Consider the following 54,647-nt stretch of genomic DNA (forward strand, 5'->3'; position numbering starts at 1 on the left):
GCGTGATGGCCGCCGTGCTGCACGCGATCAAGTTCGACATCGCGGCGCTGCAGAAGGCGTATGACGGAGTGCAATAGCAGGTCACCTCCTGGGACCGCCAGCATCCTACTGGCTGCTGGAGGCGGGGCGTGCCGCGGAAAAGGCCAGCAGGATGCTGGCGGTGCCAGGAGGCGAACTTCGATACGCCGCTAGCGGGCGCCGATCACGGTTCCCCGTAAGGCCTGGCGCGCCGGTATCCGGCCCGTGGCGGCCCTGCCTGGATTGCAGACGAGTGCGCCCCCATCGGGACCGGGGGCCTGTGGCGGCTCCAGCGGCAGGTCGGCCAGCGCCCGCAGGGACATGGCCTGCAGGCTGGGATGGTCGAGCGGCTCCACGCCGCGGGGAGGTGTGAGCTGCAGACTGGTCCAGCGCTCCTTAAGGGTCTTGAGTATCCTGGCGGTCAGCATGGCCGAAATATCCCTGAGTTCTGGCTATCGAATCTCCAATAAACAAGGCGCGAAAGAAATGGAGTTCTGCGCTGAGATCCTATAGAAAAACTATATGGATGGTCTGCTGCGATATCAGCTCGGCGCCTTGCGGGCGGTCGAAGCTGCCGGGCGTCTCGGCTCGATGGCGAAGGCCGCCGAGGAGCTCGGCGTCACCGTCGGCGCGGTCAGCCAGCAGGTGCTCAAGGCCGAGCAGCGCCTGGGGCGACCGATCTTCACGCGCGGCCCGAAGGGGCTGGTGCCGACACCGCTCGGCCAGTCCCTGCTCGCGGGCCTCACCCGGGGCTTCCGGGAGATCTCGCAGGCTCTGGCGACGGCGGAAGCCCGGTCCGAGCATGTGCTGACGGTGACGGTCGCGCCGGTTCTCGCCGCCAAATGGCTGGTGCCGCGCCTGCATCGCTTCCATGAGGCGCATCCGGGCCTGCAGCTGCGTATCGATGCCTCGGTCGAACGGGTGGATTTCGATACCTCGGACGTCGATGTCGGCGTGCGCGTGGGCGCGGGCCCCTGGCCGGGGGTGAGGGCGGATTACCTGATGGATCAGAGCCTGTTCCCGCTCTGCTCGCCCGCGCTGGCCGCCGGCATCCGGGAGATCGAGGATCTGGTCAGGCTGCCGGCCATCATCGACTATAATTCGCCGGAGAGCTGGCCGATCTGGCTGGCGGCCTATGGCAAGGCGGACCTGCCGCTCGCGCCGGGCCCGGCCTTTTCGGATGCGGCGCTGTGTCTCGATGCCGCGATCGCCGGCCAGGGCGTCTCGATCGGCTGGCAGACCCTGGCACAGGATGCACTGCGCGACGGGCGCCTGGTTTCGCCTTTCCCGCGCCCGGTTCAGACCGGCCTGGCCTATTGGCTGGTGAGCTCGGCGCGCCGCAAGCCTTCAGCCAAGGTAAAGGCTTTCGAGGCCTGGCTGCGGGCCGAGCTGGCCGATGCCGGGGCCGAGCCTCCTGGAGCAAAGCGCGTTCAGGACTGAACGCTTTTTTGCTCTTGCCGTTTGCTTCGACGCGTCTTTGCGATTCCGGACGATCCCGTCAAATCGCAAAATGTTGTAGCGAGGCGGCGAGATAGGCCAGCGTCGCCGCCGCGCCGAGGGCGGTGCGTACGGCGTGCAGCCGGCCCCAGTGCCCGATCAACCGGCGCGTCTGGGCCCCTGCCTCATCGTTCGGCGTTGCCTCCAGGCGCCGGTTGGTCGGCATGATGCCCAGCAGCGTATAGGGCCAGTTCGCCAGGATCAGCACGGCACCGGCCAGCCAGAGCCAACCGCCGGCCAGCCAGGCGGCGGCGATGCCGGCAAGACCGGAGACGACGGCCAAGCTGGCCTGCATGGCGAAGCCGCGCCCATAGCTGGGTTTCCATTGCGCCAGCAGGGAGGCGTCGTCGAGGCCGAGCCGCGCCGGCTGTTCGGCAATATTGATGTAGAAGGCCGCCCCGGTGAAGGCGGCTGCGAGAACGAGCGCGATCTGACCGATCAGCATGGGTCAACTCCAATTTGACAACATATTGTCAAATTGGGTATATATTGTCAATGAATGAATCGGATCCTGCCTTGGCCGGCGAGGGCGTCACGGCCCTCATCCTCGAAATCTTCCGCCTGAATGGCCGCCTGCTCGCGGCCGGCGACCGGCTGGTGGCCGGGCTGGGGCTAAGCAGCGCGCGCTGGCAGGTGCTGGGCGCCATCGCGCTGGCCGACACTCCGCAGCCCGTGGCCCATCTCGCCCGTTCCATGGGGCTCAACCGTCAGGGCGTACAGCGTATCGTCAACGAAATGGTGGACGAGGACATTCTCGCCTTCCGCGACAACCCCCATCATCGCCGGGCCAGGCTGGTGGTGATGACGTCAAGGGGGAAGACGGCCTACGAAGCCGCGGGCCGGCGGCAGAAACCGTGGGTCGACGCCCTTGCGCAGGGATTGGCGACGGAGGATGTGGCGGCCTGCCTGCGCCTGATAGGCACGCTGCGCCAGCGGTTGGAGGCGGATGCCGGTCCGGAGTAGCGGAGAGGCCGCCGCCGGAAAGAGAAGGGAACGTTGCGGCGACAAGAATGGCGAAACATATGCTCTACCATTGAGCTACGGGCCCATAGTGGTGGACCCGACGGGATTCGAACCCGCATCACGTGGGGAATAGCCATGTAGTTCCGCCGGCATTCGCCGCAACGTTCCAAACCGGGCCGGGCAGGCGCGGCGACGAGGGGGATGAAACTTCTACACCCGCGCGGGGCCCTTCGGCCTGGCGCAAGGCTCTGGGTTCGAACCAGCAGGACCATGTAGTTCCATCGGCATTCGCCGCTCTGCTCGGTATCGTCAAGGGGCCACGGCGACGAGGGTGATGAGAACGGGCTCCCGATAACGGTGAGTCGGGTGCAGTTCGCGGCTGCAGCGCCCTGAGGTGCTGTATTCCCATTGGCATACGCCGTGACGCGTTGAAATCCTTTCTGTCGTGCGGCGACAAGGTTCGAGGGGGACGATTGCTGAGCTACCGCTTGCGCGGGGCGCCATCGAAAACGCCGACCTCCCTTTCGGATGAAAGGGCGCTCTAACCTGTAGTCCCGCCGGCATTCGCCGCTGGTTGCAATGAGCCATGATCGAGCCACGGCGACGAGAGTGACGAAACATCCTGCTCTATCCACTGAGCTACAGGCCTTGCGGCCTGGCGGGACTCGAACCCGCGACCTGGAGCGTGAAGGCTGTAGTTCCGTCGGCATTCGCCGTGTCCGTACGCAGTCTCCCGATGATAAGTGCCACGGCAACAAGAATGACGAAACGTTACCGCCTTGCGGCGGTCCGTGCTCTATCCGATTGAGCTATGCAGCTTGCGCCGCAGCGGGATTTGAACCCGCAACCCCGGGATTCGCAGTCTGTAGTTCCGCCGGCATTTGCCGTGGCCATTACGTATGCCTTGGCTCCGGCCGGCAGCTTCAAGCCGCCGGCCGGAAATCGTGTCGTATTAGAGCTCGATCTTCTCGATCTCGCCGACCCAGTGCTCGGCGCCCATCTCGCCCTTCGTGAAGGCCGCGATGGTGTCGAACACCGCATCCGAGAAGCCGCCGATGTTGAGCACATCGGCGCGCTCCTGCGCCTGGGTGGTCGTGTAGGGCTGGATGTCCAGGCAGACGAGCTTGGCATCGGGATTGCTGGTCTTCACCCGCTCCCACTGCTTCATCATCTGCGTGGCCTCGCCGCCCCTGCGCGCATCGACCCAGGACTGGTTGTCCGAGACGAAGATCACGAGATCCACCTTGGCCCGCTCGTTCGCCAGCTTCTCCAGCGGCGCCGAGCAGTTGGTGCCGCCGCCGCCGATGGAGGCGAGCTTGCGGGCATTGGTCATCACCGTGTCGCGCGGCTCGAGGTCCACCCGGACCACGCTCTGCTCGAACGGGATCACCCGTGCCGAAGGATTGGCCCGGAGCACCGAAGCCGCCACCAGGCCGGCCACGTCGATGCAGCGCACCTGCGTGGTCGCGCCCGGACGATAGCCGGTGACCGGCGAGGACATCGAACCCGAAACGTCCGGGCAGACGACCACGCGGCCCTCGATCGTCGGCACGTTGGCGACCGCAATCTCCATCGCGTCATGCAGCGCCTCGCGCACCACGGGCGGGATGTCCTGCCCGGCCTGCGCATAGGCCATCAGCAGCTGGTACGGGAAAACCCGTGCCCGCTTGATGGCCTCGCGATCGGCAAGCCGCCCGGCGAGCTTTTCAGCGAAGCCCTCCACCTCGAACACGCCGTGGCGCGCGAAGGTGGCGAGATTCATCCGGAGCATCTGCCAGCCGGCCTTGTCGGCGATGGCGGCCCAGTGGTCCCGCGTGAGCGGCAGGGCCGTCAGCATCTGGAACGGCACGGCCGGCACCGGCAGCGACGGATCCTGCTTGAAGGCCTCGAATGCCCGGGCGATGGCGGGCAGAGCCGTCACCTCGTAGGGGCGCCCGATCAACCAGGCATAGAGCGCCTCGCGCGCCTTGTCGGCGGGCTTGGGGTGGACCATCTTGATCACATCGGCGAGCGAGGGCGCGTTGCCGACGCTGGCGCGCATGATCTCGATGTCTGAGGCGGTCTCGAGCCAGGCCTGGACAAGCTTCTTCGGCCGGGTTCCCAAGGACTTGCGGCCGACGGCGCCCGAACGCATCACCTGCACGAAGTTGCGCAGCATCTTGCCATTGTCGACCACGCGCGGGAAGGCCTTGGCGAAATCACCCGTCTGCAGCATGGAGAGATAGGCGAGCAGCAAGGCCGGCATATCCTTCATGTGGCCGCGCTGGCGGGCATAGATGGCCGCCTTGGCGATGAACGCGCTCTCCACCTCGCAGACCGCCTTGAGCGTCTCGTCGAGCTGCGCCGTGGCGCTGGCATAGAAGGTATGGTTCAGCGTGCCGGTGACGGCGAGCTGGGCCAGCGCGTGCCGCGGGGTGAACTCGTAGGAGGGGGCGCCGTGCTTGTTGGCGGCCTCGGCCTTCGGCAGCATCTTCCCCACCAGGGAGGCAAACAGCGACTTATTTGCCATGGCAATCATCCTCATTTTGTTACGAGGATCTGTTTGCAGAGAGCGTGCCAAGTGGAGGAGGGGTATGGAATTATTTTATAAAATATTGATTTCAAACAATAAAAAATTTCCACCCGACCATTTTCGGAAATTCCGGAGGAGGGAGTTGGGGTCATGATTTATATTTTCTGATAATAAAATATCCTGTGATATAGAGTGTTGAATGGCGAGCGTTTCTGGGATCCCGGGCTTCCAGCCTGCTCTTAGAAACGCATCGCTGGCAGGAAAGAGCAGGTATCGCGACATTGAGTCTGCCTCAACGTCGCTGAGAAGCCTGCGACCCAGGATGTGACCATGAAAAAGCGTGTCGCCATCGGCTTTCTCGGCGTCAGCCTCGACAGCGGCAAGCGCGACAAGCGCTGGGAGCGCTGGCGGCCGACCGTGGCGCTCTGCCAGCAGGCCGACCTACCCATCGACCGCCTCGACCTGATCCACGACATCCGGGCGACCTCGCTGGCCGAGCGGATCGCAGGCGACATCGCGGTGATCTCGCCGGACACGCAGGTTATTAGGCACATCATGAATCTCGCTGATGCCTGGGATTTCCAGGAGGTCTATGGCGCCCTCTATGATTTCGCCCGGGCCTACCCCTTCGATGCCGAGGAAGAGGAGTATCTCGTCAACATCACCACCGGCACCCACGTCGCCCAGATCTGCTGGTTCCTGCTGACCGAGGCCCATTATGTGCCCGGCAAGCTGATCCAGCTCTCGCCGCCCAAGTGCCAGGGCGAAGGCGTTGCCGGCTCCTATTCGATCGTGGATCTCGATCTCTCTCGCTACGACGCCATCGCCAGCCGCTTCCGGGCCGAGGCGCGGGAGGCGACCTCCTTCCTCAAATCCGGCATTCCGACCCGCAATGCCGCCTTCAACGCCATGATCGACCAGATCGAACGGGTGGCGATGCGCTCGCGCGCGCCGGTGCTGCTGACCGGGCCGACCGGAGCCGGCAAGTCGCTGCTGGCCCGCCGCATCTTCGAGCTCAAGCAGGCGCGGCGCCAGCTCACCGGCGATTTCGTCGAGGTCAACTGCGCCACCTTGCGCGGCGACCATACGATGTCGGCCTTGTTCGGCCATATCAGGGGGGCCTTCACCGGTGCCCAGACCGACAGGGCCGGGCTCCTGCGTGCGGCCGATGGCGGCTTGCTGTTCATGGACGAGATCGGCGAACTCGGCCTCGACGAGCAGGCCATGATCCTCAGGGCCATCGAGGAGAAGCGCTTCCTGCCGGTCGGCGCAGACAAGGAGGCGGTCAGCGATTTCCAGCTGATCGCCGGCACCAATCGCGACCTTTCGGTGGATGTGCGCTCGGGCAAGTTCCGCGAGGACCTGCTGGCGCGCCTCAATCTCTGGACCTTCGCATTGCCGGGCTTGGCCGCGCGCCGCGAGGACATCGAGCCCAATCTCGACTTCGAACTGAGCCGTTATGCCGAACGCGAGGGCGAGAACATCGCCTTCAACCGTGAGGCCCGCACCCGCTATCTCGCCTTCGCCACGGCGCCGGAAGCGCGCTGGACCGCCAATTTCCGCGACCTCTCCGCCTCAGTCACCCGCATGGCGACCCTGGCGCCGGGCGGGCGCATCACCGAGGAGGGCGTGGCCGAGGAGATCGAGCGCCTCGTCAGGCACTGGCGGGCGGGCGACGGCGAGGGCACTGACGGGCTGCTCGCCGATCTTCTCGGGGAAGAGCGCGTCGCCGGCATCGACCGTTTCGACCAGGTGCAATTGGCCGAAGTGGTCCGCGTCTGCCGCGCCAGTTCCTCCCTCAGCGCGGCCGGGCGCGTGCTGTTCGCGGCATCGCGCCGGGCCAAGGCGAGCTCGAACGATGCCGATCGCCTGCGCAAATATCTGGCGCGCTTCGAGCTGGATTGGGAAGGGGTAAAGCAGGGCTGAATGTCGATCTCAGGGCGGCGAAACACAAAGTCTGGCCACTTACAGGCGATGCCTGCGGCCGGGCGTGACGGGCTTCACCGATGCAGGTCGAAGTGAAAGACCTTCGAGATGATCTGCCAGCGTCCGTCGAGATGGACAAAGGTCAGCAGGTCGGTGAAATGCTTGGGACCAATGGCGCATTCAACCCGGGCAAAGGCCGTGACCGGGCCGGCAAATTCGATGGAGATGATTCTGTCGGCCCGTTCCTCGTTTCGGCTTGCGGGCGATGGCCTGTTGTCGACGATGGGGAAATATTCGGCCATGCCGAGATGCGTCAGGCTGCCCTCGCTGGCGCAGGCGTAGAGTGCCTGTGGGTGAAACACTTGCCGCAGCCTTTCGGTGTCGCTGTGATAGAGCCCGTCGAAATAGGTCTGAAGCGCCGCGACGAGCGCCTCGAAACCGGGATCCTTGGGGGCGTGGCTGGTCATGGCGCAGCGGTCCTTTCCTGGAAAAATCTCGATATGATGGGATATAAATGTTGCCGGCTATCGAACTCTAGGCCGCGGCGGGAGCGCGCGATGTCCTCCTGCCCAGGGCGGCGGTGATCAGCGTGGCGGCCGCCTTGCCGGCAGCTTCCATATAGTCGGGGTCGCGGTGCAGCAGGACGACGGCAAAACTGCCGTCGAGCAGGAGCACCACCTGCCGCGCGAGCAGGGCCGCGTCGTCCAGCCCCTCGTGTTCCAGCTCGAGCCGCAGCCAGGCTTCGAAGCTCTTCTTATGGGCGGCGCCGATCTTGATGGCCGGATGCCCGGGCAGATCGGCCAGTTCGGCGGCGGTGCGCAGAAAGCCGCATCCCTTCCAGCGCGGATGACGGGCCGCCGCGGCGAGATGGCGGAAGATCGCCTCGACCTTGGCAGCGACATCTCCCTGCGCCTCGCCGAACCAGCGTCGGAACAGAGCGAGATTGGGCTGGTCGCGGGCCGCCAGATAGGCGGCGATCAGATCGTCCTTGCTGGTGAAGTGATAATAGAGCGTGCGCTTGGTGACGCCGGCCTTGGCGGCGACGGCGTCGACGCCGACATTGCGGATGCCCTTGTCGTAGAACAGGCGCGCTGCCGCCGAAACGATGCGTTCTCGCGTGGTGGTGGCGGGCTCGGACATGGCTTGCCCTCATGTATACTGACAAGTGAGTATAACCGTTGCCGCTGGCCATGCTATCCCTTCATGCGAGTGAGGACTGTCGATGGCGATGGACATGACACCGGGCGCGCCGGTCGAGATCACCTGCGGGGACAGGATCGTTCTTGCCGGCCATCTCTGGCGGGCGGAGGGCGCAGGTGCAACCGGCACGGTCGTCATCAATGCCGCGACAGGCGTGCTCGCCCGCTATTACCACCGCTATGCCCGCTTCCTCGCCGAACAGGGCTTCGATGCCATCACCTATGACTATCGCGGCATCGGCCTGTCGCGCCCGGCAGATCTGAAGCATTGCGGCTATCGCTGGAGCGAGTGGGGCACCCGCGATTTCGAGGCCGTGCTGGGTTTTGCCCGGCAGCGCCGGCCCGACGGGCCTCTCCTCGTGGTCGGCCACAGCATCGGCGGTTTCCTGCCGGGGCTTGCCCACAATGCCCGCTGGATCGATCGGATGCTGACGGTCGGCGCCCAATATGCCTACTGGCCCGATTATGACCGGCGCCGCCGCCTGGGCCTGGTCTGGCGCTGGCATGTACTCATGCCCCTGTTCACGGCGATATGCGGCTATTTCCCGGGCCGGCGGCTCGGCTGGCTGGAAGACCTGCCGGCGGGCGTGGCCCTGGAATGGAGTTTTCGCGGCAGGCATGCCGAGACCAGCCATCCGCGCCGGGAGCGGACAGAGATCCTGGCGCGTTTTGCCGCGGTCTCCGCCCCGATCCTGGCCGTGACCATGTCCGACGACGAATTCGGCACCGTGCCGGCCATCCGGCGCGCGCTGGCCTATTACCGTTCGAGCTCCGCGACCGCGGTGCGCCTGATGCCGCAGGACTATGGTTTGGCCGAGATCGGTCATTTCAGCCTGTTCCATAACCGTCATCGGGCCGGCTTCTGGCAGGATACGCTCGCCTGGCTCAGGGACGGCGTAAATCCATGGCCCCATCGCCGTTTTGAAACGGCGGGGTGAGGGACAGTCGGGCCACACGGGTTGCGAAAGCAGCAGTTCGGCTTATTGCGGTGAGGCGTCGCCTTCGCAGGCCAGGCCGATCTGGTCCTTCAATTCCTGGGCCTCCCGCGGCTCCTCCTTCGCCAGCAGGGCGCAGGTCGTGAAATTGCCCTGCAGCTTGCCGTTGCGGTAATAGCCCCAGTCCCGGATGCGGCTCCTCAAAAAGGTGAGTTGCTGGCCGAACGTCACATTGCCGACCAGTTCCGGGCGGTTGTTGACCTTGCCGGTGAAGCGGTCACCCCGATGGCTGACTTCGTTCAGCCAGAAATATTCGGTCTGGGTGCCCTGGATGATCGGCACCTTCACGAAAAAGTCGCTGGCGCCGGCGACCTTGCCGTCAAGGGCGTCGATGAAATCGGGCAGGCTTTCCTGGGCCTTGGCGAAGGCAGCCTTCATGGCGGGATCGTCGTCCCCGGCCTTGAAAGTGGCGTCCCGGCCGGCTTTCTGGGTTACGGTTTCGGCACTGGCCGCGGACAGGCCCAGAAAGGCAAGGCCCGTTGCGGCGAAGAGGAATGCTCTCGTCATCGGCGGCTCCGACTGCACGCCCTATCGTAGCGGCAGGACGGGGCGAATCGCAACGAGGCGACCCGGAGGGGAGCTCCGCCGAGAGGTGCGACCCTCTCGGCTCGAGTTCTTCGCTTTGGTTCAGAAAGCCGCGAGCGCCGCGGCGAAGCGGTTCAAAGCCGATGCATCGAAACCATCTTCGCCAGCGAGCATGAGATCGACGGCGTGGGGCCGCAGCGCGGCGACGGCCGGCAGGAGCGCCGGGTCCGTCAGCCCGAGAAAGCAGGGCAAGCCCGCTTGTTCGATCGGGCGCCGGCAGGCATTCAGATCCTCAGCGGTGTCGACCTTCAGATGCAGCGCATCGGCGAGGCCGGCATAGGCCTCCACCAGGGCTTCGGCGTCGGCGGGATCGATGGATTGGATGAGCTTGCGGCCGCGGATGATGCGTTTGAGACCGGGATATTCGCTGGCGGCGATCGGCCTCGCGAGGCGAACGGCGAGCGTCGCCGAGGCGTCGACCTGCTGGGCCACGGTGCCGGCCGTTAGCGCGGGCGTGATCAGGATCGGCGTGACGGCCGGTGGCAGATCGAGCGCGATCTCCGCCAGCACTGCGCTGCCTTCCGGGCCCGCCTGCGGAAAGGCGGCAGGGTCGAGCCCGACCGCATCCGCGCCGGCCTCGACCGCCGCGCCGGCTTGCTCGCGGGAGATGACCCCGCTGATCATCAGGCGAAGGCGGGGCACGGGCTCCGTCTCAGTCGATCACCTCGCCGGGATAGGCGCCCCACAGATTGCTTTCCTGGATCCAGCCGTCGAAGCCTTCGCCCTGGATGCGGCACCAGTTCGAGGCGCAGCTCTTGATCGAGGCCTGCACGCCGGGCTGCAGCATGGCCACGGCCGTCGCCTTGGCGTCGGCGGTGGCGCGCAGCGGCAGCGTCTGCTGCTTGGACCAGGGCGCGATCAGGGCCGTGCGCTTGCCCGACAACAGGTTCTGCAGCACCCAGCCCTCGGAGCCGTCGGCATCGCGGATGCGCCGCCAGTTCTCGAATTCGGCGATCACTTCCACCGGCAGGTTGGACTTCTGGTAGATGAAGGACACGGTCTGGTCGCGCGAGGGGCCCTGGCGCACATTCACCCGGTCGGGCTTCAGGCTGACAAAGCGCGGCATCGGCAGGCCCGAAACCGGGCCGAGCTGGTCCTTGCCGGCCTTGGGATCGGGCAAAGAGCCGGTAACGTCATCGGCCGGCTTGTCCGGAATGGCGGCCTTGCCCGCGCCGGCGATGAAGGCCGCCACGGTGGGATCGGCGAGCGTGTCGGCGCTGATGCCTTCTGTCGCCGTATCCACGGGTTGCTTCAGCCGCTTGTGATGAAGATAGTAGACCCCGCCGGCGACGATGAGGGCGCAGAAGGCACCGGCAAAACCGATCTTGGCGATGGGACTCAAACGGGGCGCTTCTTCTTCGTAATGGGACATGCCGGACCTCGACGCACACTCTCGCCCGCAACCGCCTCTGTTGCTGCGCTTGCCTGTCTGTTAGAGGAAGGACAGCGACGGGCTGCGGGCTTATCGGCGCAGTTTGTCTGAGGGCGGTGAACGCCGTCTTAAAGTTTGCGGGAGGTCGGCATGTCGTTACGAAAAAAACCGCGGGTCGTGGTCACACGCCGCCTGCCTGACAGCGTGGAAACCCGCATGCGCGAATTGTTCGACGCGCAGCTCAACCTGACCGACGAGAAGATGTCACAGGAGGCGCTGATCGAGGCCGTGAAGACGGCCGACGTGCTGGTGCCCACCATCAATGACCGTATCGACAAGGCCCTGATCGAGGCGGCCGGCAGCAATCTCAAGCTGATCGCCAATTTCGGCAATGGCGTCGACAATATCGACGTGGAGGCGGCGGTCGCCCGCAAGATCACCGTGACCAACACGCCGCGCGTCCTCACCGAGGACACCGCCGACATGACCATGGCTCTGATCCTCGCCGTGGCCCGGCGCGTGACCGAGGGGTCCAGGGTGATTCCCGAAGGCGACAATGCCTGGCCCGGCTGGTCGCCGACCTGGATGCTGGGGCGCCGCATCACCGGCAAACGCCTCGGCATCATCGGCATGGGCCGCATCGGCCAGGCGCTGGCGCGCCGGGCCAAGGCCTTCGGCCTGCAGGTGCACTACCATAATCGCCACCATGTCGATCCCGCCATCGAGGCCGAGCTGGAGGCGACCTATTGGGATTCGCTCGACCAGATGCTGGCCCGCATGGACATCATTTCGGTCAATTGCCCGCACACGCCGGCGACCTACCACCTGCTCTCGGCCCGGCGCCTGAAGCTGCTCAAGCGCGAGGCCCTGGTGATCAACACGGCGCGCGGCGAGGTGATCGACGAGACCACGCTCGCCAAGATGCTCGATGCCGGCGAGATCGCCGGCGCCGGCCTGGACGTTTTCGAGCACGAGCCCGCGGTCAATCCCCGCCTGGTCAAGCTCGCCAAGAGCGGGCGGGTGGTGCTGCTGCCGCATATGGGCTCGGCCACCATCGAGGGCCGCACCGACATGGGCGAGAAGGTCATCGTCAACATCCGGGCCTTCATGGACGGCCACAGCCCGCCGGACAAGGTGTTGCCGGAGATGCTGTGATCTCGAATACACGGGCAAGATGCCCGTGTATTGGGGTGCGCGAATGGCAAGGAAACTGCCGATCCGGAGATCGGCACACCGCGTTTGCGAGGCCTCGGCCGTCAACTTTGTCCTTGAGGCGCGGGACGGCCTCATACGGGAAGGAACATGATGCGCGTCTATCTGGCTGGCCCCGAAGTCTTCCTGCCCAACGCCCGCGAGGTGCTCGACGCCAAGATCGAGCTTACGCGGCGCCATGGCTTCATCCCGGTTTCGCCCGGCGACCTGGAAATCCCGGCGCAGCCGACCAAGCGCGATTTCGGGCTCGCCATCAGCGCGATCAACGAAAAGCTGATGCTGAGCGCCGATGCGATCATCGCCAATCTGACGCCCTTCCGCGGCATCGCCGCCGATACCGGCACGGTCTACGAGCTTGGCTTCATGTGCGCGCGGGGCTGCCCCGCCTTCGCTTTCTCCAATGTGGCGCTGACGCATTTCGAGCGACTGCAGATCTATTACGACCGTCGGATCGCGGATGATGCGGAAGGCCGGCCGCGCGGCGCCGACGGCCTGGCGGTCGAGGATTTCGACATGATCGAAAATCTGATGCTCGATGGCGGCATCGCGGCGCGCGGCGGCGCCTTCGTCACCCGCGTGGCGGCGCCGGGCAGGCTCTTCGAGGATCTCACGGCCTTCGAGGAATGCCTGGGGATCGCCGCCGAGCGGTTGCTGCAAGGCGGCGGTCCGTCCTCTTCGGCATAGGCGCAAGAGTGTCGATCCGGAGATCGACACTCCGTGCTCGCGGTTGCATCAGGTCAGAGCAGACCGTTTTCCAGGGCCAGCACGCGCAGATTGGCCTGCGGGCGTGCGCCGACATGCTGGATGACCTCGGCGGCGGCCAGTGCGCCGAGCTTGAGCGAGGCCAGATGCGGCAGGCCGCGGGCAAGCCCGAACAAGAAGCCGGAGGCGAAGAGATCGCCCGCGCCGGTGGTGTCGACCAGCTTGTCGATCGGAAAGGCCGGCACCGAGACGCGCGTGCCGCCCTCGATCGCCAGGGCGCCTTCCTCCGAGCGTGTCACGATGGCGAGGCGGCAGTCTTTCTCGACCTGGGCGAGCGCCGTCTCGAAATCGGAGGTCTCGTAGAGCGACTTGATCTCCTGGGTGTTGGCGAACACGGTATCGACCACGCCCGAGCGCATGAGATCGAGGAATTCACCGCGGAAGCGGTCGACGCAGAAGGAGTCGGACAGGGTGATCGCCACGCGCCGTCCGGCCCTGTGGGCGATATCGGCGGCCTTCAGGAAGGCATCCTTGGCATCCTGGGGATCCCACAGATAACCTTCCATATAGGTGATGGCGGCGCCCTCCACGACGTCCTCTTCGATATCGGCGGGGCCGAGCAGATGGCAGGCGCCGAGATAGGTGTTCATCGTGCGCTCGCCATCGGGCGTGATGAAGATGAAGCTCTTGGCGGTGGAAGGTCCCTCCGTCAGCGGCACCGTCTCGAAATGGGCGCCCTGGGCGCGCAGGTCGTGGGTGAAGACCTTGCCGGCCTCGTCCTGCTTCACCTTGCCGAAATAGGCGGTCTTGCCCCCGAGGGAGGCGACACCCACCGCCGTATTGGCGGCCGATCCGCCCGAGATCTCGACGCTCTGTCCCATGGCGGCGTAGAGATGGTCGGCACGTTCCTCGCTGGTGAGGATCATGGCGCCCTTGGCGAGGCCTTCGCGAACCAGGAAGTCGTCTTCCGTCTGGGCAAAGACATCGACAATGGCGTTGCCGATGGTGAGAACGTCGAAACGAGGTTTCGCGCTGGAAGGGGATTTGGGCATGCAGTATCTCTGTTTTGCGCGCGCGGACTATAGCGATGTGCTGCGCTGCGGCAAGAAAGAGTTGCGATGCAACCGCTGCCAACGCCGCGGTTGGGAGTTCTGATGGCCTTTCTGCGCAATGCCGCTTCGGTTGGGGTCGCGACCCTTCTCTCCCGTATTCTCGGCTTCCTCCGCGATACCATGGTGGCGGCCGCGCTTGGCGCCGGCCCAGTGGCGGACGCCTTCGTGGTGGCTTTCCGCCTGCCCAGCCTGATGCGCCGGCTGTTCGCGGAAGGGGCGGTGAATACGGCTTTCGTGCCATTGCATGCCGAGGCCGAGCGGCATGGCGAGGGCGAAGCCTTTTCCGACCAGGTCTTCACGCAGGTCGCCCTGGTGTTCTTCCTGGCTTCGGCCGTGGCGCTGCTCGCCATGCCGCTGCTGATCGGGCTGATCGCCCCCGGCTTCGGTGCGGGAGGCGGCCGCGTCGACCTCGCGGTCGCCCTTTCGCGCATCACCTTCAGCTATTGTCTGGCAACGGCCGTGATGGTGGTGGCTTCGGCCGTGCTCAATGTGCATGGCCGCTTCACGGCGGCTGCCTATGCGCCGGCTCTCGTCAATATCGTCACCATCGCAGCCCTGCTCGGTGCGCCGCTGCTGGGACAAGGAGACCAGGAGGCCTTGGCACGCCTCCTGGCCTGGTCGATCTTCGTCGGCGGCCTCGCCCAAGGGGCGCTGGTCTTCCTCGCCCTGCATCGCGCCGGCCTCAGGCTGCGCCTGGTGCGGCCGGTGTGGACGCCCGCGGTTCGGCGCTTTTTCCTGCTCGCGCTGCCCGGCGTGCTGACGGCAGGGGCGACGCAGGTCAATGCCTTCATCGGCTTGATCGTCGCCTCGGCTGATCCCGGCGCCGTTACCTGGCTCTATTATGCCGATCGCCTCTACCAGTTGCCGCTGGGCATCATCGCGGTGGCGCTCGGCAATGCGCTCTTGCCGGACCTTGCCCGCGCCAGCAGCCGGGGCGATCCCCAGGCCGAGAGCGGCATCCTGAGCCGCGCGGTGGAATTCTCGGCCTTTCTCAGCCTGCCGGCTGCCCTGGCCCTGATCGTGCTGGCGGGCCCGATCGTTTCCGTGCTGTTCGAGCGTGGCGCCTTCACGGCTGATGACAGCACCGCCACGGCCCTGGCCCTGGCGGGCTTTGCGGCCGGCCTGCCGGCCTTTGCCGGCGCCAAGGTGCTGCAGCCGCTGTTCTTTGCGCGGGTCCGCATGCGGCTGCCTTTCCTGATCGCGCTGGTCGGCGCCGCCGCCGATGTGATCCTGTCGCTCGCGCTTTTTCCGGTCTGGCGGCAGACGGGGATTGCCGTCGCCGCGGCGGTGTCGGGCTGGATCAACCTCGTTCTGCTGCTGCTGGCGGCTCGACGGAGCGGGCTTTTGCGGCTCGATGCAGCCGCCGCCCGTCGCCTGCCGCGGATCGCCGCCGCCGCCATCCTGATGCTGGCGGTTGTTTATGGAGCCGCGGAGGCTATGACGGGTTGGCTGATCGCGGGGCAATCCCTGGCGTTGCGCGTCGCAACGCTTGCCCTTCTCTGCGGCGGCGGCCTGATCGTCTATCTCAGCGCCTGCTGGCTGCTCGGCGGCATCGATCGCGGGACAGGGCTGCGCCGTCTCCTCACCGGAGAAACGGCTGCAGGCAAATAAGAAGCAAAGTAGCGCGGGGTTTCGCTCTGCTCCCGGGATCTGCGGGCTCCGGCAGGAACAACCGGGCAGAATATCCGGACGAGAAAAAGCGGGCGGATCCCGGCATCCGCCCGCTATGGTTACGCATTACTAACGACGCTGTACGTCCTCATTTTCAGTGGCCGGCCTTGCCGCCGCCGCGGCTGCCGCCATTGCCTCCGCCATGGGTGGAGCCGCCATTGCCATTGTTGGTACCGTTATTGCCGGTGCCCGGGCCGGAGCCGCTGGTGTTGCCGCCGCCATTGCCCGAATTCGGGCTGTTGCCATTCCCGTTCCCGGGACCACCGGCGCCCGATCCGCCGCCGCCAGTCGAGCCACCACCGCCGCCGGTCGATCCGCCACCACCAGTGGAGCCGCCACCGCCTGTGGAACCGCCGCCACCGGTCGATCCGCCACCACCAGTGGAGCCGCCACCGCCTGAGGAACCGCCGCCGCCGGTCGATCCGCCATCACCTGTGGAGCCACCACCGCCCGTGGAACCGCCACCCCCAGTCGAACCGCCACCGCCGGTCGAACCGCCACTCCCGGTCGAACCGCCACCCCCGGTCGAACCGCCACTCCCGGTCGAACCGCCACTCCCGGTCGAACCGCCACCGCCACCGGTCGATCCACCGCCGGAAGAGCCGCTACCACCTCCGGTGGAGCCGCCGCCCTTGCCGCCTGTCTTGCCTCCGCCACCGGTGCCTCCCGTCGGTGAAGATCCCGGCGCCTGGTTCAGCAGCCCGTCGGCTTCGGAGAAAGCAGCGCTATACGGAACAAGTCCGGTATATCGGCATGGCGGCGTGTTCTTTTTCTTGAGAGGTTCTGCGGCGAATGGGCGCGAACACTTGCGTTGATCCAAAGGGCGAGCATCAACGGTGGATAGAGTCATCAACAAAACAGGAATTACAAAGGCGCTCGCCGCCGTGCAGGTCTTGAGTATCGTCTTTGCTGACATCGGTGAAGGTCCTGAAGCCCAAGAAGTGCTCTCAAAGGCCGATAATCGGGCTTCTGAAATTATCTTACGCTACGATATCATGGGCAGAGGCAAAGTATAACTGCACAGTTCGTATGCGGTGACGCAGGGTATATACGTCTTTTGACCCTAAGGAGGTGTCGTGTTTATACCGCCCATCAACCGGAGGGAACTGCTGCCTAATACAAAGGAGTGTCGGCCTCGCCTGGAGGGCAGGGCTATGTGAAACGGCAGCGGCGACAGGGGCTCATCGCCGGCGCGCAGCAGGTCGGGCAAGCGGCCATCACCTGCCTGCGTTGCCTTACGGCTTGAAGCCCGTGCGATCGGCTGCGGTGATGGTCCGGATGATCCGGGCGGGAACGCCGGCGGCAATCACGTTCGGCGGTATGTCGCGCGTCACCACGCTGCCGGATCCGACGATGGCATTGTCACCGATGGTCACGCCCGGATTGATATGCACGCCGGCGCCGACCCAGACCCGGTTGCCGATCCGAACGGGCTTGGCCTGGCAGGCGCCGGCGACGCGCTCATCGGGGTCGATGGCATGGTTGGCGGTGTAGATGCCTACCCGCGGCCCGAGCAGGACGTGGTCCCCGATCTCGACACTGGCACCATCGAGAATCACGCAGTCGAAATTCGCGTAGAAGGAACGCCCGATACGGATGTTGAAGCCGAATTCGCAGCGAAAGCTCGGTTCGAACAGCGCGCCGGGGCCGACCGATTTCAAAAGACTCCGCAAAATGGCCTCGCGCGCCTCCGCCGGCTCGCCAATGCTGCGGTGATAGGCGCTGGTGAGTTCGACCGCCCTGGCGCGGGCCGCGATCAGCTCTGGGGTAAGATCGTTGTACACGGCGCCGCCGAGCATCAGGGTGCGCTGGGCCTCCAGATCCACCGGGACCTCCTATCGTCGAGAAACCTGACTCAACCGAACACCGGGCGCATGAAGCTGCGCTCATAGCTCACGATGCTGCGGGCCTGCTTTTCCTCGGCCAGGATGGCCTGGCATTCCGGATCCACGGCCAGGCGCTTGCGGTAGTCCTCATAGGCGGCCAGGCTGGGGAAGCTGAACAGCGCATAGGCGATGTTGCTGGCGCCTTCATGCGGCAGGAAATAGCCGTGATGGCTGCCGCCCATGCGGTTGACCACGGGAATCCAGGCCTTCGCATAGGCTTCGAAGGCGTCGAGCTTCCAGGGATCGACGACGTATTTCAGGTAGCAGGTGATCATGGACGGCCTCGCAGTTTGGCGTCGTGCCGGAAGGTAGCGTCCGTTTCCTACAACATCGGATATGATTCTGAATCAGGTCCGATGCCGGCGAGGAAGGCAGTCAGTAGTCGACGCCGGTGAGATAGAGCCCGTGGGGCGGCGCCAGCGCGGCGCAGCGGGTGCGGTCGCGGGCCTCCAGCACACCCACCAGATCCGCCTTGCTCCAATCGCCGGCGCCGACCCGGCGCAGTGACCCCACCATGGAGCGGACCTGGTTGTGCAGGAAGGAGCGGGCGGTGGCGATGACGTGGATCTCGTCGCCCACCCTGGCCACGTCGAGGCGGTCGAGCGTCTTCATCGGGCTCTGGGCCTGGCAGTCGGCCGAGCGGAAGGTGGTGAAGTCGTGATGGCCGACGAGGCCCTGCGCGGCCTCATGCATCGCGTCGGCATCGAGGGATTTGCGGATGTGCCAGGCGCGATGACGTTCCAGCGTCAAGGGCGGGCGGCGGTCGATCAGGCGGTAGAGATAGCGCCGGCCCTTGGCGGAAAAGCGGGCGTCGAAACTGTCGGGCATCTTCTCGACGCCGAGGATGGTCACATAGTCGTCCTGCAGGGTGAGATGGGCGTTGAGAGCGTCGCGCACCCTGTCCGTGCTCCAATCCTTGGCCAACATCACCGAGGCAACCTGCCCGGTGGCATGCACCCCGGCATCGGTGCGCCCGGCGCCCTGGATGCGCAGGGTCTGGCCGGTGAAGGCCAGGATCGCCTCTTCGATCGCCTGCTGCGCCGAGCGGCCATTGGCCTGGGCCTGCCAGCCGACATAGGGCGTGCCGTCATATTCGATCAGGAGCTTGTAACGCGGCATTCGGATACTTCGTTGCTGAAGTCAGGCCTCTACGCCATCAGGGCGCGAGAGTCACGCACACCGCCACAGAACGGCTGGCTTGGCGCCGGATCTCAATCCAGTCGGGCACCGTGTACCAGCGGTGCGCCCTTGAGGAATTCGGCGGCGCCCATCGGGGTCTTGCCGGCGCGCTGCACCTGGACGAGGCGGATGGCGCCACTGCCGCAGGCGACCGTCAATTCATCGTCGAGCAGCATCCCGGGCAAGCCATAGCCGTCGGCGCGCTGGGCGTGCAACGCCTTCACCCGCTGCGGGCCTTGGCCCCAATCGGCCTCGAACCAGGCGCCGGGGAAGGGAGAAAGGCCGCGGATCTGGTTGTGGACCTCTTCGGCCGGGCGCGACCAGTCGATACGGGCTTCGGCCTTGTCGATCTTGCGGGCATAGGTCACGCCCTCTTCGCTCTGGGCCGTGAAAGTGAGCGTGCCGCGCGAGAGGGCGCCGAGCGCCCGCGCCATCAGGTCGGCGCCGAGGAGGGACAGGCGGTCATGCAATTCGCCGGCCGTCATGTCCGGCTCGATCTCGACGGTGTCGGCAAGCGCGACCGGGCCGGTATCGAGGCCTTCCTCCATGCGCATCACCATCACGCCGGTCTTGCTGTCGCCGGCCATGATCGCGCGCTGGATCGGGGCGGCGCCACGCCAGCGCGGCAGCAGCGAGGCATGCAGGTTGAGGCAGCCTTCGGCCGGCGCCTCCAGGGCGGCCTTGGGCAGGATCAGGCCATAGGCGACCACCACCGCGACATCGGCGCCGAGGCCGGCGAAGGTGGCGATGGTTTCCTCGTCGCGGAAACTCTTGGGCGTGAAGACGGGAATGCCGAAGCTTTCGGCAAGCTTGTGTATGGGCGAGGGCACCAGGGCCATGCCGCGGCCGGCAGGCGCCGGCGGGCGGGTGTAGGCGGCGACGACCTCGTGGCCCTGGCTGAGGATCTCGGCCAGCACCGGCCGGGCGAACTCCGGCGTGCCCATGAAGACGACCCGCATGCCCTCAGCTTTCCGCTGGCCGGGGGGCTTCGCGCTCGCGTTTCTCCCGCTTGAACTGCGGCAGTTCTCCGGTCTTGGCCGCCTTGGTGAATTTGCGGATCACCATGTCGCGCTTGAGCTTGGAAATGTGGTCGATGAACAATTCGCCGTTGAGATGGTCGATCTCGTGCTGCAGGCAGGTCGCCATCAGCCCATCGGCCTCGAGCTCGGCCTTTTTGCCCTCGCGGTCGATATAGGCGACGCGCACCTTGGCCGGACGTTCGACCTCGGCATAGTAGTCGGGAATGGACAGGCAGCCTTCCTCATAGACGCTGCGCTCGTCCGACGACCATACGATCTCCGGATTGATGAAGACATGCGGTTCCGGCGGCTCGTCCTCCTTGGCGAGGTCGATGACCACGAGGCGGCGCGGCACGGCGATCTGGATCGCCGCCAGGCCGATGCCAGGGGCGTCGTACATGGTTTCCAGCATGTCGTCGGCGAGCTGGAGCAGCTCCGCATCGACGCGCTCGATCGGCGCGGAGACGAGGCGAAGCTTTGAATCGGGCAGGATGATGATCGGTTTGATGGCCATGTCAGGCAGATAAGATGCCACGCGCGGGGCGTCAATGCGAAAGCGGCGGCAAGATGCTCCTGGGACCGCCGGCATCCTGCCGGCCTTTGGAACCACCGCGCTTGCAGGAGAGGAAGAAGCCGGCAGGATGCCGGCGGTCCCAGGAGAAACGGTAAGAAACGCCCTATTCCAGCACGGTCATCACCTGCCCGCGCCGTTCCGGACTGAAACGGATGACGACGATGATGCAGATGGCGACGACGCCGGCGAACAGGGCCAGCGCGTAGCCATAGCTGCTGCCGGGCACTTCGGCGATGCCGGCCTGATAGGGACCGCCATAGGACGCGGCGAGATTGCCGGCCTGATAGATGAAGCCGGGCAGCGTCGCCCGCACGGAACCCGGTGAAAGTTCGTTGAGGTGCACCGGAATGACTCCCCAGGCGCCCTGCACCGAGATCTGCATGATGAAGGCGCCGATGGCGAGCATGGTGGGCGAGGTGCTGTAGGCCCACAGGGGCAGGGTCGGCAGCGCGATCAGGCAGGCGATGGTGATGGCGTTGACGCGCCCGATCCGCTCGGACAAGGATCCGAAGAGCAGGCCGCCGGCGATCGCGCCGAGATTGGCGACAATGGTGATCCAGCTCACCGTGTGGGCATCGAAGCCGTGCTGTTTCTTCAGGAAGGTCGGATAGAGGTCCTGCGTGCCGTGGCTGAAGAAATTGAAGAACATCATCAGAACCACGGCGTAGAGGGCGATGCCCCAATGCCGCTGCAGGGTTTCGCCGAGGCTCGGTTTTACCTGGTCCTTGGCTTCGGTGAAGGCCGGCGATTCCGGCACATGCGACCGGATGAAGAGCACGATCAGGGCTGGCAGGAAGCTGAGCAGGAACATGGTGCGCCAGCCGACCACATGGCCGCCGATATTCTGGCCATAGATCAAGCCGTAGACGATCGCCGCCAGAAGGTAGCCGGCCGGATAGCCCGCCTGGAGCAGGCCCGAGACCAAGCCGCGGGCCGATGGCGGGATCGATTCCATCGCTAGCGAACTGCCGAGTCCCCATTCGCCGCCCATGGCGATACCGAAGATGGCGCGCAGGATCAGGAACACGGTGAGATTGGGCGAGAAGGCGGCCAGGGCGCCGATCACCGAATAGCTGACGATGTTGAGCATCAGGATCGGCTTGCGTCCGAACCGGTCGGCCAGCCTGCCGAAGATGAAGGCGCCGATGAAGCGGGTCGCCAAAGTGAAGAACAGGGCTTCGGAAACGGCGGGTACGCCGACCTGGAATTCGGCGGCGATATCGGTGAGCAGGAAGGTCAGGAGGAAGAAGTCGAAGGCGTCGAGTGTCCAGCCGAGAAAGGAGGCGAGGACGGTCTTTTTCTGTTGTGAACTGAGGGGCAAGCGATTTCTCCCTTATGGCCGTCGGCCGGCCGCAGGGAAAAGACAGTCATTGCCATTCCCGCAGCCGCATTTGCCTGGATCGACGCAATGAACGCCGCCAAGGAAGCCCCCTGCCGGCCATAGAAGTCCTGAAATCGCCGAAGCGCCACAAAAATATGCTGATTCAACTGATGCGTGTATTTGGCAGGGTCTGCCTGACGCCAGGACAGACAATCGTTTCAGCTTAATACGTCGTGAAAATGCAACGCTGTCATCTCCGACGCCGCCATCGGCGGCAGGAAGGGGATCCCGGGGCACAAGCCGTACCTCTCGGATTCCAGTCACAAGCAGAGCTTGTGACGATACCCTCGCCCTCTCTCGCTGCGCTCAAGACCGGCGAAGCCGGGAATGACAGACGTTGGTTGGTCGTAATCAACCTGAGGCGATTAGCCTGGACGCAGGTTGGATTTCTCGGCGATCACGCCGTCGTCTTGTCCTCGAACAGGCAGATGTCGCGGATCAGGCAGGTGGGACAGACGGGCTTGATCGCCTTGCAGACATAGCGCCCATGCAGGATGAGCCAGTGATGGGCATGGCGGGCATAGGCCGCCGGCACCACCTTCTCCAGCCCCAGCTCCACCGCCAGCGGCGTCTTGCCGGGCGCCAGGCCGGTGCGGTTGGCCACCCGGAAGAGATGGGTGTCCACGGCGATGGTCGGCAGGCCGAAGGCGATGTTGAGCACGACATTGGCGGTCTTGCGGCCGACACCCGGCAGCGTCTCCAGGATCTCGCGAGAGCGGGGCACCTCGCCGCCATGTTCTTCCACCAGCCGGCGGGAGAGGGCGATGACGTTCTTGGCCTTGGTGCGGAACAGGCCGATGGTCTTGATGTGGCCGATCAGGGCTTCCTCGCCGAGATCGATCATCTTGGCCGGCGTGTCGGCGATGGCGAACAGCGCCTTGGTCGCCTTGTTGACGCCGACATCGGTCGCCTGGGCCGAAAGCACCACCGCCACCAAGAGCGTGTAGGCGTTGACATAATCGAGTTCGCCCTTGGGCTCGGGCAAGGCCTCGGAGAACCGGCGGAAGATCTCGGTGATCTCGGCTTGCGGCAGGGCGGCGCGCTGGGTGCCGGCCGAGGCCGCGGCGGCATTGGCCTTCGCCTTGGTCCGGCCTGCCGATTTTGTCGCAGGGGAGGCAACGGACAGGGCGGGCATTTGAGTCTGGCGGCGGGGCATGAAAAGCTTATAGTGGGCGGCCATGCAAAGCGCCAACCCGAAAACGCCTCAGGAAGCGTCCCAGGAAGCGGTCTTCGAGGAGAAAGCGATCTTGGACGAGCCGGTCTTCGATGCCGTGCTCTATCCGCATCGTTCGCTCGGGCCGCGAGGGTTTCGCAATCTCCTCGTCGTGGTCGGCTGTGCCTCGACGCTGCTCTCCATCCCCTTCTATATGATGGGGGCTTGGCCCGTGGTCGGTTTCTTCGGGCTCGATGTCGGCCTGCTCTATGTGATGTTCAAGCTCAACTACCGGGGGGCGAAACTGCGCGAGCACGTGCTGCTGACGCCCATCCGGCTGTTGTTCTCGCGTGTCGATCCCAAGGGACGGCGCCGGGAGTGGGTCTTCAACCCGCGCTGGGTGCGGCTGCAGCGCGACGAGCACGAGGAGTTCGGCGTGATGCGCCTGGCTTTGGTGCAGCGCGGGCGCGAGGTGGAAATCGCCCGTTTCCTCGGTGCCTCCGAGAAGGGGGAGTTCGCCGACGCCTTTACCCGGGCACTGAACAAGGCGCGGCGCGTCTGACAGGGTTGCCACAGGTTTCGGGTGGGAAGCCGGTTGATGCAGGTCTATCCAGGGCACAAGTAATGATGCCTGGAGATATCCGATGTCGATAACCCTGCCCGATTTCGCCGAAGTGCCGTTGGCCTCGCCACTCGCCCATTCGCCCGAGGATTACGACCGCATCCGCAAGGCTGTCGCCTACATCACGCGCAAGGCGCAGCACCAGCCCTCGCTCGAGGATATCGCCGGCCATGTCGGCCTTTCGGTCTCGCATTTCCACCATCTTTTCCGGCGCTGGGCCGGCATCACGCCCAAGGATTTCCTGGCGGCGGTGACGCTCGACCGGGCGCGTGACCTCCTGCGCGATTCCGCCTCGATCCTCGATGCCACCTATGAGCTCGGCCTGTCCGGCCCGGCGCGCCTGCACGATCTGTTCGTGACCCATGAGGCGATGACCCCCGGAGCCTTCAAGACGGGCGGGGCGGGCCTGACCATCTCCTATGGCTTCCATCCCTCGCCCTTCGGCACGGCGCTGGTGATGGTGGCGCCGCTCGGCCTGGCCGGCGTCGCCTTTGCCGATCCGGGTGAGGAGGCCATCGCGCTAGCCGACATGCGCAAGCGCTGGCCCAATGCGGAACTGCGCGAGGATTCGATGGTGACGGCACCCTATGCCGGCCGCATCTTCGATCCGAGCCGATGGCAGGCCGACAGGCCGCTCAACGTGGTGATGATCGGTACTGATTTCGAAGTCCGGGTCTGGCGCACTTTGTTGAGGATCCCGATGGGGCGCGCCACCACCTATGGCGATATCGCCAGCCATATCGGCAATCCCAAGGCCTCGCGCGCCGTAGGGGCGGCGGTGGGCAGGAACCCGTTGTCCTTCGTGGTGCCATGCCACCGTGTGATCGGCCGCTCGGGCGAATTGACCGGCTATCACTGGGGCCTCACCCGCAAGCAGGCCATGCTGGGCTGGGAAGGCGGGCGGGTGCGCAGCGGCACGCAGGCGGCATGAGATTGGAGTGTCGATCTTCGGATCGACATTCTTGAAAACTCGCGTTTGACGATGGGGGAATGTCGATCTGAAGATCGACATTCCAGCTACAGCGCCAGGCTGCTGCGGCCGATCTGGTCGATCCGCTCCACGCCGGTCAGCGTCATCGCCACCCGCATTTCCTTGGCGATGATGTCGAGCAGGTTCTCCACCCCCGCCTGGCCGGCGCTCGCCAGCGCATAGGCGAAGGCGCGGCCGAGCATGACGCCCTTGGCACCCAGGGCCAGCATGCGCACCACGTCGAGGCCGGAACGGATGCCGGAATCGGCGAGCACGGTGAGATCGCCGCCGACGGCGTCGGCGATCGCCGGCAGCGCCCTCGCGCTGGAGAGCACGCCGTCGAGCTGGCGCCCGCCGTGGTTGGAGACCACGATGCCGTCGGCCCCGAAGGCGACGGCGTCGCGCGCATCCTCGGGGTCGAGAATGCCCTTGATGATCATCGGGCCCTTCCAGAATTCGCGGATCCATTCGAGATCCGACCAGCTGATCGAGGGATCGAAATTCTTGGCGAGCCAGCCGATATAGTCGGCCAGGCCCGTGGGCTTGCCGAGATAGCGCGAGACGTTGCCGAGATCATGCGGCTTGCCCATCAGCCCGACATCGAGGGCCCATTGCGGCTTGAACATCGACTGCAGAATGCGGCGCTGGGGGCCGAAGGGCCCCGACATGCCCGAATGCGGATCGCGATAGCGCGCGCCGGGCGTGGGCATGTCGACGGTGAACACCAGCGTGGTGATGCCGGCGGCCTGGGCCCGCTCCAGGGCGTTCTTCATGAAGCCGCGGTCACGCAGCACATAGAGCTGGAACCAGATCGGGGCGGGGCTTGCCGGCACCACTTCCTCGATCGGGCAGATCGAGACGGTGGAGAGCGTCATGGCGATGCCCTTGGCTGCCGCCGCCTTGGCCACCTGCACCTCGCCGCGGCGGGCCAGCATGCCGGTGATGCCGACTGGGGCGAGGATCACCGGCATGGCGAATTTGCGCCCGAAGATCTCGGTCTCCAGGCTCAGCCTGTCGACGTTCTTGAGGATGCGCTGCCTGAGGCTGATCCCTTCGAGATCGCTGACATTGGCCCGCAGCGTATGCTCGGCATAGGCGCCACCGTCGACATAGTCGAACATGAAGCGCGGCAGCTTGCGCCTGGCGGCGGCACGATAATCGGAAGGGGAGGCAATGATCATGGGAACGCAGGCAGCCGTGAGGAGATCGTTTCTCTCCGTTTAAGCATTCTTGAGGGGGATGGCTATGCCTTCCCCGTTATTTTGTAAGACAAGTCTGCCGAGGAAAGCTCCGACTTTGTCGTGCCGGGCCTGTCTCGATCACCGGACAAGCCCGGTGACGGCAAAGGTCGAGGTCCGGCGATGTCTGGATCCTCTGCAGAAGACCGGTGCAGCGGTCAGCCCTTCAGTTCCTGCTTGCTGGCGATGGTGGTGTCCGGGTTCAGCCGGTAGACGATCGGCACGCCGGTATCGAGCTCGCGCTTGACGATCTCCTCGCCCGTCAGGCCTTCCAGCGCCATGATCAGGGCGCGCAGCGAATTGCCATGGGCGCCGACCAGCACGGTCTTGCCGGCCATCACCTGGGGCTGGATGCGATGGATGTAATAGGGCAGCACACGCGCCGCCGTATCCTTCAGGCTCTCGCCGCCGGGCGGCGGCACGTCGTAGGAGCGGCGCCAGATATGCACCTGCTCCTCGCCGAACTTCACGCGGGCCTCGTCCTTGTTCAGGCCGGAGAGGTCGCCATAGTCGCGCTCGTTGAGGGCCTGGTCACAGATTGTCTCGAGGCCGTCCTGGCCGAGCTCGCCGAGAATGATCTTGGTGGTGTGCTGGGCGCGCGACAGCACGGAGGTGAAGGCGATGTCGGCCTTCAGCCCGAGCGCCTTGAGCCGGCGGCCCGCCTCATGCGCCTCGGCCACGCCCTTCTCCGTCAGGCCGGGATCGCGCCAGCCGGTGAACAGGTTCTTGAGGTTCCAGTCGCTTTGGCCGTGGCGGCAGAGCACGAGAGTGGCAGTCATCAAAGGGATCCCGTTTCAGGTCGCAATAGCGCTGACATAACCGGGATTGCAACGAATTGCACTGGCCGAATGCGCCAAGGACTGGCAAAACAGCCGCTGTCGCCGTCGCGGCTTCTCGTCGGAGCGCGTTTCAGGCGGCAGCCCCATTGACGATGTTGTCCGGTTCTTCTCGTGCGTGATCAAACCTCCCCTCTGCGCTATGGCTGGACCACCGGCGCCTGCGCGGCGGCTGCCGCCAAGGCCGCCTATGCGGCGCTGCTCGGCGGGGAGTTTCCTGATCCCGTCGTCATCACCCTGCCGCGTGGCGAGCAGCCGGCCTTCGCCCTGGCGCGGCACGAGAGAGGCCAGGGCTATGCCCGTGCCACCATCGTCAAGGATGCGGGCGACGATCCCGACGTGACCCATGGCGCGCTCGTCTCCTCGACGGTGCGCCTGGGCGAGGCCGGCACGGGGGTGAGCTTCCGGGCGGGAGAGGGCGTCGGAACCGTCACCCGGCCGGGCTTGCCCCTGCCGGTGGGGGAGCCCGCCATCAATCCGGGGCCAAGGGGCATGATCGCCGCGGCCATTGCCGAGGTGGCGGCCGCGCATGGCGCCGCCGGGGATGTCGAAGTCACCGTCGCCATCGCCGATGGCGAGGCGATCGCCCGCAAGACCCTGAACGGCCGGCTCGGCATCGTTGGCGGCCTCTCCGTGCTCGGCACGACCGGCATCGTCGTACCCTTTTCCTGCTCGGCCTGGATCCATTCGATCCACCGCGGCATCGACGTGGCGCGTGGGGCCGGCCTTGACCATGTCGCCGGCGCCACCGGGGCCGCCTCGGAGGCGGCCGTGGCCAGGCTCTACGGCCTTCCGGAGATCGCCCTGATCGACATGGGGGATTTCGTCGGCGGCATGCTGAAATATCTCAGGGTGCATCCGGTGCCGCGCGTCACCGTGGCCGGCGGCTTTGCCAAGATCACCAAGCTGGGCCAGGGCCTCCTGGATCTCCATTCGCGCGCCGGCCCGGTGGATTTGCGTTGGCTGGCCGAACGGGTGGAGGAACTGGGCGGCGACGGCGAGACGGCCTATCGCGTCTCGCAGGCCAATACCGCCATCGAAGCCCTGGAGATTGCCGGCGAGGCCGGTCTCGATCTGCCGCCCTTGGTGGCGCGGCATGCCTTGAAGACGGCAACGACGGTGCTGCGCGATGCCGAGATCAGCCTCGACATCGCCATTTTCGGCCGTGATGGTGCGCTGTTGGCAAGTGCGGGTTGAGTTGCGGGTAGCGGGTTCGTTTGAATTTAAGGTTTTATCGTAGCCGACACACCGCAAAATGAGGCGCAAAGCTGTCTCATTAATTGGGATTTTTGAGAAAGGTCAGCGATGTTCTATCGGGATGGCAAACAGGCCCGTCTTGGGGATCGAGTAAGGATCCACGAAACACAAGGCGTGGTCGTACTCTCGATCGACACGAACGAATTTACCCCTGAATTCAAGAGAGAGGATTGGTCCGGTTTTTTGGAGCACGGCGTGATGATCCGCTTCGAGAAATGGGGGCTCATCCACTACATTGAGTCTGACGAGGACCTTGAGTTTGTATCCCGAGCGGAGGATCCTCGCTCGCATAATTCCTGACTTTTGACGACGTCGGGCAAATCAGTTGCTAAAGGTCACCGCAAAAGGCGAGAGTTTTAGGAAGGTTGCTGGTGTGGTCGACAAGTATCCGCAATCTCCCACTCTGAGAGCATTTCGCTTCCTTGTTGGCACTCCTCTTGGAGGTTTTGTAGGAGGATACCTTGGAGGTAATGTGGTTTCCGGGAATGGCTTATACGGAGCAATAGGAGGTTGTGTCGGCGGTCTAATAGTCGGTGTCCGAGGTTATCTCCGGGATAAGAAGGCCCGCAAAGCAGAACGCGATAGGCAGGCTTCGCAAATATTCTGACTTCTGCCGCAGAAATCGGGACATTTGCGAATTTAAGGAATTCGAGGCGCGCCATGGGCTACTCAAGGTCCCACATGGATTCAGAGCTCAGGGCCGTAGCAGTCCCATGGTTCAAATCTTGCGGATTTACTGGAACTCTTCCGCATTTTCGGCGAAAGAGTGCAAGCTTCACCGATCTTCTCACATTCCAGTTCGATCGACATGGCGGAGGGTTCGTCATCGAGATTGCTCGATGCCCCTCTGATGGAATCGTAACATCGTGGGGAAAAGCAATACCAGCTTCGAAGGCAACTGCTTGGAATGTCCATCCCTCCTGTCGTCTCAGAATTCAAGCCTGGGATAGCGCTGGTACCGATGGATGGTTTCGCTTTGATCGAGACACACCTGAAGCGATTACGGCGCTCGCAATCAGCAAGCTTAATGAAGGCGGCCTATGGGAGCGTGTTTCCGCCTTATCGCGAAAGTCCTGACTTTTTCGACATGTCGATCATCCGCCGACATCGCAGCGTTTTCATCATCGCAAAAACCGGATGCAAAAGTCCCATCATGCGAGGGATTTTTGCATCATTGTCGTGGTCGCGTTCCGACTGTCCGGTAGCCGGAAAATTATCCAACGCGGCTATGCGTAGCGGACATCCGAACTGGCCCGCCGCCAACTTCCAGCTCAGCCGTGCCCGGTATTGGTGATGATGCAGTTGAGGAATTTCACATAGGAGCCCAGGCCGGTGCGCGGGGCGGGCTGGTTGCGGGCAAAGCAGCGGTCCTGCACCTCGGCGGCGGGCGGGGCGCGCCAGATCCGGCGCAACTGGTTGTAGGACATGATTTCCTGCGTTTCGCAGTTCTGGACCATCACCGGATTTCCCTTGCCGAGCTGCTGACAGAACAGCTTGTACTGGTAGACCGGCAGGGTGGTGGCCTGCGCGGGCAAGGCACCCGCGCAAAAGGCGGACAGGCAGAGCAAGAGAGCGGCGAAACCGGACGCCGGACGCTTCATGATGGTTTTCCTCGACCGAAAGGGCATTGCCGAAAGGATGTCGCCAAAAGGGTGGCTCCTGGCCCTGCTTACCCTGCCCGTGTTAAAAAAACGTCGCCGGGCGTGCCATCCGGCGAACTTGGATTGGGCAGCACGTGCTTATTTTTGCCTTCTCAATAGGCTTGCCTAGTTCGAGAGCAAACCGATACGCTGCGGGCGTTTCTTGGCCGGGGGTATCCTGTCTTGTCGATCGTTGCTGCCCTCTATCACCGTACGACCTATGATTACGATCGTCCGGTGACCCTGTCTCCCCAGATCGTCCGGCTCAGGCCCGCTCCGCATTCCCGAACGCGCATCGTCAGCTATGCCTTGAAGGTCGAGCCTGCCCAACATTTCATCAACTGGCAGCAGGATCCGCACGGCAATTGGCTCGCCCGCTTCGTTTTCCCGGAGCCGGCGACCCGTTTCCAGATCGAAGTCGACCTGGTTGCCGACTTTTCGGTGATCAATCCTTTCGATTTCTTCGTGGAGGATTACGCGACCCACCTGCCCTTCGCCTATCCCGCGGATCTGGCGCATGAACTCGCGCCTTATCTGGAGATCGAGCCGGCGGGCGAGGGGCTGGCCGCCTTCGTCGCTTCGATCGACATGGGCGGGCAGCCGGTTGTCGACTTTCTGGTGGGGCTCAACCAACGCCTGCAGCGCGAAATCGCCTATACGATCCGGATGGAGCCGGGGGTGCAGAGCCCGGAGGAGACGCTGTCCCTGCGCTCGGGTTCCTGCCGCGACAGCGCCTGGCTGCTGGTGCAGATCCTACGCAGGCTGGGCCTCGCCGCCCGTTTCGTCTCCGGCTATTCGATCCAGCTCACCCATGACCTCAAGGCGCTCGACGGCCCGCGCGGGGTCGACGCCGATTTTGCCGATCTGCATGCCTGGGCCGAGGTCTACCTGCCGGGTGCTGGCTGGATCGGCATGGATGCAACCTCGGGGCTGCTCACCGGCGAGGGCCATATTCCGCTGGCCGCCACGCCGCATTATGCCTCCGCTGCCCCGATCAGCGGTTCGCTGAGCGCGGCCGGGCCCGTCAATACCGAGTTCTCCTTCGAGATGCCGGTGCGGCGCATCGCCGAATCCCCGCGCGTGACCTTTCCCTTTTCCGACGAAGCCTGGCGCGAGCTCGATGCGCTGGGACAGGAGGTCGAGGCCGATCTCGTCAGCCAGGACGTGCGCCTGACGCTGGGCGGCGAGCCCACTTTCGTCTCCATCGACGACTATCAGGGCGAGGAGTGGAACACCGGTGCCGTCGGCCCGACCAAGCGCGGCCTCGCCGATACGCTGATCCGCCGCCTGCGCACGGCCTTCGCCCCTGGCGGCTTCCTGCATTACGGCCAGGGCAAATGGTATCCGGGCGAATCCCTGCCGCGCTGGGCCTTCGCGCTCTACTGGCGCAAGGACGGTCAACCGATCTGGCGCAACGCAGAGCTGATCGCCCGCGAGCCGAAGCCGGCGGGCGGGCCGAACGGCAAGCATCCGATCCGCAAGGTCTTCGATCCCACGCCGATGCGCATCCTGGCCGAAGGCGTGGCGGAACGCCTGGGCATCGAGCCCGACTTTGCCGTGCCGGCCTATGAGGATGCCGCCCACTGGATCCTGCAGGAGGCCCAGCTTCCCGACAATGTCGATCCGATGGAGTCCAAGCTCGCCGATCCCGAGGAGCGCGCCCGCATCGCCCGGGTCTTCGATCGCGGACTCGACCAGCCGGCTGCCTATGTCCTGCCCGTGCAGCGCTGGAATACGGAGCGGCGCGATGGCTGGGTCAGCGAACTCTGGCGCATGCGCAGGGGGCGGCTTTTTCTGGTGCCGGGCGATTCGCCTGCCGGTTACCGGCTGCCGCTGTCGAGCCTGCCTCACGTCCCGCCCGCGGCCTTTCCGCATGTGCATGCGGCTGATCCGATCGTGCCGCGCGGCCAGCTGCCGGACCGGTCCGAGCTGTCGCGCCAACTGCGGCGCATCGACGCCAACAATGAGGGCAGCCTCAAGCAGCAGGTGCAGGTCGGCCAGGAGTTCGGCACCGGTGTGGTGCGCACGGCGCTCGCCTTCGAAATCCGCGACGGCGTGCTGTGCGTGTTCATGCCGCCGGTGGCCGGCGTCCAGGATTATCTCGAATTGCTGGCTGCCGTCGAGGAGACGGCCGAGGCCAACGGCCTCACCGTGCATATCGAGGGCTATCCCCCGCCCTATGATCCGCGCATCCAGGTGATCAAGGTCACGCCCGACCCCGGCGTGATCGAGGTCAATATCCAGCCGGGCGCTTCCTGGGCCGAGACCGTGGCGATCACCTCCACCATCTATGAGGAGGCCCGGCTCAGCCGGCTCGGCGCGGACAAGTTCATGATCGACGGGCGCCATGTCGGCACCGGCGGCGGCAACCATGTCGTGCTCGGGGGCGTCACGCCCGCCGACAGCCCCTTCCTCCGGCGGCCGGACCTGCTCAAGAGCATCGTGCTCTACTGGCAGCGCCATCCCTCGCTGTCCTATCTGTTCTCGGGCCTGTTCATCGGGCCCACCAGCCAGGCTCCGCGCATCGACGAGGCCCGGCATGACAGCCTCTATGAGCTCGAGATCGCCATGGAGCGAGTCAGGGGGCCGCATGGCGGCAATACCGCCGGTGGTTCGGGTGACGACTTGCCGCCGCCCTGGCTGGTCGATCGCCTCTTCCGCAACCTCCTGGTCGACGTTTCCGGCAACACCCATCGGGCCGAGATCTGCATCGACAAGCTCTATTCGCCGGATTCGGCCACCGGACGCCTCGGCCTGATCGAGTTCCGTTCCTTCGAAATGCCGCCGGACTATCGCATGTCGCTGGCCCAGCAGTTGTTGCTGCGGGCGCTGATCGCCTGGTTCTGGCGCGAGCCGCAGGAAGGGTCCTTCGTGCGCTGGGGAACCCAGCTGCATGACCGCTTCATGCTGCCCCATTTCGTCTGGGCCGATTTCCAGGACGTGCTCGCCGATCTCGCCCGCGCCGGCTACGGCTTCGATCCGGTCTGGTACCAGGCGCAGCTCGAATTCCGCTTCCCGTTCTACGGCAAGGTCGATTATGAAGGGGTGAGCCTGGAGGTGCGCCAGGCCCTCGAACCATGGCATGTGCTGGGCGAGGAGGGCTTTGCCGGGGGGACGGTGCGATACGTGGATAGTTCAACCGAGCGGCTGCAGGTCAAGGTCGAAGGCTTCAATCCCGCCCGGCATGTCGTCGCCTGCAACGGCCGGCGCCTGCCGATGAACGCCACCGGCCGGTCCGGAGAGGCCGTCGCCGGCGTCCGTTTCAAGGCCTGGCAGCCCGCCTCGGGCCTGCATCCGACCATCCCGGTGCATGCGCCGCTCACCTTCGATGTCATCGACACCTGGTCGAACCGCTCGCTCGGCGGCTGCACCTATCACGTCGCCCATCCCGGCGGGCGCAATTACGAGACCTTCCCGGTCAACGCCTATGAGGCGCAGGCCCGGCGCCTCGCCCGCTTCCAGCCGATCGGCCACACGCCTGGCTGGCCGGCGGTGCCACCCGAGGAGAGCAACGGGGAATTTCCCTTCACCCTCGACCTGCGCAGGGCAGCGCGATGAGGGGGCGGGAAGAGCCGTCCGTTTCCGGCTGGGCGTTCACTTTGCCGGTGGCGCGCGACCCCTCATCCCCCTGCCGGGACCTTCTCCCGCAAGGGGAGAAGGGGTCTGGTTCTGACAGGCTGAGCTTTCCGAGTCGCATCCATCTTCCCGGAATGCCCTGATGCTCGCCCGGTCCCGCAATCCCGGCCTGCGCTCCTTGCTCGCGGACTACCGGCCTTTGCCCGATGTCGCCGACGAGTTGATGACGGCGGCGGGGGAGGTGCGTCCGCATTGGCTGCCGGTGCTCAACGAGATGGCGCGCTACCGGCCGGCCGTCGTCTCGCAGCGCTTTGCGGTTGCTGATCGCCAGATCAAGAATTCGGGGGTCTATTACCGCGTCTACGACACGCCGGACGGCCGCGACCGGCCCTGGCCGCTCGCGCATGTGCCGCTGGTGATCCCCGATGCCGAGTGGCGCGGCATCGAGGCGGGCATCGTGCAGCGGGCGCAACTGCTCGAAACCGTGCTGTCCGATCTCTACGGGCCGGCCACGCTGGTGCGGGATGGTGCCCTGCCGGCGGCCGTGATCGCGGGCAATCCCGACTTCCAGCGCGCCGTGGCCGGCAGCAGGCCGCTCGGCGGGGAGCATCTGGTCATCTACGCTGCCGATCTCGGCCGTGGCCCCGACGGTCGCTGGTGGGTGCTCAAGGACCGCGCCCAGGCGCCCTCCGGCATGGGATATGCGCTGGAGAACCGGCTCGCCATCTCGGCCGCCTTGCCCGCCCTCTATCGCGACATGCAGGTGGAGCGTCTGGCGGGTTTCTTCCAGGCCATGCGTTCCACCCTGGCCGCCAAGGCCGGGCGGGAGGGCTCGCGCATCGGCCTGTTGACGCCGGGACCCGCCAACGAGACCTATTTCGAGCACGCCTATCTCGCCCGCTATCTCGGCCTTCTCCTGGTCGAGGGCGCCGACCTCACCGTGCAGGACGGAACGGTCTATGTCCGCACCATCGAGGGACTGAAGCGCATCGCTGCCCTGGTGCGGCGCCTCGATGCCGATTTCGCCGATCCATTGGAACTCAATGCCGGCTCTCGGCTCGGCGTTCCCGGCCTGGTCCAGGCCGTCCGGCAGGGCTCGGTGGCCCTGGCCAACAGCCTGGGGGCCGGCCTGGTCGAGGCGCCGGCCATGTTGGCTTTCATGCCGGCGCTGGCGAGACGGCTCACCGGCAACGACCTCATCCTGCCGAATGTCGCGACCTGGTGGTGCGGCGAGGCCGGCGCGCGCGAGGAGGTGCTGCGGCATTTCGAGCGGCTGGCCATCCTTCCGGCCTTCACGCGCGAGGTCGCCGGCCTGACACGCAGCGGCGCGAGTGTGGTGGCAGATCAGGACGAATCGGGCCAGGCTCGCCTGCGCGATGTCGTGAACGCCCATCCCCTCGAGGTGGTGGCGCAGGAAGTCGTCAGGCTCTCGACCATGCCGGTCTGGAACGGCAAGCGCCTGGAACCGCACCCCTTCACGCTGCGGGTCTACGCCGTCGCCACGCCGGAGGGCTGGAAGGTGATGCGCGGCGGCTTCTGCCGGGTGGGCGACAGCAATGATCCGCGCGCCCTGTCGATGCAGCATGGCGGACGCTCCGCCGATGCCTGGGTGACGTCGGAGCGGCCGGTCGATCATGTCAGCCTGCTGCCGGCGCCCGGCAAGGTGGCGATCAAGCGCAGCCTCGGCCATCTTCCGAGCCGGGCGGCCGACAATCTGTTCTGGCTCGGCCGCTATCTCGAACGCGCCGAGGCGACCTTGCGTGTGGTCCGGGCCGTGGGGGAGATCGCTGCGGAAGCCGATGAGGAGGTCGTCGCCGCCACCCAGCGCCTCACCGACCTGCTGGTCGCCTGGGGGGCAGCCAAGGGCGAGAAGGCGGAGCCGGCCGTTTCCCGCAGAACGGCCAAGGCGGTGATCGAGCCGGTGGCGATTGCCGAAGGCGTCCTGAGCGATGTGCTCGACGGGGAGGAATATGGCGGCATGCCCGCCCTGATCGGCGCGGCGGCGCGCACCGCTTCCGCCATCCGCGAAAGACTGTCGCGCGATGCGACCCAGGCCATCGCCGATCTCGGTGCCATGGTGGTCGGCGACCGCAACCTGCCCTCCGCCGACAGAGCGGACCGCTATCTGCACACGCTGGCGGCCTTGTCGGGGCTCGCCCATGAAAACATGAACCAGCTTGCGGGCTGGCGTTTCCTGCGCATCGGACATCATATCGAGCGGGCGATCCAGACCTGCCGCCTCGTCCGCCGCCTAGCCGATGAAAGCGCCAGCGCCGACATGCTCGATGCCTTACTGCGCGTGACGGACAGCCGGATTACCTACCGCGCCCGCTATCTGATGGGAACGCTGCGCCTGCCGGTGCTCGATCTCGTGCTGCTCGACGACGGCAATCCGCGCTCGGTCGCCTATCAGATCATCCACGCCGCCGAGCATCTGGCAGCCCTGCCGCGCACATCCCGGGACGGGGAAGTGGACGCGCTCACCCGCGCCATCCGCCTGATGCGCGCCGAAATCGAGACGACGCAGGCGGCCGACGTCGATGATCGCCTGATCCTCGGTTTCGAAAACCGGCTGCTCGCGCTGTCTTCGGAGCTCTCGGCCCGCTATTTCAACCAGGACGAAGCCATGGCCGAGATCGCTGAGGGGCTGGGATGATGGCGGGAGTAAGGGGCGGGCGGGGCTGGACATCGAAAGATATAGCGCAACGGCCGGCGGCCCCCTCGCCCCGCTCTTGCGGGGAGAGGGTAAGGGTGAGGGGCAGCGCCACCCATAGATGAATCTGTCTGCATTTTCTGATGAGTTTCGCCCGTGCTCTATCTTATCCGCCACACCACGACCTATCTCTACCGCACCGAGGTCGCGGCGGCCCGCTGCACGCTGCATCTCCAGCCTGAGACCGGCGGCAATCAGCGGGTATTCTCGGCCCAGCTCACCATCACCCCCAGGCCCCTGGAGCAGACCGAGGCGGTCGACTTCTTCGGCAACCGCACCACCCATGTCCGCTTTGCCGGCGCGGCCACCCGGCACCGCTTCGAATCGCGCGTGCGCATCGAGGTCCAGCCGCGCGAGCCGCCCCATGCCCTGCTGACCCCATCCTGGCAGGAGATCAGCCAGGGGGCGCTGCTGGTGCCCGACCTCGGCGGTTCGGCCCCGGCGCATTATCTGTTCGCCAGCCGCTTCGTACCCCTGCTTGCCGAAGCGCGCGATTACGCGCTTGCCTCTTTCGAACCGGGGCGCCCGGTGCTCGACGGGGCCATCGAGATGATGAAACGCATCCATCGCGATTTCGTCTACGATCCCAACGCAACCGATATTTCCACCCCGCTCGACGTGGTGGCCCGCACGCGCCACGGCGTCTGCCAGGACTTCGCACATTGGATGCTGGCGGGCCTGCGTGCCATCGGTATTCCCGCCGCCTATGTTTCGGGCTATCTGCGAACCCATCCGCCGCCCGGCCAGGAACGGCTGGTGGGGGCGGATGCCAGCCATGCCTGGGTTTCGGTATGGTGCGGCGCCGGGCTCGGCTGGGTCGATCTCGATCCGACCAATGCGGTGCCTGCGAACGAGGACCATGTGCGCGTCGCGGTCGGGCGCGACTATGCCGATGTCGCCCCGGTGGACGGCGTCGTCGTCGCCTCCGCCGGCCACAGCCTGCGCGTCTCCGTGGATGTCGCGCCTTTAGGATGAGCGAAATGACTGCCAGGATCGGAATTCTGACCATCTCGGATCGCGCCAGCGCCGGGATCTACGAGGACAAGAGCGGCCCGGCCATCACCGGCTTCATGCAGCGCGTGCTGACCTCGCCCTGGGACCCGGTGGTGCGTGTCATCGCCGACGAGCAGGATCTGATCGAGCGCACGCTGATCGAGCTCGCCGACGAGGCAGGCTGCTGCCTCATCTGCACCACCGGCGGCACGGGCCCGGCCCGGCGTGACGTCACGCCCGAGGCCACCGAGGCGGTCTGCACCAAGATGATGCCGGGCTTCGGCGAGCTGATGCGCCAGGAAAGCCTGAAATATGTGCCGACGGCCATCCTGTCGCGCCAGACGGCGGGCATTCGCGGCCGGACCCTGATCGTCAACCTGCCGGGAAAGCCGGCCTCGATCGAGCAATGCCTGATGGCGGTCTTCCCCGCCATTCCCTATTGCATCGACCTGATCGAGGGGCCGAGGCTGGAGACGGACCCGGCTGTGTGCAAGGCGTTCAGGCCGGGGCAGTGAAGGGATACGCGCCATGACGGCCTGTTTGGATCGCCCGGAGCCATAATCGTGTTCAAGCCGCATGCGGGGCCCGGGCCGATCCGGATCGATTTCCTGCTGGTTCCCCAATTCTCGATGATGGCGTTTTCCTCTGCCGTCGAACCTCTGCGCGTCGCCAACCGCATGGCCAGGCGGCAGGTCTTCGATTGGCGGGCCTGGTCGATGGACGGCAAGCCGGTCAGCGCCTCCAATGGCTGGCCGATTCCGGTGGGGGGCGCGCTGCCCGCCAGCGACGACATCCCGACCCTGATCGTCTGCTCCAGCTTCGAGCCGGAGCACTATGCCAGCAAGGCGATGCTGGCGCGCCTACGCCATCTCGCCCGCCGCGGCACCGAGATCGGCGCCCTCGATACCGGCGCCTGGATCCTGGCGGCGGCCGGCCTGCTCAGCGGCGGCAAGGTCACCATGCATTGGGAGGCGGCGCCGGGCTTCGCCGAGGCCTTTCCCGACATCGAGATCAGCGAGGCCCTGTTCGAGGTGTCGGCCAAGCATTTCACCTGCGCCGGCGGGACGGCGGCGCTCGACCTGATGCTCGACATGATCGCCCGCCAATATGGCCAGGCCCTGGCGGTGGCGGTCTCCGAACAGTTCATCCACGACAGGCTGCGCCCGCGCCATGACCGCCAGCGCATGAGCCTGCCCAAGCGGCTGGGCGTCGCCAACAGCAAGCTGATCCGCGTGGTGGTGGCTATGGAGGCCAATCTGGAGACGCCGCTCGACGCCAAGGCCCTTGCGGCCCTTTCCGGCGTCTCGGCCCGCCAGCTCGAACGCCTGTTCCGGGCCGAGCTCAAGGATTCGCCGGCCAATTACTATCTGCAGCTCCGGTTGCAGCGCGCCCGCCTGCTGCTGCGCCAGACCGACATGAGCGTGATGGAGATCGCCATGGCCTGCGGCTATTCCTCCGCATCCTGTCTTTCGCGATCTTATCGCGCGCATTTTGCGGTGACGCCGCGCGAGGACAGGCGTGAGGGCGAAAATCCCGGCGTGCAGAAGCGATCCTGATCTCGGCTGCCGGCACGCCCAGGCAGAGGGGCCGGTCTACACAAAAGTGGCCCTGGCTTATGTCGTGCCTGGGTTTGACCTGGGCATCCAGCGGCTCGGCCGTCGTCATGAAGGATAGGCTGGGTTGCCGGGTCAAGCCCGGCAATGACAAGGCTCACGCCATAATCGAGGATCGGCCAGGAATTACCCGCATTGCCGTCAGGGCTTCAGCAGTTTCCCGATGACCTTGGCAGTATAGTCGACCATCGGCACCACGCGGGCATAGTTCAGCCGTGTCGGCCCGATCACGCCGAGCACGCCGACGATCTTCTGGTTGGCATCCCGGAAGGGAGCAGCGATCATCGAGGAGCCGGAGAGCGAGAACAGCTTGTTTTCCGATCCGATGAAGATACGCACCCCGTCGCCGCCTTCAGCGCGGCCGAGCAGATCGATCAGGTCCTTCTTGGCCTCGATGTCGGCGAAGAGCAGACGGATGCGTTCCAGGTCTTCGCCGGCGTGCAGGTCTTCCAGGAGATTGGCCTGGCCGCGCACGATGAGCTGGCGCGGCAGGTCGGAGGAGCCGCCGCTCCAGCTTGCCAGGCCGGTATTGATCAGCTTGGTGGTGAGGTCGTCGAGTTCGGCGCGCCCGGCGTCGAGGGCGCTGCTCATCTCGCGTTTGAGGTCCTCGATCGTCTTGCCGCGGGCGCGGGCGTTGAGATAGTTGGAGGCTTCCACCAGCGCCGATGTCGGCAGGCCGACCGGCACGGTGATCACGCGGTTTTCCACCGCGCCTTCCTCGGAGACCAGGATGACCAGGGCCTGGGTGGGTTCGAGGCGCACGAATTCGATATGCTTCAGCCGCTGGTCGCGCTTGCCGGTGACGACGACCCCGGCGCCGCGCGACAGGCCCGACAAGGTGGCCGAGGCTTCGATCAGCACGTCTTCAAGGGAGCGGGAGGGCGTCCTCGCGCGGATCTGGGCATCGATCTGCGCGCGGTCCTGAGCGGCGAGGTCGCCGAATTCCAGCATGGCGTCGACGAAGAAGCGCAGTCCCAGTTCGGTCGGCAGCCGCCCGGCGCTGGTATGCGGCGCCTGGATCAGGCCGAGCAGTTCCAGGTCCTGCATGACGTTGCGCACCGAAGCGGGCGACAGCGAGGTCGGCAGCAGGCGCGAAATGTTGCGGGAGCCGACGGGTTCGCCCGTTGCAAGATAGGAATCGACGATCTGACGGAATATCTCGCGCGAGCGTTCGTTCAGCTGAGTAAGTTCACTCGAAGGAAGGGTCGGCGTCACAGCGGACAAGGTCTGTCTCCTCGACACTAATGTGACGAGCATTCGGCGATTGTTCAATGGTGGAATTGCAGTTTCCGCAGCGCTATGCAGTGTCTCCGCTCGTTCGAGTTTCGCCTATCGTCTCGTCTGGCCAGAGGAAACCCGGCATGGTCGAATCAGTTCCGCCTTCCGCCCGTGCTCTCGTCGATTTTTGGGTCGATGCCGGCCCCGAGCGCTGGTTCGAAAAGGACGAGGCGTTCGACCGCGACTTTCGCGAGCGGTTCCTGCCCCTGCATCAGGCCGCAATGCGCGGCGAACTCGACGGATGGGGTGCGACTGCGCCGGGTGCCCTCGCGCTGGTGCTGCTGCTCGACCAGTTTCCACGCAATGCCTTTCGCGACACGCCTGCCATGTATGCCGGCGATCCCCTGGCACGGCGGGCCGCAGCAGCGGCGCTGGCGGCTGGCCATGACCGCAGCATCGACCCGCAGCTGCGCATCTTTTTCTACCTGCCCTTCATGCATTCGGAGGAACTCGCCGACCAGGAGCGCTCCCTCGCTTTGTGCCGGACGCTGGAAGGCGACTATCTGCGCTATGCCCGGGAGCATCGCGACATCGTGGCCCGCTTCGGCCGCTTTCCTCATCGCAACGCCATTCTTGGGCGCATCTGCACGCCGGAAGAACAGCGCTTTCTGGATGACGGAGGATTTGCGGGCTGAGGCCCGGCATTCCAGTCGCAACTACGATTGCGGAGGCGTTTTCCGTCATTGCGGACGCAGCGCTAGAGCGTTTCGCGGTTTGGTGGAATCACCAAGAATCGCAAAGACGCGCCGAATTAAAGAGCTGGAGCAAAGCAGCGTTTCCGTCTAAACGCGCTTTGCTCTAGGCCTTGTCGATCACGTGGAAGAAGGAGCCGGTGACCTGGCCGCGGCGCCCGCCCAGGGCGCCCAGGGGCGTGCCGTTGGCGTCGCTGACCTCGAAAAGCGGCGTGTCGTCGGAGCGCAAGGTTGTCGAGTAGTGAAACTCGTGGCCGCGCACCCGGCTGCCACGTGCGCCGAGCGGGCAATCCTGCTTCAGTTCTGCCAGGCGGTAGCCCAGATTCATGCGGCGCTTGGCGAAGCTGGTCTCGAGATCGAGCAGGCCGGTCATGCGATGAGCCGTGCCCTCGGCATCGATCAACACCCGGCCGAGCACCATATAGCCTCCGCATTCGCCGTGCACCGGGCGGGTTTGCGCGAACAGGCGCAGGGCTTTCTGGAAGCGGGTGGCGGTGGCGAGGCGAGCGCCGTGGAGTTCGGGATAGCCGCCCGGCAGCCAGGCGACGTCGGCATCCTCGGCCGGCCCCTCATCGGCCAGCGGCGAGAAGGGGATGATCTCGGCGCCCTGGCGGCGCCAGCCGGCGATGAGATGCGGATAGATGAAGGAGAAGGCGGCATCGCGGGCCAGGGCGATGCGCTGGCCAGGTGGGCGGAGGCCCGCTTCAATCGGTTCACCCGGGCGGAGGCCCGCTTCAGTCGATTCAACGGGGCGGCGGCCCATATCGCGCCCGGCCGTCGGCAGTCTCGTCGGCTCGGCCAGCGCCCGGATTGCGCCGATGTCGCAATGGGTTTCGACGAAATCGGCCAGAGCTTCAAGGCGGCGGTCGAGCTCGACAGTCTCGTCGGCCTGGACGAGGCCGAGATGACGCTCGGGCAGGACGAGGTCGGCATTGCGGGGAAGCGTACCCACCACCGGCAGCCCGGCCTCCTCGATGCCCTTGCGTGCCAGGGCTTCGTGCCGGGGGCTCGCGACCTTGTTGAGCACCACGCCGGCGACCCGCACATCGGGACGGAAGCTGGCAAAACCCTTGGCCACCGCGCCGGCCGACTGCGACTGACCGGAGATATCGAGCACCAGCAGCACCGGCCATCCCAGCAGCGCTGCCAGGCCGGAGGAGGAGCCGTCCCCGCTGGCACCGTCGCTGATAACGCCGTCGAACAATCCCATCAGCGCCTCGCCGATGAAGAGCTCGGCATCGTTGCCGGCCTGCCGAGTGAGGCCGTCGATGAGGGCCGGGCGCATCGCCCAGCTGTCGAGATTATAGCTGACCCGCGAGGCGGCTGCGGCATGAAAGCCGGGATCGATGTAATCGGGCCCGCATTTCATCGGCTGCACCGCGACCCCGCCGCGGGCGAGGGCGCGCAGCAGGCCGAGCACCAGGGTGGTCTTGCCGGAGCCCGAGCGGGGAGCGGCGATGAGAAGGCCGGGAGGGATCATGTGCCGTTCCTGCCCCGGCCGGGAGCTGCACGCAAGAGCGTTTTGCGATTGAATGGAATACGGGGCGCGCAGGCATCCTTGCCGGCTCTTCGTCAGTCTGGCGGAGCGGGTCCAGGAGCACGCGCCTTCCTCCAGAGGGTTCGATCCGGAAATCCTCACCGCAATTCGGGACCCCTCTTGAAACCCCTTTGTGCTTGCCCATATTGAGATTGTTCCGGAGTTGCCGGAACGGGGACGCCGTCAGGGTCCCGTCACAAAGTCGCTTCCTGCGAGGGCTTTGCAATGTCGCGCGTACCAACCTTGAACTCTCCCTTCCTGCTCGGCTTCGATGAGATCGAACGAGCCCTGGACAGGGTCGCCAAAGCCGCCAATGACGGCTATCCGCCCTATAATATCGAGCGAGTCGGATCCTGTGACCGGCCGCCGGAGAGGCTGAGAATCACACTCGCCGTCGCCGGTTTCAGCCGCGAGGAACTCGACGTCTCGATCGAGGAAAACCAGCTCGTCATCCGTGGACGGCAGGTGGACGACAAGTCCCGCGTCTTCCTGCATCGCGGTATCGCAGCCCGCCAGTTCCAGCGCACGTTCCTTCTTGCCGATGGCATGGAGGTGATGGGCGCCGATTTGAAGAACGGCCTGCTTTCCGTCGATTTGATCCGCCCGGAGCCCGAGCGCGTCGCCAAGCGCATCGACATCGCGGTGCGGGACTGACGGTCCGGTTGCCCCTTTTTTCCATTGTTTCTCAACGTTCAGGAGGTTCCTATGATCCGGAACGATAAGACTGCTGTGCCGACCCCCGAAATGCTGGCTGCCCTGGGCGCCGGGCATGTCGCCTATGTCAAGCCGATCATGTCGGAAGATGCCATGCGGCTCTATCCGCAGTTGGGCGAGATCCGCCCCGGCTTGAAGCTGTTCACCCTCAATGCCGCCGATGGTACGCCGATCATGATTGCCGATTCGGCCGAGGGGGCGGTCGCCAATGCCTGGCAGCAGGAACTGGTACCGGTTTCCTTGCACTAATATGAGCGGTCGCGATGTTTGACTCCCGCGTCGTTGCGGGCGTAGCGGAGCAATCCAGGAGCCATAGCTGCCGCGACGACGAGCGCTGGATTGCTTCGCTACGCTCGCAATGACGGGGTTTGGCTGACTGAGAAAACCTGTCTTAACAAAGAGCCAAGCGCGATTTGAAGACATCGCGCTTGGCTCAATCCAGGCGGCTTACGGGAAGTGTATCCGCGGGTCGCGGATCGAAGGCGGCGAAGCGCAGGCTTCGTCGCCTTTTTCTTGTCGAGACGCGCTTTGACTGCGGGATGCTTCAACCCAGCAGGCGTGGCGCGGGCATCTCGATCTGGCCGGTGGTGGCCGGCGCTGTCGCCTGAGGGCGTTTTTAGAGGAAGTACCAGGCGAGGCCGCCGACGATCAGGACGGCGATGATGAGGTAGAGCCAGGTCATGCTGCCGCTCGATGGCGGCGGGGGCGGGGGAGCGGCCTGGTGCTGCAGCTGGGGGCTGGGAGGCGGCCTGGTGTCGAGAGTCGAGCGGCTGGCCGGCGCTGCCGCTTCGGTGGATCCGAGGGTGGAGGTGCCCGCCTGCGCTCCCGGCGTGGCCGAGCCCAGCGTGGATTGGGGCGGCGTGGTGCGGAAGGCGCCGCTCACCGCCGTATCCAGCCCTTGCAGGAAGCCGCTGTCGGCAAGCCCTGCCGCGAGGCTGGCCGGGAGCGCCGCCGTGATCGCCTGTTTCTCCGCCGCGAAAAGCGAGGATATAGCATGGCCGTCCGCCCAGCTCTCGGGGGGCTGGTTGCCGAGGGCGCCGACGACGGCTGGGCCGACCAGGCCCAGCACGGAAGCGGCTGCCTGCGGCGGGGCGCCGGTGGCCTGTCCCAGGACATTGGCCAGCTGGTTGACGCCTTCGGTGCCCAGCAGGGGCGTGAGCACGTTGACGCCGCTCGCCAGACTATTGGCATCGCCGCTGATCACGCCGGCGGCCAGCGTATCGAACAAGCCTGGATCCTGGCTGGAGATCAGATCGGAAATGCCCCTGGCGCCATCCGGGGAAGAGGCCTCGCTGGCAAAGGCACCGAGCACGGAGGGAATGGCGGCGCCGACCAGTTTTTGGGCCAGCGCCGGGTCGATGCCGATGATTGCGGCGGTGCGCTCGATCAGATCGGGGGTGATCAACTGGGAGACGAGGCTTGGAAGATTGATAGCCATTTTATTCCTCGTGTCAGCAATTCATGGACACCTTAGTACCCAATTGTCTCCGTTGCAAAATCCAAGGAGACGGTTGCGCCTCTTCTTGTGTCCGGCAAATGCTTGTCAGGATGAGTTTTTCCGAAAATTCAAATTCCTTTACGGAATAGGAAAGATTTGAGTTTGGCGATGGGCTGCCACTTGGTGGACTCGCCTGGTCGATCGTCGGGCCGAGCAGCCGGGCCCGCCGAGGCTCGGCACTTGTTAAATCACGGCCGACAGTCGCAATGACGGCGGTTGACCGGTCAAGCATCAATCCCGTCGGTATAAGCGCGTCAAAACAAAGAATTAGAGAAAAACGGGCATTTCTAGCCTGAGTCGCCTTTGCGGAGCGGCCAAGTCACGCTGAAGCTGAAGGGGGCGAAGCGGGCATGGGGCAGGCCGGCGGCAGCGAGAGCCCCGGCCACCCACTGATTGCAGGTATTGAACGGTCCGTAGCGGCCTTTGGCGAGATAGAACGCCTCGAGCCCGACACCGCCCGGGCGCTGCTGGGCTCTGCCGGCGCTGTCCGGCTGCAGGCTCGCACGGATATGGGCGATCAGGGCCTGCCGGCCCTCTCTGTCGACCGCAAGGGGCAGACAGTCGGGGTTGGCGACCGGCGGATTGACGGCGACCACCCGGAGGGCGGTGTCGTGCCGGCCGGCCAGGGCCGCCAGGGCCGTCGACACTCTGGCGTCGGCCCAGGTCGGCGTTTCCTGGAAAAAGACGAGGTCTCCCCAGCCGAAGGCAAGATAGGCGTGGGATGGCAGGTCGGGCGGGGTAACGGCCGGAAACAAGCCCGACCAATCGACCAGGCTATCCCGGCTCGGCAGCACGATGTCGGCATGGGCGAGGGAGGCGCACACATAGAGCGTCGGCTCCCCCTCGGCTTGCTGGGTCCGCCCCGCCGCAGGCAGGAGCGCGAAGCCGAGGGCTGCGAGCACGAAGACGACAAGGGCCAGGAACGGCATGACCGCCAGCACGAACAGGAGGCGCAGGCTGCGCGAGAGCCTCGTACGTCCCACCGTTCCGGCCGCAAATCCACCGGCGGGATCAGGCATGCTGCGAAGACGCCTGCAAGGCTTCCCCCATGATGGCACAATGCGCGCGAAGCGAACAAACCTATTCGATCATAAGGCCCGCACGGGAGAAAGACGAGGGGTCAACCCTCGCCGTCCTCGGGCCTGGCGGTCCGCGCGTCCCATCCCGCCATGGCTACATCGGCGACCGCCTCCAGCTCGGCGCGGCTCGCCCCGTCACGGGCCACGATCGACATGCCGTTCTGAATGGTTTGCACGAAGCGGGCGAGGGCGTGGAGATCGGTCGCGGCCGGGATCTCGCCATCCGCCGCCGCCTGGCCGAGGCGGGTCAACAGCCGTTCGAGCGTGACGGCGCGCGCGGAGCGCACCAACTCGCCCAACTCGGCATGGCCTTCGCTGCCGACCGACGAAAGCGTGATCATGCAACCGCGGGGGATGTCCGCGACGCAGCCGGTCAGGGCGGCGGCCGAATCCATCAGGAGTGACCGGACGGCATCGCGCGCGGTCCCCGCGGCGTGAAACCTTGCCCAGACATATCCCTCATTGGTCTCGGCATAGTGGCGCAGCGCCTCGGCATAAAGGGCCTCCTTCGACTGGAAGGCGGCATAAAGGCTGGGCGCGCCGATGCCCATGGCATGCGTCAAATCGGCGATGGAGGTTGCTTCGAAACCCTTGGTCCAGAACAGGCGGGTCGCTTGCTCCAGTGCAGCGGCCCGATCGAAGGCACGCGGCCGCCCGCGCGCCGGGGGAGGCGCCGAGACGGCATCGGAGTTCGCGTCAGAATTTTGCATCGATCACTACATAAATCCATTGACCTTATTCGGCAATGGGCCTAGCATTTTTGTATCGATCACTAGATAAAGGCTGTGACCATGGAATTGTCTGGAAAGCGTGCGCTCGTGACGGGCGGGTCTCGCGGCATTGGCGCCGCAATTGCGATCGCCCTTGCCGAAAAGGGCGCGGATGTGGCGCTTACCTATGAAAAGTCGGCCGATCGCGCTGCCGAGGTCGTTCGGACGATTGAGGGCAAGGGCCGCAAGGCTGTCGCCATTCAGGCGGACAGCGCCGATCCGGCGGCGATCAAGCGCTCTGTCGACCAAGCGGCCGAGGCGCTGGGCGGCCTCGACATTCTCGTCAACAATGCCGCGATCGCGCTTTACGCATCGACAGCTGAGATCAGCGTGGAGGCGATCGATGCGATGCTCGGCGTCAACGTGCGCGGACCTGTGCTTGCCGCGCAGGCAGCCATTCCCCATCTTTCCGCTGGCGGACGCATCGTCACGATCGGTTCTGCGGGCGCCGAGCGCATCGTCGGACACCCCGGCACGTTCTACTATATGACCAAATCTGCCTTGCATTCGTTCACACGAGGCCTCGCCCAGGAGCTTGGGCCACGCGATGTCACCGTCAACCTGGTTCAGCCAGGGTCGACCGATACCGACATGAACCCCGCCAATGGCGAGTCCGCCGACTTCCAGCGCAGCCTGAGCGCGCTTGGGCGTTATGGTGCGCCGGAGGATGTCGCCGCCGCCGTCGCCTTTCTGGCGAGTCCCTCCGCGCGGCACATCACGGGCGCCATTCTGACGGTGGACGGAGGACAGACGACCTGAGCGGGATGATCCTGCCGCGAGGGACCGGCCAAGGGCCGGTCCCTCCGACTGCGTCTCGGCGAAAATCAATCCCCCAGGACCGTTCCGTCGCTCACACCTTTTCGGTCAGGTTGCGATAGACCTTGGCCGGCCAGGTCAGGGCATCGGGAAGCGCCCGGGCGATGCTGCTGGCGAAATCGGAGGCCGAGCCGCTGTTCCACTGCCCCTGGACCACCGGCGCCAGTTCGACGCCCACGCCGATCAGATAGACGATGATCAACAAGGTTAGAATGCCACGCATGGTCAGCTCTCCGCAGGCGGCCATACACGACATGGCCTCACATTCGGCCGGAGTGTCGCCAAACTTCGTGGCGGCAGCGTGATCGCCCGCCAAATAGCGCGGGGAAGCGGTGCGCGGGGGCGGAACGTGTCGTGATCGGCGCTCAGTCCCGCTCCCGGCCATTGCAATCGGCGGTTTCCTTCAGCCGCCCATAGACGCGTGCCATGGCTTGGCGGACGGCGAGCCTGGCCTTCACGGTGGCGATGCCGCTCGTCGCGCAGCTTGGCGAGGCAAAGTCGGGACAGGAAATGCCCCGCTCCAGCCGCTCGGCGGAGAGAACGCCGCAATCCTCGAACATCAGGCAGGGCTCCTCGCCGCCGTGCTGACCGGTCAGATGCATTCCCATATCGTTCTCCCCTGGTTCTGTTTGTAGGCTAACAATCCCTCAGCAGCGTGATAGCGGCGTGACCGGATTGTTTGGAACCTTCCGTCGCAGGCCTTGCGCAAAGCCGGCCGCCGCGGAGATAATCGCGAGCCTTGTAACGTGGCGGCTACACGCGATAAGCCAGTGATCTCCAGAGCAAAGCGCGTTTAAACGGAAACGCTTGTTTGCTCTCACTCTTTGGTTTGACGCGTTTTGCGATTCTTGGCGTCACCGCCAAATCGCAAAACGCTTTGACGCGCGCCTGAACGCACTTTGCCAGGCCTGCAACAACGCGACGGGGCTGCGGTATATGGCATTTCGACCCTTGGACTATGACGAGCACCCGACCGTTCTCGCGGCCGAGTATCAGCGTATCAGGGCGAGCCTATCCGACAACGAGGCGATGCTGCTGGCCTGCCTCACCAATGTGCTCAACGAATTGCCGGACTGGCTGGACGGGGATTATGCCGCCGGCAGTGCGCTCGACCATGCCAATACCGCGATCGAGGCGATGCTGCGGGGCTCCGGCCTGCTGCCGATTCCCCCGGAAGCGCGCGAGCGGGCCGAGAGATTGCGCGACGACAGCTGACTGGCGCCATGGCTCTCTGAAGTCCGGCTCCGGGCGGCGGTGTTTCCGGCAGCGGCGGTTTTCCCTGGCTGCGTGATGCGTCGGCAAGCAGACAATGCGTCGGCATTTTCGAGGCTGGCTGTCGTGTTCAGCCTGCCTGCCCTGTTGCTTCCAGGATCAATCCGGTGATCTCGTCGGGCCGGGAGATGAGGGAAAGGTGACTCGCCGGAACCTCGATGGTTGTCGCGCCCATGCGCTTGGCCATGAAACGCTGCAGGTCGGGGTTGATCGTGCGGTCCTCGGTCGACACGGCATAGAAGCTGGGTTTGGCGCGCCAAGCCGCACCGGCTGCCTTGCCGGCGAGCAGTTGTTTGCGGAAGGGTTGCTGCACGGCATAGAGCAGCCGGGCCTTGTCGCGCGGCAGATCGCCGCCGAAATCGCGAAGGAAGGCCTCCTCGCCCAACCACCCTTCGTCGCCGTCGAACACGATGCCGGCCGTCGCCGGCGGTGTCGGATAGGTCTTGGCCAGAGCGGCATAGTCCTCATTGGCATCGGGCGCGCGGGCGGCGACGTAGACCAGTGCCGAGACGTTGGGATGCAAGCCCGCCTCCGTCACGATCATGCCGCCGAAAGAGTGGCCGACGAGCACCGTCGGCCCGTCCTGCCTCGCCAGCACGCGCTCGGCCGACGCCACGGCCTCGGGCAGGGACGTCAACGGATTTTGCACCGAGATTGCGTTCAGGCCCTTGGCCTGCAGGCGCGCAATGACCTCGCTCCAGCAGGAGCCATCGGCGAAGAGACCGTGCACGAAGACGACGTTCCGCGCGCGGACGGGCTTGCCCATTCCGGCCGCGGTCGACTTTTGCGACATGATCAATGATGCCGCAACACCGGCGGCGAAGGTTTTCGAGAAGGTACGACGGTTCATCATGGTGCTTTATTCCAGGCGCTTTCCGATGCAGGACGGAACGTGATGCGTTCCGGTGGAGTCTTCGCTCCGGCAGGCCTGATCGTTACGCTCCCGCGCCGTTCTTGCCGAAACCGGCGCAAAGATGATTCCGCCGCCATCCCTTTCCGGCGCCCCGCAGGATCCGGCCTGCGCCCTGGATTTAGGCAATAAAAAAGCCCCTTCCAAATCAACGATCTGGAAGGGGCTTTCCGAAACTGGTGCCCAGAAGAGGACTCGAACCTCCACACCTTGCAGTACACGGACCTGAACCGTGCGCGTCTACCAATTCCGCCATCTGGGCGCGGGGGTCTTCTAGGGGGGCGGAGAGCCGATGTCAACGCCCATTTGCAGTTCTTGCGACAGCTTGATGAAAGCGCCGTGAACCGGGCGTTCCGCCTTGCGTTTGACACCTTGCTGGGCTTGTCTGCGCGGAATTCGAACGGAGTGATTGCCTTGCCTGCAGCGATTCTCGACGAGGCCCTGCTTTATGACGGCTGGAACCGCCTGCTGATGGTCAAGGCCCGCACGCCCGGCGGCGCGGTGATTCACCGCAGCGTCGAGGACCACGGCGATGCGGTGACGGTCCTGCCCTTCGATCCGGAGCGCCGCCAGGCGCTGCTGGTGCGCCAGTTGCGCGTGGCGATTCTCAAGGGGCATGGCGTGCAGGCCTCGCTCGAGGCACCGGCCGGCGTCCTCGACGAGGACGATCCGGCCGATTGCGCCCGGCGCGAGGCGATGGAGGAGGCGGGGCTGGCATTGAAGGCCCTGGTCCCACTCGGTGCGGCCTTCGTGATGCCGGGCATTTCGACCGAGAAGATGCACATGTTCCTGGCCGAATATTCGGCGGCAAGCCGCGTGGGGCCCGGCGGCGGCCTGGCGGAGGAGAACGAAGAGATCGAAGTGGTCGAGATCGGGCTCTCGGAATTGGCCGCCATGGCGGACCGCGGCGAGCTTTGCGACCTCAAGACCTACGGCCTGGTGCAGACGCTCCGGCTCAGGCGGCCGGAGCTGTTTTAAGGGATGATTGCGCGGGTCCCATCCCTTCTCCCCTTGCGGGAGAAGGTGGCACGAAGTGCCGGATGAGGGGTGTCTCGACATTTCCGAGAGGGCGCGCGACCCCTCATCCCCCTGCCGGGACCTCTAGTCAACTCAAGAGAGTTGACGGCACCCGCAAGGGGAGAAGGGCATAGGTATGCGGGCCTTATTTCCTGACGCTGCGGGCGCCCTTGGCGATGTCGCCGACCAGCGCGAGCACGGCCGGGACGGTCTTGTCGGTCGCCTTGTTGTCGGCATCGAGGCTGGTGCGCACCGCTTCCACCAGAGCCGAGCCCACCACCACGCCGTCGGCGCCCTCGGCGATGGCCCGGGCGTGCTCGGCGGTCTTGACGCCGAAGCCGACGCAGACCGGCAGGTCGGTATGCTGCTTGATGCGGCCGACGGCGCCGGCCACCACGCCGAAATCGGGCGTGGCCGAACCGGTGATGCCGGTGATCGAAACATAATAGACGAAGCCGGAGGTGTTCTGCAGCACCTTGGGCAGGCGCTTGTCGTCCGTGGTCGGCGTCGCCAGGCGGATGAAGGCGATGCCGGCCTTCAGCGCCGGCAGGCAGAGCTCATCGTCCTCTTCCGGCGGCAAATCCACCACGATCAGGCCGTCGACCCCAGCCTCCTTGGCATCGACCAGGAAGCGTTCGACGCCATAGATGTAGATCGGGTTGAAATAGCCCATCAGGATGATCGGCGTGGCGTCGTCGCCCGGGGTCTTGTCATTGCCCTTGCGGAATTCGCGGATGACGCCGAGCGTCTTGGTCAGCGTCATGCCCGCCTTGAGGGCGCGCAGGCCCGCGGCCTGGATGGCCGGGCCGTCGGCCATCGGATCGGTGAAGGGCATGCCGAATTCGATGATATCGGCGCCCGCCGCCGGCAGGCCGGCGAGGATCTTGGCGGAGGTCTCGATATCGGGATCGCCGGCGGTGACGAAAGTCACCAGGGCGGCGCGCCTTTCGGCGGCCAAAGCGGCGAAGCGGGCGGTGAGGCGGCTGGTCATGGGGTCACAAGCTCGGAGCAGGGGGCGGCAGGATGGGATGGCGCCCCGGGACCGCCGGCATCCTGCCGGCCTCTTCCGCTCCCACGGGCGCAACGTTTCCAAGAGCCGGCAGGATGCCGGCGGTCCCAGGGAGGAACATCACAGCGACGTTCCCAGAATCTCGGCAACCTGCGGCACGTCCTTGTCGCCGCGGCCGGAGAGATTGACCACCATCAGATGATCCTTGGGCCTGGCAGGCGCGAGCTCGGCCACCTTGGCGAGGGCGTGGGCCGATTCGAGGGCGGGAATGATGCCCTCCAGGCGCGACAGCAGCTGGAAGGCGTCCAGCGCCTCCTGGTCCGTCGCGGACAGATAGGTGGCGCGGCCGATCTCGTGCAGCCAGGAATGTTCCGGCCCGATGCCGGGATAGTCGAGCCCGGCGGAAATGGAGTGGGCTTCTTCGATCTGGCCGTCGGCATCCATCAGAAGATAGGTGCGGTTGCCGTGCAGCACGCCGGGACGGCCGCCGGCGATCGAGGCGGCGTGCAGGCTGTCAAGGCCGTGTCCGGCCGCTTCCACGCCGATGATCTCGACCGAGGGATCGTCGAGGAAGGGATGGAACAGGCCCATGGCATTGGAGCCGCCGCCGATGCAGGCGATCACGCTGTCGGGCAGGCGCCCCTCGGCCTCCATCATCTGCTCGCGGGTCTCGCGCCCGATGATCGACTGGAAATCGCGCACCATGCCCGGATAGGGATGGGGCCCGGCCACGGTGCCGATGCAGTAGAAAGTGTCGTGCACATTGGTGACCCAGTCGCGCAACGCCTCGTTCATGGCGTCCTTGAGCGTCTTGGCACCTGATTGCACCGGGATGACCTCGGCGCCGAGCATCTTCATGCGGAAGACGTTGGGTGCCTGGCGGGCGACGTCGACGGCGCCCATGTAGACGACGCATTTCAGGCCGAAGCGGGCGCAGAGCGTGGCGGTGGCGACGCCGTGCTGGCCGGCGCCGGTCTCGGCGATGATGCGCGGCTTGCCCATGCGGCGCGCCAGCATGATCTGGCCGAGCACGTTGTTGACCTTGTGCGAGCCGGTATGGTTCAGCTCCTCGCGCTTCAGATAGATCTTGGCGCCGCCGAAATGCTCGGTCAGCCTTTCGGCGAAATAGAGCGGCGAGGGCCGGCCGACATAGGTGGCAAGGTGCCCCGCCATCTCCTTGTGGAAGGCCGGGTCTGCCTTGGCTTGCTTGTAGGCCTCCTCCAGCGACAGGATCAGCGGCATCAGCGTCTCGGCGACGAAACGTCCGCCGAACTGCCCGAAATGACCGCGCTCATCGGGTCCGTTGCGGAAGGAATTGAGCTTGGAGGTGTCGGTCATCATTGCGGCCTGTTGTCAGCGGGGCTCGTGAAGGCGGCGGCATAAGCATGCCTTGCCGTTTCCACGAAAGCCCTGATCTTGTCGGGGTTCTTCACGCCGGGCCGGTCTTCGACGCCCGACGAGACGTCGACCCCGTCGGGGGTGCTGATGCGGATGGCTTCGGCAACGTTGGCGGGATCGAGCCCGCCCGATAGCATGAAGGGCAGGGTGCGGTCGAGATGCTTGAGCAGCGTCCAGTCGAATGCCACGCCATTGCCGCCGGGGTGGGCGGCATCCTTGGGGGGCTTGGCGTCGAGTAGCAGCCAGTCGGCCACACCACGATAGGCGGCGGCACGCGTGAGATCGTCAGCACTGGAGACGCCGATCGCCTTCAGGACCGGCAGGCCGTAGTGCGCCTTGACCGCAGCGACGCGCTCCGGGCTCTCCTTGCCGTGCAGTTGCAGGGCGTCGGGGGCGAGCGCCGCGACAATGGCATCGAGCCTGTCGTCATCGGCATCGACGGAGAGCGCGGCCTTGCGGGCGCGGCCCGATACCTGCGCACCCAGCTGCGCCGCCTTGTCATAGCCGATATGGCGCGGCGATTTCTCGAAGAACACGAAGCCGACCATGTCGGCGCCGGCGGCCAGAGCCGCGTCCAGCGTTTCGGGGGTGGAGAGACCGCAGATCTTGATCAATGCCATAATCAGGTCGAGATAGTTGCATCCGGCGCGCAATGCCAGTGAAATTACAGGCAGCATAGAGTCGGGGAGAGCAGGGGAATGTTCCCGAAAGGGCTGTTTATTGGCGTTTTGACCGCGCTGGCCGGTCTGGCAGGCATCGCTGGGCCTGCCTCGGCGGCGCTGTGCTATGCCCGCGACTATGATACGGCCCATTTGGTCAAGCATGTCGACCAGCGCGTCACCCGCATCACCGTGCGCCTCCTGGCCGACAATGGCTCGGGCATCGGTATTGGCCTGTGGTTCCGGGGCGACAAGCGTCAATGGTGGGCGGGCGGCGGCTGCCGGCAGCAGGGAGCAGTGTTTTCCTGCAAGCTCGACGGCGATGGCGGCATGCTCACGGCGACGCGGAACGCTAAGGGCATCCGCCTCGACGTTCCCGCCGCCGGCCTGCAGGTGGAGCATCCCGACGCCCAGGGCAATGCCAGCTTCCAGGCCGTCGATGGGCCGGAGCACCGTGTCTTCCTGCTTTGGCCAGCGCCGGAGACGACATGCGAGCCGCAGAATTGAGGGCTGGCCACCACCCCTCATCCCCCTGCCGGGACCTCAAGCCAACTCAAGAGAGTTGGCGACACCCGCAAGGGGAGAAGGAAGCAAATAGGTTGAGGCCATTGATTGCGTCGATGGCTCTTCGTCCCCCTCGGAATATGACCAACAAAATCCCTTCTCCCCTTGCGGGAGAAGGTCCCGGCAGGGGGATGAGGGGAGCAGCACTTCCCTCGTTTCTGCTGACGACCATCATCGCCATCAGCCTATTCTCTGCGCCCGCCCTTGCCGCCGACCTGCCGCCCGGCTTCGTCCGCCTGGCCGATGTCGCGCCTGGGATCCGCCAGGACATGCGCTATGCCGGCGCCCATAATTTCGTCGGCCGGCCGATCGCCGGCTATGCAAGTCCGGCCTGCTGGCTGCGGCGGGAGGTGGCGCAGGTTCTGGCGGCGGCCGCCCGCGATTTCGAGACGCGCGGCTGGCGCCTCGTCGTCCATGACTGCTATCGGCCGAAGCGTGCCGTGGCCGATTTCGTCGCCTGGGCCGGTGACGCCGACGACCAGGGTACCAAGGCCGAGTTTTATCCCCGCACGGCGAAGTCGAAGCTGTTCGCGCTCGGCTATATCGCGCGCACGTCGATGCATTCGAAGGGGATTGCCGTCGATGTCGGGGCGGAGCAAGTCGATGCTGCCGGGCAGGTGGTGCCGCTCGATTTCGGCGGCGGCTTCGATCTGTTCGACAAGGTCTCCTGGACCGCCAGCAAAGCGGTGTCACCGGCGGCTGCCGCCAATCGCAAAGCCCTCGTCGCCGGCTTTGCCGCGCATGGCCTCGTCAATTACGCGCGGGAATGGTGGCACTTCAGCCTGCCCGGCGCCGCTGGGGCGCCGGCTTATGATGTGGTGATCAGGGAGCCCTGAACACTATTTCTTCGGCCGCTTGGCGCCCTGGGTGTTCAGATACACCGCGTAGAGCGAGGTGGTGCCGCAGATATAGAGGCGGTTGCGCTTGGGGCCGCCGAACTCGACATTGGCGACGACTTCGGGGATGAGCACCTTGCCGAGCAGCGCGCCATCGGGCGCGTAGCAGATCACGCCTTCGCCC

General features: G+C 65.5%; 58 protein-coding genes and 1 tRNA gene (2 of these 59 running past the window's edge). 26 read left to right on the plus strand and 33 right to left on the minus strand.

Annotation, left to right across the window (positions count from 1 at the left end; all coding sequences use genetic code 11):
- A protein-coding gene (locus tag J8I29_RS19960) for a VOC family protein (protein WP_209432997.1) crosses the window boundary here: on the plus strand, positions 1-77 show its 3' end. It extends 403 nt beyond the left edge of the window; the window shows 77 of its 480 coding nt (coding positions 404-480); the start codon falls outside the window, past its left edge; the stop codon is at positions 75-77.
- A gap of 111 nt (positions 78-188) precedes the next feature.
- Here J8I29_RS19960 and J8I29_RS19965 read toward each other — a convergent pair whose 3' ends face one another.
- A complete protein-coding gene (locus J8I29_RS19965; protein WP_209432998.1) occupies positions 189-446 on the minus strand; it encodes a hypothetical protein in 258 nt (85 codons plus the stop codon).
- Positions 447-540: 94 nt separating this feature from the next.
- Here J8I29_RS19965 and J8I29_RS19970 point away from each other — a divergent pair, with 94 nt between their 5' ends.
- Positions 541-1,458, plus strand: a complete 918-nt coding sequence (locus J8I29_RS19970; RefSeq protein ID WP_209432999.1) for a LysR substrate-binding domain-containing protein — start codon at positions 541-543, stop codon at positions 1,456-1,458.
- A gap of 58 nt (positions 1,459-1,516) precedes the next feature.
- Here J8I29_RS19970 and J8I29_RS19975 read toward each other — a convergent pair whose 3' ends face one another.
- Positions 1,517-1,957: a DUF1772 domain-containing protein gene (locus tag J8I29_RS19975; RefSeq protein ID WP_209433089.1), complete on the minus strand. Its 441-nt coding sequence runs from the start codon at positions 1,955-1,957 to the stop codon at positions 1,517-1,519.
- Between the two features lie 53 nt (positions 1,958-2,010).
- Here J8I29_RS19975 and J8I29_RS19980 point away from each other — a divergent pair, with 53 nt between their 5' ends.
- On the plus strand, positions 2,011-2,478 hold the full coding sequence (locus J8I29_RS19980) for a MarR family transcriptional regulator (protein ID WP_105863391.1): 468 nt from the start codon (positions 2,011-2,013) through the stop codon (positions 2,476-2,478).
- Positions 2,479-3,430: 952 nt separating this feature from the next.
- Here the strand turns inward: J8I29_RS19980 and J8I29_RS19985 are convergent.
- Positions 3,431-4,987, minus strand: coding sequence for a TROVE domain-containing protein (locus tag J8I29_RS19985; protein WP_209433000.1), 1,557 nt, complete (start codon positions 4,985-4,987; stop codon positions 3,431-3,433).
- Positions 4,988-5,320: 333 nt separating this feature from the next.
- Between J8I29_RS19985 and rtcR the strand changes: the two genes are divergently transcribed.
- Complete coding sequence (rtcR, locus tag J8I29_RS19990; RefSeq protein WP_209433001.1) at positions 5,321-6,916, plus strand: RNA repair transcriptional activator RtcR; 1,596 nt, start codon at positions 5,321-5,323, stop codon at positions 6,914-6,916.
- Between the two features lie 74 nt (positions 6,917-6,990).
- Here rtcR and J8I29_RS19995 read toward each other — a convergent pair whose 3' ends face one another.
- On the minus strand, positions 6,991-7,383 hold the full coding sequence (locus J8I29_RS19995; RefSeq protein WP_209433002.1) for a nuclear transport factor 2 family protein: 393 nt from the start codon (positions 7,381-7,383) through the stop codon (positions 6,991-6,993).
- A gap of 67 nt (positions 7,384-7,450) precedes the next feature.
- Complete coding sequence (locus J8I29_RS20000; protein WP_209433003.1) at positions 7,451-8,056, minus strand: TetR/AcrR family transcriptional regulator; 606 nt, start codon at positions 8,054-8,056, stop codon at positions 7,451-7,453.
- A gap of 88 nt (positions 8,057-8,144) precedes the next feature.
- On the opposite strand from J8I29_RS20000, the gene J8I29_RS20005 reads away from it, so the two are divergent.
- Positions 8,145-9,053 carry an alpha/beta fold hydrolase gene (locus J8I29_RS20005; RefSeq protein ID WP_209433090.1) on the plus strand — a complete coding sequence of 303 codons (909 nt, stop codon included), beginning with the start codon at positions 8,145-8,147 and terminating at the stop codon, positions 9,051-9,053.
- A 42-nt stretch (positions 9,054-9,095) separates the two neighbouring features.
- Here J8I29_RS20005 and J8I29_RS20010 read toward each other — a convergent pair whose 3' ends face one another.
- From J8I29_RS20010 to J8I29_RS20020, 3 genes are all read right to left on the minus strand, one after another.
- Positions 9,096-9,617: a DUF2314 domain-containing protein gene (locus J8I29_RS20010; RefSeq protein WP_105863385.1), complete on the minus strand. Its 522-nt coding sequence runs from the start codon at positions 9,615-9,617 to the stop codon at positions 9,096-9,098.
- Between the two features lie 120 nt (positions 9,618-9,737).
- On the minus strand, positions 9,738-10,337 hold the full coding sequence (locus J8I29_RS20015; protein ID WP_209433004.1) for a hypothetical protein: 600 nt from the start codon (positions 10,335-10,337) through the stop codon (positions 9,738-9,740).
- Between the two features lie 10 nt (positions 10,338-10,347).
- A complete protein-coding gene (locus tag J8I29_RS20020; protein ID WP_105863383.1) occupies positions 10,348-11,067 on the minus strand; it encodes an SH3 domain-containing protein in 720 nt (239 codons plus the stop codon).
- 150 nt (positions 11,068-11,217) lie between these two features.
- On the opposite strand from J8I29_RS20020, the gene J8I29_RS20025 reads away from it, so the two are divergent.
- Together J8I29_RS20025 and J8I29_RS20030 are read left to right on the plus strand one after the other, a co-directional pair.
- Entirely contained in the window at positions 11,218-12,222 is a 1,005-nt protein-coding gene (locus J8I29_RS20025; RefSeq protein WP_209433005.1) for a D-glycerate dehydrogenase, read from the plus strand.
- 150 nt (positions 12,223-12,372) lie between these two features.
- Positions 12,373-12,963 (plus strand): nucleoside 2-deoxyribosyltransferase, encoded by a 591-nt coding sequence (locus J8I29_RS20030; protein WP_209433091.1) that lies wholly within the window; start codon positions 12,373-12,375, stop codon positions 12,961-12,963.
- A gap of 53 nt (positions 12,964-13,016) precedes the next feature.
- Here the strand turns inward: J8I29_RS20030 and J8I29_RS20035 are convergent, their stop codons facing one another.
- A complete protein-coding gene (locus J8I29_RS20035; RefSeq protein ID WP_105863381.1) occupies positions 13,017-14,033 on the minus strand; it encodes an adenosine kinase in 1,017 nt (338 codons plus the stop codon).
- Between the two features lie 102 nt (positions 14,034-14,135).
- On the opposite strand from J8I29_RS20035, the gene murJ reads away from it, so the two are divergent.
- Positions 14,136-15,704, plus strand: coding sequence for a murein biosynthesis integral membrane protein MurJ (gene murJ / locus J8I29_RS20040; protein ID WP_209433006.1), 1,569 nt, complete (start codon positions 14,136-14,138; stop codon positions 15,702-15,704).
- A 154-nt stretch (positions 15,705-15,858) separates the two neighbouring features.
- On the opposite strand, the gene J8I29_RS20045 is transcribed toward murJ, so the two are convergent.
- The gene (locus J8I29_RS20045; RefSeq protein ID WP_209433007.1) at positions 15,859-16,584 is read right to left on the minus strand and encodes a hypothetical protein; all 726 of its coding nucleotides are present in this window, start codon (positions 16,582-16,584) and stop codon (positions 15,859-15,861) included.
- 16 nt (positions 16,585-16,600) lie between these two features.
- Here J8I29_RS20045 and J8I29_RS20050 point away from each other — a divergent pair, with 16 nt between their 5' ends.
- Positions 16,601-16,780: a hypothetical protein gene (locus tag J8I29_RS20050; RefSeq protein ID WP_209433008.1), complete on the plus strand. Its 180-nt coding sequence runs from the start codon at positions 16,601-16,603 to the stop codon at positions 16,778-16,780.
- 219 nt (positions 16,781-16,999) lie between these two features.
- On the opposite strand, the gene J8I29_RS20055 is transcribed toward J8I29_RS20050, so the two are convergent.
- From J8I29_RS20055 to nth, 7 genes are all read right to left on the minus strand, one after another.
- Positions 17,000-17,563, minus strand: a complete 564-nt coding sequence (locus J8I29_RS20055; protein ID WP_105863646.1) for a sugar O-acetyltransferase — start codon at positions 17,561-17,563, stop codon at positions 17,000-17,002.
- Between the two features lie 56 nt (positions 17,564-17,619).
- Entirely contained in the window at positions 17,620-17,925 is a 306-nt protein-coding gene (locus J8I29_RS20060) for an NIPSNAP family protein (protein WP_105863379.1), read from the minus strand.
- A gap of 100 nt (positions 17,926-18,025) precedes the next feature.
- Positions 18,026-18,769 (minus strand): tRNA pseudouridine(38-40) synthase TruA, encoded by a 744-nt coding sequence (gene truA / locus J8I29_RS20065; protein WP_209433009.1) that lies wholly within the window; start codon positions 18,767-18,769, stop codon positions 18,026-18,028.
- Positions 18,770-18,861: 92 nt separating this feature from the next.
- Entirely contained in the window at positions 18,862-19,788 is a 927-nt protein-coding gene (gene fmt / locus J8I29_RS20070) for a methionyl-tRNA formyltransferase (protein ID WP_209433010.1), read from the minus strand.
- Between the two features lie 4 nt (positions 19,789-19,792).
- Positions 19,793-20,362 carry a peptide deformylase gene (gene def, locus J8I29_RS20075; RefSeq protein ID WP_209433011.1) on the minus strand — a complete coding sequence of 190 codons (570 nt, stop codon included), beginning with the start codon at positions 20,360-20,362 and terminating at the stop codon, positions 19,793-19,795.
- 163 nt (positions 20,363-20,525) lie between these two features.
- A complete protein-coding gene (locus J8I29_RS20080; protein ID WP_209433012.1) occupies positions 20,526-21,743 on the minus strand; it encodes an MFS transporter in 1,218 nt (405 codons plus the stop codon).
- Between the two features lie 457 nt (positions 21,744-22,200).
- The gene (gene nth / locus J8I29_RS20085; protein WP_245197179.1) at positions 22,201-22,983 is read right to left on the minus strand and encodes an endonuclease III; all 783 of its coding nucleotides are present in this window, start codon (positions 22,981-22,983) and stop codon (positions 22,201-22,203) included.
- Positions 22,984-23,050: 67 nt separating this feature from the next.
- On the opposite strand from nth, the gene J8I29_RS20090 reads away from it, so the two are divergent.
- Positions 23,051-23,518: a DUF2244 domain-containing protein gene (locus J8I29_RS20090; RefSeq protein WP_245197180.1), complete on the plus strand. Its 468-nt coding sequence runs from the start codon at positions 23,051-23,053 to the stop codon at positions 23,516-23,518.
- A gap of 82 nt (positions 23,519-23,600) precedes the next feature.
- Positions 23,601-24,509 (plus strand): bifunctional helix-turn-helix domain-containing protein/methylated-DNA--[protein]-cysteine S-methyltransferase, encoded by a 909-nt coding sequence (locus tag J8I29_RS20095; RefSeq protein ID WP_209433014.1) that lies wholly within the window; start codon positions 23,601-23,603, stop codon positions 24,507-24,509.
- An 86-nt stretch (positions 24,510-24,595) separates the two neighbouring features.
- Here J8I29_RS20095 and lldD read toward each other — a convergent pair whose 3' ends face one another.
- Positions 24,596-25,729 (minus strand): FMN-dependent L-lactate dehydrogenase LldD, encoded by a 1,134-nt coding sequence (lldD, locus tag J8I29_RS20100; RefSeq protein WP_209433015.1) that lies wholly within the window; start codon positions 25,727-25,729, stop codon positions 24,596-24,598.
- Between the two features lie 215 nt (positions 25,730-25,944).
- The gene (locus J8I29_RS20105) at positions 25,945-26,565 is read right to left on the minus strand and encodes a 2,3-bisphosphoglycerate-dependent phosphoglycerate mutase (RefSeq protein ID WP_105863371.1); all 621 of its coding nucleotides are present in this window, start codon (positions 26,563-26,565) and stop codon (positions 25,945-25,947) included.
- Positions 26,566-26,736: 171 nt separating this feature from the next.
- Here J8I29_RS20105 and J8I29_RS20110 point away from each other — a divergent pair, with 171 nt between their 5' ends.
- Positions 26,737-27,819 carry a cobalt-precorrin-5B (C(1))-methyltransferase gene (locus J8I29_RS20110; protein ID WP_209433016.1) on the plus strand — a complete coding sequence of 361 codons (1,083 nt, stop codon included), beginning with the start codon at positions 26,737-26,739 and terminating at the stop codon, positions 27,817-27,819.
- A 108-nt stretch (positions 27,820-27,927) separates the two neighbouring features.
- The gene (locus J8I29_RS20115; protein WP_209433017.1) at positions 27,928-28,179 is read left to right on the plus strand and encodes a hypothetical protein; all 252 of its coding nucleotides are present in this window, start codon (positions 27,928-27,930) and stop codon (positions 28,177-28,179) included.
- 971 nt (positions 28,180-29,150) lie between these two features.
- On the opposite strand, the gene J8I29_RS20125 is transcribed toward J8I29_RS20115, so the two are convergent.
- Positions 29,151-29,480, minus strand: coding sequence for a hypothetical protein (locus tag J8I29_RS20125; protein ID WP_105863366.1), 330 nt, complete (start codon positions 29,478-29,480; stop codon positions 29,151-29,153).
- A gap of 222 nt (positions 29,481-29,702) precedes the next feature.
- Here J8I29_RS20125 and J8I29_RS20130 point away from each other — a divergent pair, with 222 nt between their 5' ends.
- The 5 genes from J8I29_RS20130 (at position 29,703) to J8I29_RS20150 (ending at position 38,357) form a co-directional block, all read left to right on the plus strand.
- Complete coding sequence (locus J8I29_RS20130) at positions 29,703-33,077, plus strand: transglutaminase family protein (protein ID WP_209433019.1); 3,375 nt, start codon at positions 29,703-29,705, stop codon at positions 33,075-33,077.
- 160 nt (positions 33,078-33,237) lie between these two features.
- On the plus strand, positions 33,238-35,751 hold the full coding sequence (locus tag J8I29_RS20135) for a circularly permuted type 2 ATP-grasp protein (protein WP_105863364.1): 2,514 nt from the start codon (positions 33,238-33,240) through the stop codon (positions 35,749-35,751).
- Positions 35,752-35,904: 153 nt separating this feature from the next.
- Positions 35,905-36,783, plus strand: a complete 879-nt coding sequence (locus tag J8I29_RS20140; RefSeq protein ID WP_105863362.1) for a transglutaminase family protein — start codon at positions 35,905-35,907, stop codon at positions 36,781-36,783.
- A gap of 5 nt (positions 36,784-36,788) precedes the next feature.
- Positions 36,789-37,316 carry a molybdopterin adenylyltransferase gene (gene mog / locus J8I29_RS20145; protein ID WP_209433020.1) on the plus strand — a complete coding sequence of 176 codons (528 nt, stop codon included), beginning with the start codon at positions 36,789-36,791 and terminating at the stop codon, positions 37,314-37,316.
- Between the two features lie 48 nt (positions 37,317-37,364).
- Entirely contained in the window at positions 37,365-38,357 is a 993-nt protein-coding gene (locus J8I29_RS20150) for a GlxA family transcriptional regulator (protein WP_209433021.1), read from the plus strand.
- Positions 38,358-38,555: 198 nt separating this feature from the next.
- On the opposite strand, the gene hrcA is transcribed toward J8I29_RS20150, so the two are convergent.
- A complete protein-coding gene (gene hrcA, locus J8I29_RS20155) occupies positions 38,556-39,638 on the minus strand; it encodes a heat-inducible transcriptional repressor HrcA (RefSeq protein ID WP_245197181.1) in 1,083 nt (360 codons plus the stop codon).
- A 137-nt stretch (positions 39,639-39,775) separates the two neighbouring features.
- Between hrcA and J8I29_RS20160 the strand changes: the two genes are divergently transcribed.
- Complete coding sequence (locus tag J8I29_RS20160; protein ID WP_105863358.1) at positions 39,776-40,327, plus strand: DUF924 family protein; 552 nt, start codon at positions 39,776-39,778, stop codon at positions 40,325-40,327.
- A 163-nt stretch (positions 40,328-40,490) separates the two neighbouring features.
- On the opposite strand, the gene J8I29_RS20165 is transcribed toward J8I29_RS20160, so the two are convergent.
- A complete protein-coding gene (locus J8I29_RS20165) occupies positions 40,491-41,864 on the minus strand; it encodes a cobyrinate a,c-diamide synthase (RefSeq protein WP_209433022.1) in 1,374 nt (457 codons plus the stop codon).
- 282 nt (positions 41,865-42,146) lie between these two features.
- On the opposite strand from J8I29_RS20165, the gene J8I29_RS20170 reads away from it, so the two are divergent.
- Positions 42,147-42,575: an Hsp20 family protein gene (locus J8I29_RS20170; RefSeq protein WP_068293755.1), complete on the plus strand. Its 429-nt coding sequence runs from the start codon at positions 42,147-42,149 to the stop codon at positions 42,573-42,575.
- Between the two features lie 51 nt (positions 42,576-42,626).
- Positions 42,627-42,884 (plus strand): DUF1150 domain-containing protein, encoded by a 258-nt coding sequence (locus tag J8I29_RS20175; RefSeq protein WP_105863356.1) that lies wholly within the window; start codon positions 42,627-42,629, stop codon positions 42,882-42,884.
- A gap of 367 nt (positions 42,885-43,251) precedes the next feature.
- Here J8I29_RS20175 and J8I29_RS20180 read toward each other — a convergent pair whose 3' ends face one another.
- From J8I29_RS20180 to J8I29_RS20190, 3 genes are all read right to left on the minus strand, one after another.
- Positions 43,252-44,073, minus strand: a complete 822-nt coding sequence (locus J8I29_RS20180) for a DUF937 domain-containing protein (RefSeq protein WP_209433023.1) — start codon at positions 44,071-44,073, stop codon at positions 43,252-43,254.
- Between the two features lie 347 nt (positions 44,074-44,420).
- Positions 44,421-45,152 carry a DUF2459 domain-containing protein gene (locus tag J8I29_RS20185; protein WP_209433024.1) on the minus strand — a complete coding sequence of 244 codons (732 nt, stop codon included), beginning with the start codon at positions 45,150-45,152 and terminating at the stop codon, positions 44,421-44,423.
- Positions 45,153-45,253: 101 nt separating this feature from the next.
- Positions 45,254-45,922 (minus strand): TetR/AcrR family transcriptional regulator, encoded by a 669-nt coding sequence (locus tag J8I29_RS20190; RefSeq protein WP_209433025.1) that lies wholly within the window; start codon positions 45,920-45,922, stop codon positions 45,254-45,256.
- Between the two features lie 81 nt (positions 45,923-46,003).
- Here J8I29_RS20190 and J8I29_RS20195 point away from each other — a divergent pair, with 81 nt between their 5' ends.
- Positions 46,004-46,741 (plus strand): SDR family oxidoreductase, encoded by a 738-nt coding sequence (locus J8I29_RS20195; protein WP_209433026.1) that lies wholly within the window; start codon positions 46,004-46,006, stop codon positions 46,739-46,741.
- 91 nt (positions 46,742-46,832) lie between these two features.
- Here J8I29_RS20195 and J8I29_RS20200 read toward each other — a convergent pair whose 3' ends face one another.
- Together J8I29_RS20200 and J8I29_RS20205 are read right to left on the minus strand one after the other, a co-directional pair.
- Positions 46,833-47,021, minus strand: a complete 189-nt coding sequence (locus tag J8I29_RS20200; protein WP_146126942.1) for a hypothetical protein — start codon at positions 47,019-47,021, stop codon at positions 46,833-46,835.
- Between the two features lie 142 nt (positions 47,022-47,163).
- A complete protein-coding gene (locus tag J8I29_RS20205; protein ID WP_209433027.1) occupies positions 47,164-47,406 on the minus strand; it encodes a hypothetical protein in 243 nt (80 codons plus the stop codon).
- A gap of 328 nt (positions 47,407-47,734) precedes the next feature.
- On the opposite strand from J8I29_RS20205, the gene J8I29_RS20210 reads away from it, so the two are divergent.
- Positions 47,735-48,013 (plus strand): hypothetical protein, encoded by a 279-nt coding sequence (locus J8I29_RS20210; protein WP_209433028.1) that lies wholly within the window; start codon positions 47,735-47,737, stop codon positions 48,011-48,013.
- 127 nt (positions 48,014-48,140) lie between these two features.
- Here J8I29_RS20210 and J8I29_RS20215 read toward each other — a convergent pair whose 3' ends face one another.
- Complete coding sequence (locus J8I29_RS20215) at positions 48,141-48,923, minus strand: alpha/beta hydrolase (protein ID WP_105863348.1); 783 nt, start codon at positions 48,921-48,923, stop codon at positions 48,141-48,143.
- 234 nt (positions 48,924-49,157) lie between these two features.
- Positions 49,158-49,242, minus strand: a tRNA-Leu gene (locus J8I29_RS20220).
- A gap of 209 nt (positions 49,243-49,451) precedes the next feature.
- Here J8I29_RS20220 and J8I29_RS20225 point away from each other — a divergent pair.
- Positions 49,452-49,958, plus strand: a complete 507-nt coding sequence (locus tag J8I29_RS20225) for an NUDIX hydrolase (protein WP_209433093.1) — start codon at positions 49,452-49,454, stop codon at positions 49,956-49,958.
- A 184-nt stretch (positions 49,959-50,142) separates the two neighbouring features.
- On the opposite strand, the gene trpA is transcribed toward J8I29_RS20225, so the two are convergent.
- From trpA to J8I29_RS20240, 3 genes are all read right to left on the minus strand, one after another.
- Positions 50,143-50,988 carry a tryptophan synthase subunit alpha gene (gene trpA, locus J8I29_RS20230; protein WP_209433029.1) on the minus strand — a complete coding sequence of 282 codons (846 nt, stop codon included), beginning with the start codon at positions 50,986-50,988 and terminating at the stop codon, positions 50,143-50,145.
- A 138-nt stretch (positions 50,989-51,126) separates the two neighbouring features.
- Positions 51,127-52,344 (minus strand): tryptophan synthase subunit beta, encoded by a 1,218-nt coding sequence (gene trpB, locus J8I29_RS20235; protein WP_209433030.1) that lies wholly within the window; start codon positions 52,342-52,344, stop codon positions 51,127-51,129.
- Entirely contained in the window at positions 52,344-53,027 is a 684-nt protein-coding gene (locus J8I29_RS20240; RefSeq protein ID WP_209433094.1) for a phosphoribosylanthranilate isomerase, read from the minus strand. Before J8I29_RS20240 ends, trpB begins: the two co-directional genes overlap by 1 nt.
- A gap of 75 nt (positions 53,028-53,102) precedes the next feature.
- On the opposite strand from J8I29_RS20240, the gene J8I29_RS20245 reads away from it, so the two are divergent.
- Positions 53,103-53,570 (plus strand): hypothetical protein, encoded by a 468-nt coding sequence (locus J8I29_RS20245; RefSeq protein WP_209433031.1) that lies wholly within the window; start codon positions 53,103-53,105, stop codon positions 53,568-53,570.
- A 188-nt stretch (positions 53,571-53,758) separates the two neighbouring features.
- Complete coding sequence (locus J8I29_RS20250; protein WP_209433032.1) at positions 53,759-54,463, plus strand: M15 family metallopeptidase; 705 nt, start codon at positions 53,759-53,761, stop codon at positions 54,461-54,463.
- 3 nt (positions 54,464-54,466) lie between these two features.
- On the opposite strand, the gene J8I29_RS20255 is transcribed toward J8I29_RS20250, so the two are convergent.
- Positions 54,467-54,647: the 3' portion of an SMP-30/gluconolactonase/LRE family protein gene (locus tag J8I29_RS20255; protein WP_209433033.1), read on the minus strand. It continues 743 nt past the right edge of the window; the window shows 181 of its 924 coding nt (coding positions 744-924); the start codon falls outside the window, past its right edge — the gene reads right to left on this strand; the stop codon is at positions 54,467-54,469.

The sequence above is a fragment of the Labrys sp. LIt4 genome, assembly GCF_017813775.1.
Lineage (GTDB): Bacteria > Pseudomonadota > Alphaproteobacteria > Rhizobiales > Labraceae > Labrys > Labrys okinawensis_A.

Bases quoted from the DNA above. Each gene is read 5' to 3' on its own strand.
- rtcR (WP_209433001.1), top strand. From the start codon at position 5,321: ATGAAAAAGCGTGTCGCCATCGGCTTTCTCGGCGTCAGCCTCGACAGC.
- J8I29_RS20055 (WP_105863646.1), bottom strand. From the start codon at position 17,563: ATGCTCGGCGGCGCCGTGTACAACGATCTTACCCCAGAGCTGATCGCG.
- J8I29_RS20160 (WP_105863358.1), top strand. From the start codon at position 39,776: ATGGTCGAATCAGTTCCGCCTTCCGCCCGTGCTCTCGTCGATTTTTGG.
- J8I29_RS19970 (WP_209432999.1), top strand. From the start codon at position 541: ATGGATGGTCTGCTGCGATATCAGCTCGGCGCCTTGCGGGCGGTCGAA.
- J8I29_RS20205 (WP_209433027.1), bottom strand. From the start codon at position 47,406: ATGGGAATGCATCTGACCGGTCAGCACGGCGGCGAGGAGCCCTGCCTG.
- truA (WP_209433009.1), bottom strand. From the start codon at position 18,769: ATGCCGCGTTACAAGCTCCTGATCGAATATGACGGCACGCCCTATGTC.
- J8I29_RS20030 (WP_209433091.1), top strand. From the start codon at position 12,373: ATGCGCGTCTATCTGGCTGGCCCCGAAGTCTTCCTGCCCAACGCCCGC.
- J8I29_RS20190 (WP_209433025.1), bottom strand. From the start codon at position 45,922: ATGCAAAATTCTGACGCGAACTCCGATGCCGTCTCGGCGCCTCCCCCG.
- J8I29_RS19980 (WP_105863391.1), top strand. From the start codon at position 2,011: ATGAATGAATCGGATCCTGCCTTGGCCGGCGAGGGCGTCACGGCCCTC.
- J8I29_RS20210 (WP_209433028.1), top strand. From the start codon at position 47,735: ATGGCATTTCGACCCTTGGACTATGACGAGCACCCGACCGTTCTCGCG.
- J8I29_RS20060 (WP_105863379.1), bottom strand. From the start codon at position 17,925: ATGATCACCTGCTACCTGAAATACGTCGTCGATCCCTGGAAGCTCGAC.
- J8I29_RS20250 (WP_209433032.1), top strand. From the start codon at position 53,759: ATGAGGGGAGCAGCACTTCCCTCGTTTCTGCTGACGACCATCATCGCC.
- nth (WP_245197179.1), bottom strand. From the start codon at position 22,983: ATGGCCGCCCACTATAAGCTTTTCATGCCCCGCCGCCAGACTCAAATG.
- J8I29_RS20105 (WP_105863371.1), bottom strand. From the start codon at position 26,565: ATGACTGCCACTCTCGTGCTCTGCCGCCACGGCCAAAGCGACTGGAAC.
- J8I29_RS20175 (WP_105863356.1), top strand. From the start codon at position 42,627: ATGATCCGGAACGATAAGACTGCTGTGCCGACCCCCGAAATGCTGGCT.
- trpA (WP_209433029.1), bottom strand. From the start codon at position 50,988: ATGACCAGCCGCCTCACCGCCCGCTTCGCCGCTTTGGCCGCCGAAAGG.
- fmt (WP_209433010.1), bottom strand. From the start codon at position 19,788: ATGCGGGTCGTCTTCATGGGCACGCCGGAGTTCGCCCGGCCGGTGCTG.
- J8I29_RS20005 (WP_209433090.1), top strand. From the start codon at position 8,145: ATGGACATGACACCGGGCGCGCCGGTCGAGATCACCTGCGGGGACAGG.
- J8I29_RS20215 (WP_105863348.1), bottom strand. From the start codon at position 48,923: ATGATGAACCGTCGTACCTTCTCGAAAACCTTCGCCGCCGGTGTTGCG.
- J8I29_RS20135 (WP_105863364.1), top strand. From the start codon at position 33,238: ATGCTCGCCCGGTCCCGCAATCCCGGCCTGCGCTCCTTGCTCGCGGAC.
- J8I29_RS20245 (WP_209433031.1), top strand. From the start codon at position 53,103: ATGTTCCCGAAAGGGCTGTTTATTGGCGTTTTGACCGCGCTGGCCGGT.
- J8I29_RS20195 (WP_209433026.1), top strand. From the start codon at position 46,004: ATGGAATTGTCTGGAAAGCGTGCGCTCGTGACGGGCGGGTCTCGCGGC.
- J8I29_RS20010 (WP_105863385.1), bottom strand. From the start codon at position 9,617: ATGACGAGAGCATTCCTCTTCGCCGCAACGGGCCTTGCCTTTCTGGGC.
- J8I29_RS20180 (WP_209433023.1), bottom strand. From the start codon at position 44,073: ATGGCTATCAATCTTCCAAGCCTCGTCTCCCAGTTGATCACCCCCGAT.
- J8I29_RS20170 (WP_068293755.1), top strand. From the start codon at position 42,147: ATGTCGCGCGTACCAACCTTGAACTCTCCCTTCCTGCTCGGCTTCGAT.
- def (WP_209433011.1), bottom strand. From the start codon at position 20,362: ATGGCCATCAAACCGATCATCATCCTGCCCGATTCAAAGCTTCGCCTC.
- J8I29_RS20200 (WP_146126942.1), bottom strand. From the start codon at position 47,021: ATGCGTGGCATTCTAACCTTGTTGATCATCGTCTATCTGATCGGCGTG.
- J8I29_RS19985 (WP_209433000.1), bottom strand. From the start codon at position 4,987: ATGGCAAATAAGTCGCTGTTTGCCTCCCTGGTGGGGAAGATGCTGCCG.
- mog (WP_209433020.1), top strand. From the start codon at position 36,789: ATGACTGCCAGGATCGGAATTCTGACCATCTCGGATCGCGCCAGCGCC.
- J8I29_RS20020 (WP_105863383.1), bottom strand. From the start codon at position 11,067: ATGTCCCATTACGAAGAAGAAGCGCCCCGTTTGAGTCCCATCGCCAAG.
- J8I29_RS19995 (WP_209433002.1), bottom strand. From the start codon at position 7,383: ATGACCAGCCACGCCCCCAAGGATCCCGGTTTCGAGGCGCTCGTCGCG.
- lldD (WP_209433015.1), bottom strand. From the start codon at position 25,729: ATGATCATTGCCTCCCCTTCCGATTATCGTGCCGCCGCCAGGCGCAAG.
- J8I29_RS20095 (WP_209433014.1), top strand. From the start codon at position 23,601: ATGTCGATAACCCTGCCCGATTTCGCCGAAGTGCCGTTGGCCTCGCCA.
- J8I29_RS20125 (WP_105863366.1), bottom strand. From the start codon at position 29,480: ATGAAGCGTCCGGCGTCCGGTTTCGCCGCTCTCTTGCTCTGCCTGTCC.
- trpB (WP_209433030.1), bottom strand. From the start codon at position 52,344: ATGACCGACACCTCCAAGCTCAATTCCTTCCGCAACGGACCCGATGAG.
- J8I29_RS20185 (WP_209433024.1), bottom strand. From the start codon at position 45,152: ATGCCTGATCCCGCCGGTGGATTTGCGGCCGGAACGGTGGGACGTACG.
- J8I29_RS20165 (WP_209433022.1), bottom strand. From the start codon at position 41,864: ATGATCCCTCCCGGCCTTCTCATCGCCGCTCCCCGCTCGGGCTCCGGC.
- J8I29_RS20035 (WP_105863381.1), bottom strand. From the start codon at position 14,033: ATGCCCAAATCCCCTTCCAGCGCGAAACCTCGTTTCGACGTTCTCACC.
- J8I29_RS20225 (WP_209433093.1), top strand. From the start codon at position 49,452: ATGGTCAAGGCCCGCACGCCCGGCGGCGCGGTGATTCACCGCAGCGTC.
- J8I29_RS19965 (WP_209432998.1), bottom strand. From the start codon at position 446: ATGCTGACCGCCAGGATACTCAAGACCCTTAAGGAGCGCTGGACCAGT.
- J8I29_RS20115 (WP_209433017.1), top strand. From the start codon at position 27,928: ATGTTCTATCGGGATGGCAAACAGGCCCGTCTTGGGGATCGAGTAAGG.
- J8I29_RS20025 (WP_209433005.1), top strand. From the start codon at position 11,218: ATGTCGTTACGAAAAAAACCGCGGGTCGTGGTCACACGCCGCCTGCCT.
- murJ (WP_209433006.1), top strand. From the start codon at position 14,136: ATGGCCTTTCTGCGCAATGCCGCTTCGGTTGGGGTCGCGACCCTTCTC.
- J8I29_RS20000 (WP_209433003.1), bottom strand. From the start codon at position 8,056: ATGTCCGAGCCCGCCACCACCACGCGAGAACGCATCGTTTCGGCGGCA.